This is a genomic window from Polaribacter staleyi (assembly GCF_038024045.1).
Lineage (GTDB): Bacteria > Bacteroidota > Bacteroidia > Flavobacteriales > Flavobacteriaceae > Polaribacter > Polaribacter butkevichii.
In genome coordinates this window covers 807,402-865,072 of record NZ_CP150665.1, presented here as the reverse complement: position 1 = coordinate 865,072, position 57,671 = coordinate 807,402, and the positions used below count along the sequence as shown (strand labels likewise).

The 57,671-nt window shown below is 29.7% G+C and carries 59 protein-coding genes (2 of these 59 cut by a window edge); 26 read left to right on the top strand and 33 right to left on the bottom strand.

The annotated features are described in order from the left end of the window. Window positions 1–670, top strand: the 3' portion of a protein-coding gene (locus WHD07_RS03605; protein ID WP_343330095.1) for an exopolysaccharide biosynthesis polyprenyl glycosylphosphotransferase. It extends 713 nt beyond the left edge of the window; the window shows 670 of its 1,383 coding nt (coding positions 714–1,383); its start codon lies off the left edge, out of view; its stop codon occupies window positions 668–670. Here the strand turns inward: WHD07_RS03605 and WHD07_RS03600 are convergent. The 3 genes from WHD07_RS03600 to WHD07_RS03590 all read right to left on the bottom strand — a co-directional run bounded on the left by WHD07_RS03600 (window position 650) and on the right by WHD07_RS03590 (window position 3,961). Continuing rightward, a complete protein-coding gene (locus WHD07_RS03600) occupies window positions 650–1,831 on the bottom strand; it encodes a DUF4105 domain-containing protein (RefSeq protein ID WP_343330094.1) in 1,182 nt (393 codons plus the stop codon). The two genes, WHD07_RS03605 and WHD07_RS03600, sit on opposite strands and share 21 nt — an antisense overlap. 5 nt (window positions 1,832–1,836) lie before the next feature. Further along, the gene (locus WHD07_RS03595) at window positions 1,837–2,907 is read right to left on the bottom strand and encodes a PorV/PorQ family protein (protein WP_343330093.1); all 1,071 of its coding nucleotides are present in this window, start codon (window positions 2,905–2,907) and stop codon (window positions 1,837–1,839) included. Window positions 2,908–2,977: 70 nt separating this feature from the next. Then, window positions 2,978–3,961 carry a YheT family hydrolase gene (locus WHD07_RS03590; protein ID WP_343330092.1) on the bottom strand — a complete coding sequence of 328 codons (984 nt, stop codon included), beginning with the start codon at window positions 3,959–3,961 and terminating at the stop codon, window positions 2,978–2,980. Between the two features lie 235 nt (window positions 3,962–4,196). Between WHD07_RS03590 and WHD07_RS03585 the strand changes: the two genes are divergently transcribed. Together WHD07_RS03585 and WHD07_RS03580 are read left to right on the top strand one after the other, a co-directional pair. Then, on the top strand, window positions 4,197–4,940 hold the full coding sequence (locus WHD07_RS03585) for a CDP-alcohol phosphatidyltransferase family protein (protein WP_343330091.1): 744 nt from the start codon (window positions 4,197–4,199) through the stop codon (window positions 4,938–4,940). After that, a complete protein-coding gene (locus WHD07_RS03580; protein WP_343330090.1) occupies window positions 4,912–6,141 on the top strand; it encodes a GAF domain-containing sensor histidine kinase in 1,230 nt (409 codons plus the stop codon). Before WHD07_RS03585 ends, WHD07_RS03580 begins: the two co-directional genes overlap by 29 nt. Here the strand turns inward: WHD07_RS03580 and lptB are convergent. The 4 genes from lptB to WHD07_RS03560 all read right to left on the bottom strand — a co-directional run bounded on the left by lptB (window position 6,138) and on the right by WHD07_RS03560 (window position 9,128). Further along, complete coding sequence (gene lptB / locus WHD07_RS03575; protein WP_105048959.1) at window positions 6,138–6,875, bottom strand: LPS export ABC transporter ATP-binding protein; 738 nt, start codon at window positions 6,873–6,875, stop codon at window positions 6,138–6,140. The genes WHD07_RS03580 and lptB overlap by 4 nt on opposite strands. A 138-nt stretch (window positions 6,876–7,013) precedes the next feature. After that, complete coding sequence (locus tag WHD07_RS03570; RefSeq protein WP_105048958.1) at window positions 7,014–7,358, bottom strand: carboxymuconolactone decarboxylase family protein; 345 nt, start codon at window positions 7,356–7,358, stop codon at window positions 7,014–7,016. After that, window positions 7,342–8,160: a twin-arginine translocase subunit TatC gene (tatC, locus tag WHD07_RS03565; RefSeq protein WP_343330089.1), complete on the bottom strand. Its 819-nt coding sequence runs from the start codon at window positions 8,158–8,160 to the stop codon at window positions 7,342–7,344. The genes WHD07_RS03570 and tatC overlap by 17 nt, the downstream gene beginning before the upstream one ends. Next, complete coding sequence (locus WHD07_RS03560) at window positions 8,160–9,128, bottom strand: KpsF/GutQ family sugar-phosphate isomerase (protein ID WP_343330088.1); 969 nt, start codon at window positions 9,126–9,128, stop codon at window positions 8,160–8,162. The genes tatC and WHD07_RS03560 overlap by 1 nt, the downstream gene beginning before the upstream one ends. Window positions 9,129–9,267: 139 nt before the next feature. On the opposite strand from WHD07_RS03560, the gene WHD07_RS03555 reads away from it, so the two are divergent. From WHD07_RS03555 to WHD07_RS03545, 3 genes are all read left to right on the top strand, one after another. After that, complete coding sequence (locus tag WHD07_RS03555; protein WP_343330087.1) at window positions 9,268–11,451, top strand: RecQ family ATP-dependent DNA helicase; 2,184 nt, start codon at window positions 9,268–9,270, stop codon at window positions 11,449–11,451. 123 nt (window positions 11,452–11,574) lie between these two features. Then, window positions 11,575–11,943, top strand: a complete 369-nt coding sequence (locus tag WHD07_RS03550) for a cupin domain-containing protein (RefSeq protein ID WP_343330086.1) — start codon at window positions 11,575–11,577, stop codon at window positions 11,941–11,943. 80 nt (window positions 11,944–12,023) lie between these two features. Next, window positions 12,024–13,037 (top strand): AI-2E family transporter, encoded by a 1,014-nt coding sequence (locus WHD07_RS03545; protein WP_343330085.1) that lies wholly within the window; start codon window positions 12,024–12,026, stop codon window positions 13,035–13,037. 66 nt (window positions 13,038–13,103) lie between these two features. Here the strand turns inward: WHD07_RS03545 and folD are convergent, their stop codons facing one another. From folD to msrB, 8 genes are all read right to left on the bottom strand, one after another. Continuing rightward, window positions 13,104–13,979 carry a bifunctional methylenetetrahydrofolate dehydrogenase/methenyltetrahydrofolate cyclohydrolase FolD gene (folD, locus tag WHD07_RS03540; protein ID WP_343330084.1) on the bottom strand — a complete coding sequence of 292 codons (876 nt, stop codon included), beginning with the start codon at window positions 13,977–13,979 and terminating at the stop codon, window positions 13,104–13,106. 69 nt (window positions 13,980–14,048) lie between these two features. Beyond that, window positions 14,049–15,377 carry a signal recognition particle protein gene (ffh, locus tag WHD07_RS03535; RefSeq protein WP_105048951.1) on the bottom strand — a complete coding sequence of 443 codons (1,329 nt, stop codon included), beginning with the start codon at window positions 15,375–15,377 and terminating at the stop codon, window positions 14,049–14,051. 290 nt (window positions 15,378–15,667) lie between these two features. Beyond that, window positions 15,668–17,968: a hypothetical protein gene (locus WHD07_RS03530; protein ID WP_343330083.1), complete on the bottom strand. Its 2,301-nt coding sequence runs from the start codon at window positions 17,966–17,968 to the stop codon at window positions 15,668–15,670. 216 nt (window positions 17,969–18,184) lie between these two features. Then, window positions 18,185–18,940, bottom strand: a complete 756-nt coding sequence (locus WHD07_RS03525; protein WP_343330082.1) for a hypothetical protein — start codon at window positions 18,938–18,940, stop codon at window positions 18,185–18,187. 122 nt (window positions 18,941–19,062) lie between these two features. Then, on the bottom strand, window positions 19,063–20,211 hold the full coding sequence (locus WHD07_RS03520; protein WP_343330081.1) for a hypothetical protein: 1,149 nt from the start codon (window positions 20,209–20,211) through the stop codon (window positions 19,063–19,065). Between the two features lie 7 nt (window positions 20,212–20,218). After that, on the bottom strand, window positions 20,219–20,836 hold the full coding sequence (locus tag WHD07_RS03515) for a hypothetical protein (RefSeq protein WP_343330080.1): 618 nt from the start codon (window positions 20,834–20,836) through the stop codon (window positions 20,219–20,221). A 66-nt stretch (window positions 20,837–20,902) separates the two neighbouring features. Beyond that, entirely contained in the window at window positions 20,903–21,430 is a 528-nt protein-coding gene (locus tag WHD07_RS03510; protein ID WP_343330079.1) for a T9SS type A sorting domain-containing protein, read from the bottom strand. Window positions 21,431–21,535: 105 nt separating this feature from the next. After that, entirely contained in the window at window positions 21,536–22,015 is a 480-nt protein-coding gene (gene msrB / locus WHD07_RS03505) for a peptide-methionine (R)-S-oxide reductase MsrB (RefSeq protein WP_343330078.1), read from the bottom strand. A 188-nt stretch (window positions 22,016–22,203) separates the two neighbouring features. On the opposite strand from msrB, the gene WHD07_RS03500 reads away from it, so the two are divergent. Beyond that, window positions 22,204–23,016, top strand: coding sequence for a M48 family metallopeptidase (locus WHD07_RS03500; RefSeq protein ID WP_105048943.1), 813 nt, complete (start codon window positions 22,204–22,206; stop codon window positions 23,014–23,016). 89 nt (window positions 23,017–23,105) lie between these two features. Beyond that, window positions 23,106–24,413 (top strand): MFS transporter, encoded by a 1,308-nt coding sequence (locus WHD07_RS03495; RefSeq protein ID WP_343330077.1) that lies wholly within the window; start codon window positions 23,106–23,108, stop codon window positions 24,411–24,413. A gap of 105 nt (window positions 24,414–24,518) precedes the next feature. Here WHD07_RS03495 and WHD07_RS03490 read toward each other — a convergent pair whose 3' ends face one another. From WHD07_RS03490 to WHD07_RS03465, 6 genes are all read right to left on the bottom strand, one after another. After that, a complete protein-coding gene (locus WHD07_RS03490) occupies window positions 24,519–26,801 on the bottom strand; it encodes a TonB-dependent receptor (protein ID WP_343330076.1) in 2,283 nt (760 codons plus the stop codon). A gap of 58 nt (window positions 26,802–26,859) precedes the next feature. After that, window positions 26,860–26,994, bottom strand: coding sequence for a hypothetical protein (locus WHD07_RS03485; RefSeq protein ID WP_343330075.1), 135 nt, complete (start codon window positions 26,992–26,994; stop codon window positions 26,860–26,862). A 185-nt stretch (window positions 26,995–27,179) separates the two neighbouring features. Beyond that, on the bottom strand, window positions 27,180–27,944 hold the full coding sequence (locus WHD07_RS03480) for a TerC family protein (RefSeq protein WP_343330074.1): 765 nt from the start codon (window positions 27,942–27,944) through the stop codon (window positions 27,180–27,182). Window position 27,945: 1 nt separating this feature from the next. Further along, complete coding sequence (locus WHD07_RS03475; RefSeq protein ID WP_343330073.1) at window positions 27,946–28,413, bottom strand: hypothetical protein; 468 nt, start codon at window positions 28,411–28,413, stop codon at window positions 27,946–27,948. 19 nt (window positions 28,414–28,432) lie between these two features. Then, a complete protein-coding gene (gene purB, locus WHD07_RS03470; RefSeq protein ID WP_343330072.1) occupies window positions 28,433–29,776 on the bottom strand; it encodes an adenylosuccinate lyase in 1,344 nt (447 codons plus the stop codon). A 45-nt stretch (window positions 29,777–29,821) separates the two neighbouring features. Beyond that, window positions 29,822–30,373 (bottom strand): adenylosuccinate lyase, encoded by a 552-nt coding sequence (locus WHD07_RS03465; RefSeq protein ID WP_343330071.1) that lies wholly within the window; start codon window positions 30,371–30,373, stop codon window positions 29,822–29,824. Between the two features lie 79 nt (window positions 30,374–30,452). Here WHD07_RS03465 and WHD07_RS03460 point away from each other — a divergent pair, with 79 nt between their 5' ends. From WHD07_RS03460 to WHD07_RS03430, 7 genes are all read left to right on the top strand, one after another. Further along, window positions 30,453–31,166 carry a toxin-antitoxin system YwqK family antitoxin gene (locus WHD07_RS03460; protein WP_343330070.1) on the top strand — a complete coding sequence of 238 codons (714 nt, stop codon included), beginning with the start codon at window positions 30,453–30,455 and terminating at the stop codon, window positions 31,164–31,166. A 333-nt stretch (window positions 31,167–31,499) separates the two neighbouring features. Continuing rightward, window positions 31,500–32,687 (top strand): tRNA 2-thiouridine(34) synthase MnmA, encoded by a 1,188-nt coding sequence (mnmA, locus tag WHD07_RS03455; RefSeq protein ID WP_343330069.1) that lies wholly within the window; start codon window positions 31,500–31,502, stop codon window positions 32,685–32,687. A gap of 39 nt (window positions 32,688–32,726) precedes the next feature. Then, window positions 32,727–34,388 (top strand): S8 family serine peptidase, encoded by a 1,662-nt coding sequence (locus WHD07_RS03450; RefSeq protein ID WP_343330068.1) that lies wholly within the window; start codon window positions 32,727–32,729, stop codon window positions 34,386–34,388. Beyond that, on the top strand, window positions 34,388–35,329 hold the full coding sequence (locus WHD07_RS03445) for an NAD(P)H-dependent flavin oxidoreductase (protein WP_343330067.1): 942 nt from the start codon (window positions 34,388–34,390) through the stop codon (window positions 35,327–35,329). The genes WHD07_RS03450 and WHD07_RS03445 overlap by 1 nt, the downstream gene beginning before the upstream one ends. Before the next feature lie 116 nt (window positions 35,330–35,445). Next, window positions 35,446–35,637, top strand: a complete 192-nt coding sequence (locus WHD07_RS03440; RefSeq protein WP_105049386.1) for a cold-shock protein — start codon at window positions 35,446–35,448, stop codon at window positions 35,635–35,637. Window positions 35,638–35,907: 270 nt separating this feature from the next. Then, complete coding sequence (locus WHD07_RS03435) at window positions 35,908–36,099, top strand: cold-shock protein (protein ID WP_018943662.1); 192 nt, start codon at window positions 35,908–35,910, stop codon at window positions 36,097–36,099. Window positions 36,100–36,186: 87 nt separating this feature from the next. Continuing rightward, the gene (locus tag WHD07_RS03430) at window positions 36,187–36,384 is read left to right on the top strand and encodes a YwbE family protein (RefSeq protein ID WP_105048932.1); all 198 of its coding nucleotides are present in this window, start codon (window positions 36,187–36,189) and stop codon (window positions 36,382–36,384) included. Window positions 36,385–36,392: 8 nt separating this feature from the next. Here the strand turns inward: WHD07_RS03430 and WHD07_RS03425 are convergent, their stop codons facing one another. Genes WHD07_RS03425 through mtaB form a run of 3 tightly spaced genes read right to left on the bottom strand, consistent with a single transcriptional unit; the run spans window position 36,393 to window position 39,363 of the window. Next, window positions 36,393–37,295: a lytic transglycosylase domain-containing protein gene (locus tag WHD07_RS03425; RefSeq protein ID WP_343330066.1), complete on the bottom strand. Its 903-nt coding sequence runs from the start codon at window positions 37,293–37,295 to the stop codon at window positions 36,393–36,395. 45 nt (window positions 37,296–37,340) lie between these two features. Further along, window positions 37,341–38,000 carry an alpha/beta hydrolase gene (locus WHD07_RS03420; RefSeq protein WP_343330065.1) on the bottom strand — a complete coding sequence of 220 codons (660 nt, stop codon included), beginning with the start codon at window positions 37,998–38,000 and terminating at the stop codon, window positions 37,341–37,343. A gap of 28 nt (window positions 38,001–38,028) precedes the next feature. Continuing rightward, window positions 38,029–39,363: a tRNA (N(6)-L-threonylcarbamoyladenosine(37)-C(2))-methylthiotransferase MtaB gene (gene mtaB / locus WHD07_RS03415; RefSeq protein WP_343330064.1), complete on the bottom strand. Its 1,335-nt coding sequence runs from the start codon at window positions 39,361–39,363 to the stop codon at window positions 38,029–38,031. A gap of 39 nt (window positions 39,364–39,402) precedes the next feature. Between mtaB and WHD07_RS03410 the strand changes: the two genes are divergently transcribed. Together WHD07_RS03410 and WHD07_RS03405 are read left to right on the top strand one after the other, a co-directional pair. Further along, window positions 39,403–39,897, top strand: coding sequence for a GNAT family N-acetyltransferase (locus tag WHD07_RS03410; RefSeq protein ID WP_343330063.1), 495 nt, complete (start codon window positions 39,403–39,405; stop codon window positions 39,895–39,897). 53 nt (window positions 39,898–39,950) lie between these two features. After that, window positions 39,951–41,120: an NAD(P)/FAD-dependent oxidoreductase gene (locus WHD07_RS03405; RefSeq protein ID WP_343330062.1), complete on the top strand. Its 1,170-nt coding sequence runs from the start codon at window positions 39,951–39,953 to the stop codon at window positions 41,118–41,120. A 5-nt stretch (window positions 41,121–41,125) separates the two neighbouring features. Here WHD07_RS03405 and WHD07_RS03400 read toward each other — a convergent pair whose 3' ends face one another. The 7 genes from WHD07_RS03400 to WHD07_RS03370 form a co-directional block, all read right to left on the bottom strand. Next, window positions 41,126–42,133 carry an endonuclease/exonuclease/phosphatase family protein gene (locus tag WHD07_RS03400; RefSeq protein ID WP_343330061.1) on the bottom strand — a complete coding sequence of 336 codons (1,008 nt, stop codon included), beginning with the start codon at window positions 42,131–42,133 and terminating at the stop codon, window positions 41,126–41,128. A gap of 1 nt (window position 42,134) precedes the next feature. After that, complete coding sequence (locus WHD07_RS03395; RefSeq protein ID WP_343330060.1) at window positions 42,135–42,989, bottom strand: rhomboid family intramembrane serine protease; 855 nt, start codon at window positions 42,987–42,989, stop codon at window positions 42,135–42,137. Next, entirely contained in the window at window positions 42,989–43,717 is a 729-nt protein-coding gene (locus WHD07_RS03390; protein WP_343330059.1) for a rhomboid family intramembrane serine protease, read from the bottom strand. Before WHD07_RS03390 ends, WHD07_RS03395 begins: the two co-directional genes overlap by 1 nt. A 2-nt stretch (window positions 43,718–43,719) precedes the next feature. Continuing rightward, window positions 43,720–45,537, bottom strand: a complete 1,818-nt coding sequence (mutL, locus tag WHD07_RS03385; protein ID WP_343330058.1) for a DNA mismatch repair endonuclease MutL — start codon at window positions 45,535–45,537, stop codon at window positions 43,720–43,722. Further along, entirely contained in the window at window positions 45,537–45,812 is a 276-nt protein-coding gene (locus tag WHD07_RS03380) for a riboflavin synthase subunit beta (protein WP_105048922.1), read from the bottom strand. The genes mutL and WHD07_RS03380 overlap by 1 nt, the downstream gene beginning before the upstream one ends. Window positions 45,813–46,047: 235 nt before the next feature. Then, entirely contained in the window at window positions 46,048–46,554 is a 507-nt protein-coding gene (gene ribH / locus WHD07_RS03375; RefSeq protein ID WP_343330057.1) for a 6,7-dimethyl-8-ribityllumazine synthase, read from the bottom strand. An 86-nt stretch (window positions 46,555–46,640) separates the two neighbouring features. After that, window positions 46,641–47,432: a tetratricopeptide repeat protein gene (locus WHD07_RS03370; protein WP_343330056.1), complete on the bottom strand. Its 792-nt coding sequence runs from the start codon at window positions 47,430–47,432 to the stop codon at window positions 46,641–46,643. Window positions 47,433–47,520: 88 nt separating this feature from the next. Here WHD07_RS03370 and recF point away from each other — a divergent pair, with 88 nt between their 5' ends. From recF to WHD07_RS03355, 3 genes are read left to right on the top strand one after another with little or no spacing between them, the layout of a single operon-like run. Continuing rightward, on the top strand, window positions 47,521–48,600 hold the full coding sequence (gene recF / locus WHD07_RS03365; protein ID WP_343330055.1) for a DNA replication/repair protein RecF: 1,080 nt from the start codon (window positions 47,521–47,523) through the stop codon (window positions 48,598–48,600). Window positions 48,601–48,659: 59 nt separating this feature from the next. Continuing rightward, window positions 48,660–48,956 carry a DUF721 domain-containing protein gene (locus tag WHD07_RS03360; protein ID WP_105048918.1) on the top strand — a complete coding sequence of 99 codons (297 nt, stop codon included), beginning with the start codon at window positions 48,660–48,662 and terminating at the stop codon, window positions 48,954–48,956. 17 nt (window positions 48,957–48,973) lie between these two features. Beyond that, window positions 48,974–50,092, top strand: coding sequence for a tetratricopeptide repeat protein (locus WHD07_RS03355; RefSeq protein WP_343330054.1), 1,119 nt, complete (start codon window positions 48,974–48,976; stop codon window positions 50,090–50,092). 77 nt (window positions 50,093–50,169) lie between these two features. Here WHD07_RS03355 and WHD07_RS03350 read toward each other — a convergent pair whose 3' ends face one another. Then, window positions 50,170–50,589, bottom strand: a complete 420-nt coding sequence (locus WHD07_RS03350) for a nucleoside-diphosphate kinase (RefSeq protein WP_343330053.1) — start codon at window positions 50,587–50,589, stop codon at window positions 50,170–50,172. Window positions 50,590–51,056: 467 nt separating this feature from the next. Here WHD07_RS03350 and WHD07_RS03345 point away from each other — a divergent pair, with 467 nt between their 5' ends. Genes WHD07_RS03345 through WHD07_RS03325 form a run of 5 tightly spaced genes read left to right on the top strand, consistent with a single transcriptional unit; the run spans window position 51,057 to window position 55,079 of the window. Beyond that, entirely contained in the window at window positions 51,057–52,085 is a 1,029-nt protein-coding gene (locus tag WHD07_RS03345; RefSeq protein WP_105048915.1) for a DHH family phosphoesterase, read from the top strand. Then, the gene (gene gldI, locus WHD07_RS03340) at window positions 52,075–52,611 is read left to right on the top strand and encodes a gliding motility-associated peptidyl-prolyl isomerase GldI (RefSeq protein ID WP_105048914.1); all 537 of its coding nucleotides are present in this window, start codon (window positions 52,075–52,077) and stop codon (window positions 52,609–52,611) included. Before WHD07_RS03345 ends, gldI begins: the two co-directional genes overlap by 11 nt. Window positions 52,612–52,613: 2 nt before the next feature. Next, on the top strand, window positions 52,614–53,339 hold the full coding sequence (locus WHD07_RS03335) for an FKBP-type peptidyl-prolyl cis-trans isomerase (protein WP_343330052.1): 726 nt from the start codon (window positions 52,614–52,616) through the stop codon (window positions 53,337–53,339). Window positions 53,340–53,350: 11 nt separating this feature from the next. Beyond that, window positions 53,351–54,514: a peptidylprolyl isomerase gene (locus WHD07_RS03330; protein ID WP_343330051.1), complete on the top strand. Its 1,164-nt coding sequence runs from the start codon at window positions 53,351–53,353 to the stop codon at window positions 54,512–54,514. Then, on the top strand, window positions 54,504–55,079 hold the full coding sequence (locus tag WHD07_RS03325; RefSeq protein ID WP_343330050.1) for a phosphatase PAP2 family protein: 576 nt from the start codon (window positions 54,504–54,506) through the stop codon (window positions 55,077–55,079). Before WHD07_RS03330 ends, WHD07_RS03325 begins: the two co-directional genes overlap by 11 nt. Window positions 55,080–55,217: 138 nt before the next feature. Here the strand turns inward: WHD07_RS03325 and WHD07_RS03320 are convergent, their stop codons facing one another. Beyond that, window positions 55,218–57,218 (bottom strand): LTA synthase family protein, encoded by a 2,001-nt coding sequence (locus WHD07_RS03320; RefSeq protein ID WP_343330049.1) that lies wholly within the window; start codon window positions 57,216–57,218, stop codon window positions 55,218–55,220. Between the two features lie 130 nt (window positions 57,219–57,348). Here WHD07_RS03320 and pheT point away from each other — a divergent pair, with 130 nt between their 5' ends. Continuing rightward, window positions 57,349–57,671: the 5' end (the start) of a phenylalanine--tRNA ligase subunit beta gene (gene pheT / locus WHD07_RS03315; RefSeq protein ID WP_343330048.1), read on the top strand. It continues 2,104 nt past the right edge of the window; the window shows 323 of its 2,427 coding nt (coding positions 1–323); it begins with the start codon at window positions 57,349–57,351; the stop codon falls past the right edge of the window.

Genomic DNA, 57,671 nt, shown 5'->3' with positions numbered 1-57,671 from the left:
TGAAAGTGTAAACGCTAGAATACCTAGAGAGTATTTAGATTATAATTTTTATAGGTATATTAATTTTAGTAAAAATAATAGCAATAACTTTTATCTATTCGGTTTACGATTAGTGGATATATTAATCTCTTTTGTAGGTATATTTATGTTTTTTGTTTTTGTTCCGATAATTATCATTGGAAATATCTTTGCAAACAGAGGTCCTTTATTTTATACGCAATTAAGAGTAGGTGAGAACGGTAAGCATTTTAAGATTTTTAAGTTGAGGTCTATGATAAAGAATGCAGAGGTAGGTGGTGCAGTTTGGGCTAAGAAAAATGATACAAGAATTACTTCTTTTGGTAAATTTTTAAGACGTACTAGATTAGATGAAATGCCTCAGTTTATTAATATTATAAAAGGAGATATGAGTTTAATTGGACCAAGACCAGAAAGACCAGAATTTGTAAAAGACCTAGAAGATAAAATACCTTTTTATGCAATTAGGCACGTTATTAGACCAGGGTTAACAGGATGGGCTCAAGTAAATTATCCGTATGCAAATACAATAGAAGAACAAGAAACAAAACTACGCTACGATCTTTATTATATAAAAGAAAGAAGTGCTTTTTTAGACTTTAAAATTTTTATAAAAACGTTTACTACAGTTTTATACTTTAAAGGTCAATAATTTTTTTGATAAATAGAAATACCTAACAAATAATAAGATTAATAAGGGTATTATTGTTAATGGAAAAACCTGAACTTTTACGATCCATAGAATAGGAACTATTAATAAAAAGGAGAGTAACATAAATAAATATTTCTGCATCCATTTTTTTTGATCTGATTTTAACAGTAGAAAAGCAACAATTAAATTAGGAGCAAAAGTCCATAATAAATTAAAGTTATTTGGTGCGGTAGAATGTGTTGAGAAAAACCAAAGAAAAACAAGAATACAACCAATTAATCCGGTTACAAAGAATAAAATAAAATCGAATGATTTGGTTCTTTTATCATTTTTAATGTCTTTATAAGTAATATAAATACCTAAAAGAGCCATAAGACTAAATATTAAAAAGGGATTAAAAATAGACGTTTTTGCTTCTTTTTCTTTAAAACTTAAAAGTACAACTTCTTGCTTTACTAATTCTCTAGGTTGATTTTTAATAAAAACGGTTGCATTCTTAAAAGAACTATATACATAATCTGGTAAATACATATATTGTTCAAAAGTTGCTTGTTCATCTAATTTTGTACCTGCAATTAAATTTAAACCAAAAGTACCCCAAGAATTCCAAGGAATTTCATGATTGGTTAATTCTCTAAAGGTTAAACCTTTTTCTATAGTATTTTCATTAAAAAATACTTTATCTCCTAAAACAGTTTTTGTAATATCTCTTAATTTTGTGGCACAATTATCAAAATAGGGGTCGTATCTATAATTGCTGTTTTGTGGTAATGCATTATTTTCTAAAAAAGTAAAATAGGCTTGTTTTTCTTGTTGATTTAAATTTAAAATTTGCTCTTTTAACCAACGGCTATCTCTTCTGTAACTAGCTATAAAGTATTTAAAATCATAACGAGCTAAACTGTAAATCATGTTTCCTTTAGCAAAATTTGTATAAAAATTAGGCTGATTAAAATCAAACATTCCGTAGTTGTAAATTAAATCTAAATTTAAAACAGGGTCTTTAATTCTTATGGCAGAATGTCCAAAAGCTTCGTATAATTCTTCTCCTGGTCCTGCGGTAACAATACTTACGTCTGCAGATTTAGAGAGTTGAATTTGTGCTTTTAAAGGAGAATAAATAGAAAGAATAAAGAATAAAAAAAAGTATTTTTTGTTCATAAAAACTAAGGTCTAAAAAAACTATAATCTATTGTAATTGAAAAAATATTTGAATACAAAGCATTACCAACGCTACCAATATTGGTTAAAGCATAATCTATTTTAATACCGTTATATTTAAAACCAACTCCAAAATTGGGTTGCATAGAAAGAGATTTAGAATTATCGAATTCTGTTATGTATTGAAAATTACCAACTCCGGCTCTTAAATACACCAACTCATCATAATCTAACTGAAACCCCAAAGCAGGGTCTATACTTAACACATCCGAAGAAAAAATATCATTTGTTTTTGCAAATCGCATATTTGCATTTGCCTCTGCTAATAGGTTAAATAAAGTGCCTACTCTCCAGTTTTTTGCAACACCTAATTGTAATTTTGGTTTTGTAATTTCTGTGGTTTCTGGTAAATCTTGATTTTGTCCAGGAATGGCATTTTTAATTTTATCAAATTCATCTTCATTTATTGCCCAACTATTAAAGGTTGTGGTAATATCTCTTGCCATCAATCCAAATTTCCAAGAATTACGTTCAAACTGAATACCCGCATCAAAACCAAATCCCCAAGAAGAAGCAAAATCTCCAATAATTCTTCTTACAATTTTTGCATTTACACCAAATTTAACATCCTTAAATATTAAATTTCTAGCATAGGCAAAGTTAAAAGCATAATCTACAGAAGAAAAAAGTTGAATTCTATTAAAGTCAATATTGCCTTCATTATCAATTAATTCGGTAGTATTTAAAATATCATCTACACCAAAACGAATTACAGAAACACCAACGGCACTTTCTCTGTCTATTGGCATTGCAAAACTTGCATGGTTATAATTGGCTATTCCTGCAAAGTAAGACGCATGCATTAATGATCCTTGATAATCTTCTATACCAACTAATCCTGCAGGATTCCAGTATATAGAATTTACATCATTTGTTGTGGCAACAACACTTTTACTCATTCCTAAACCAGCAGCATCTACACCAATGGTTAGAAACTCATTAGAGTAACTTCTAAATGCTTGTGCAGATAAAAGGAGTGGAGTAAGCAGTATAAAAAATAATATTTTGTGTTTCAAAGGCCTAAAATTATCAGTAACAAATATCTAAAAACATACTAAAATAACAGTAGTTTTTTAAAGATATTGTTTATAAGATGTTAATCTGAATGTTTTCTCTAATAAATCGTTCTATTCTATGCTCTAACCATGTGTTTTCTGAGGGTTTAAAAGATGTCATAAAACCACAATGACCACCGTAATTTGGAGCTTCAAAAAAGAAAAACTCAGAATTATGTGCCTCATCATAAGGATAACATTCTGTAGATAAAAAAGTATCATCTTTAGAATTAATCAATAAAGTAGGCCTTTTAATCTTTAATAAATGTGGTTTTGCACTTGCTTTTGCCCAATAATCTTCTGGACTTTCAAAACCAAAAACAGGTACTGTATATAACTTTTCTAAATGCTTAAATTTAGTAGCTTTAAACAACTTGTCTTTATCTAAATTAAATTCTGGAAATTTATGAGCCTTTTCTAAAATTTTATTTTTCATGGTTTTAAAAAAGATTTCTAAATATAATTTATTTTTTAATCGTTCCATTTCTACTTCTCCAGAAGCAATATCAATTGGTACAGAAACGGCTACGGCACCTTTTATTTTAGAAGATATATTTTCCGATTGTTCTCCAAGATATTTTAAAGTTAAATTCCCTCCAAGGCTAAAGCCGATAATGATGATGTTTTCATAATCATAATTTTTAGAAAGGTGTTTTACTACAAAATCTACATCTTCTGTTTTTCCGCTGTGGTAGGTGCCTAAAAGTAAATTATCATCACCAGAGCAACCTCTTAAATTAAAGCAAACAGTATCTAAACCTTTTTTATTTAGGTGTTTAGAGGTTGATGCGATGTATTTAGAATCCGAGCTACCTTCTAAACCATGAATTAATAAAACAAGTGTTTTAGATCCTATTAAAGAGAAGTCTAAATCTATAAAATCTTGATCCCAGGTGGTAATTCTTTTTCGTAGAAAACTACAAGCATCTTTCATAAAAAGTGGTCTGTACATGGTGTTAAAATGACCATTTTTAAAAGGTAAAGTAGGAGCGAAGTCTGATGTAAATACGGGCATTTATTTGTTTTAAACTATTAAATAAAATGTAAGTTACAAATTCACTTTTATGAATTTTGTTTTGTAACGAGAATACTATAAAAAATAATACGTTTTTTATTCAAAAAATAATTGAATCTGTAATATTATTTCTTGTAATTCTTTAAAAAGACATACAAATATCATAAAAAAATATAGAATAATTAAAACCACCCAAATTTGATTTCTTATTTTAGCTTCTTAATCAAACTAAAAAATGAATTTAAAAAAACACATACCTAATTTAATAACACTTGGTAACCTTTTTTGTGGAACAGTAGCTACTATTTTTGCTGTTGAGGGTGATTATGTTTACGCTGGTTTATTTGTGGTTTTAGGAATCTTATTTGACTTTTTTGATGGCTTTGCAGCACGTTTATTAAAGGTTTCTGGTGAGTTGGGTAAACAGCTAGATTCTTTGGCAGATATGGTTACAAGTGGAGTTGTACCAGGAATTATCGTTTATAAATTATTGATTGAGAATACTGATGAGGTACTCGGTTTTAATGAACCAAACTACTTACCTTTTATAGGGTTATTACTAACTTTAGGAGCTTGTTATAGATTAGCTAAATTTAATATTGATACAAGACAATCAGATTCTTTTATCGGTTTACCAACACCTGCAATGAGTTTGTTTGTTATTTCTTTACCTCTAATTCAAGAATACTCTACAATTGAATTTGCTAAGGAGTTAGTAACAAATAATTATTTTTTAATTGCAATTACTTTAATTTTAACCTATTTAATGAATGCAGAATTACCTTTATTTTCTTTAAAATTTAAAGATTATTCATTTAAAAAGAATATAATTGTGTATTCTTTTCTTTTTGCATCTTTCATTTTAATTTACACTTTACATTTCATTTCTATCCCATTTATTATTATATTGTACATTATAATATCACTTATTAACAAAATAATTGTATTTAATGGAAATAGCCAGAATCCCCCAAAATGAAAAAGAAAGGTTAGATGTTTTAAAAAGTTATAATATTTTAGACTCTTTACCAGAAGAAGAATATGATGCTATTACAAAAATAGCATCTAGTATTTGTAACACTTCAATTGCCCTTGTTTCTATTATTGATAAAGATAGACAGTGGTTTAAATCTACACATGGTATAGAGGTAACAGAAACACCTAGAGAAATTGCTTTTTGTGCACATACTATTTTAGAACCAGACGAACTGTTTATTGTAAATGATACAACAAAGGATAAACGTTTTTTTGATAATCCTTTAACGATAAATGCCCCTAATGTTATTTTTTATGCTGGTGCAGCGTTAAATACTTCAGAAGGATATCCTTTAGGTACTTTGTGTGTTGTTGATAATAAACCAAGAATACTTACCCAAAATCAAAAAGATGCTTTAAAATTATTGTCGAAACAAGTTGTTATTCTTTTGGAGCTTAGAAAAAAAAATAAAGAATTAGCGGCATCTAATAGTAATGTTATAAAGTTAAACGATCAATTAAATAACTTTGCATATCGATTAACTCACGATTTAAAATCGCCAATAAATGGCGTTAGTTTTTTGTTAGATGTTTTAAAAGAAGATCATAGCGCTCTCTTTAAAAACACGGGGGCAGAAGAATACATTGGTTTAATTGGAGATAGAATTGTTTATATAGAAACTCTAATTAATGAAATTTTAAATTACGCTAAAGTAACAAGTGAAAATATTGTTTTTGAACATTTTAATTTAAATGAGTTTTTAGATAGTATTATTGCTAATATCGATTTTGAAAACAAGTTGTTTTTAGAGACTTCTGGTTTAGATCTAGATATTTTTAGTTCTAAAATAGGTCTTTTACAAGTTTTTCAGAATTTGATTTCCAATACAAGGAAGTTTTTAGATGAAGAAAAATCGATAATAACAGTAACGTGTAAAGAAGATAAAGAATATTATTACTTTACTTACGAAGACAATGGGCCTGGGATTGATGAAAAATATTTTACAAAGGTGTTTGAAATGTTTGAAACCTTAGGCAGTACCAACAGTAACAATACAGGTATTGGTTTAGCAACCGTTAAATCTATTGTAAAAAGATTAGGCGGAGAAATAGCCTTAAAGAAAAGAGATAACGGTAAAAAAGGTGTTTGTTTCTATTTTAATATTACTAAAAAAGAAGATAAATTATCAATCTGTAAAGATTAAAAAACTTTCTTCTTTTTTAATTCGAAATCTTTACCTAAATATACTTTACGTACCATTTCATCAGCAGCTAGTTCTTCTGGTGTTCCGCTTTTAAGGATACTTCCTTGGTACATTAAGTAAGTTTTATCTGTAATAGCTAAAGTTGCTTGTACATCATGATCTGTAATTAAAATACCGATGTTTCGGTCTTTTAAATGCGCTACAATACTTTGTATATCTTCTACTGCAATAGGGTCTACACCAGCAAAAGGTTCGTCTAATAAAATAAAATTAGGATCGGAAGCTAAACAACGCGCAATTTCTGTTCTTCGTCTTTCTCCTCCTGATAATAAATCTCCTCTATTTTTACGAACATGACCAATATTAAACTCTTCAATTAAAGACTCTAATTTAATTTTTTGTTCTTTTTTAGATAAATCTGTAAATTGTAATACAGACATAATATTGTCTTCTACAGATAGTTTTCTAAAAACAGAAGCTTCTTGTGCTAAATAGCCAATCCCTTTTTGTGCACGTTTGTACATGGCATCTTCAGTGATTTCTTCATCATTTAAAAAAATTTTACCAGAATTAGGTTTAATCATACCAACAATCATATAGAAAGAAGTTGTTTTTCCTGCTCCGTTAGGTCCTAAAAGCCCGATGATTTCACCTTGCTGAACTTCTAAAGAAATGCCAGTAACTACTTTTCTACTTCCGTAAATTTTTTCTATGTTTTCTGCTCTTAAGATCATATTTTAAAAAATGTGTAATCGTATATTTGTTGAAATGTGTAATTGTAGGTTTGTGTAAAAGTAATAAATTCTGTTTTTTAAAATCTTAATAGATTCATAAGATTCTTTTTATTACTGGCCACTGCAACTGAAAATTAATTACTTATTTTCTAACATTTCCCAATATTCTACAGCTCTTCTTAAATGAGGAATTACAATTGTACCACCAACTAAAGTAGCAATAGACATGGTTTCCATCATTTCTTCTTTGGTAACACCGTTTTTCATTGCTGCTTCTAAATGATATTGTACACAATCATCGCAACGTAAAACAGCAGAAGCTACCAAGCCTAAAAGTTCTTTTGTTTTAACAGGTAAGTGCCCTTCTTTAAAGGTGTTGGTGTCTAAATTATAGATTCTTTTAATTACTTTATTATCTGCCTCTAGAATTTTATCGTTCATTTTCTGACGATAGTCATTAAACTCTTTAACTTTGTCGTGCATCTCTTTGCTGTTTTTTAATTACTACTTTTGAAACTTTAATACTTACTTCATATAAAATAAGAATAGGAATAGCCACAATTACTTGGCTAGCAACATCTGGTGGTGTAATAATAGCTGCTAAAATTAAAACAACTACTAAGGCATGTTTTCTGTATTTCTTTAAAAAATCTGGCGTTACTAACCCTATTTTTGTTAAAAAGTAAATTAAAACAGGTAATTCAAATAATATAGAAACTCCTAGTAGCATGTTGGTTACGAGTCCTATATGTGAATCTAGCGTAAAGTTATTCTGAATTAAATCTGTAATTTGATAATTATATAAAAAATGTATCGAAATAGGTGCAATTACATAAAAACTAAAAGCAATTCCGCAGAAAAATAGAAAAGAAGCTATAAAAATGAATCCTCTAGATTTATTTATTTCATTTTTTGTTAAACCTGGTGCTACAAATCGCCAAATCTCCCATAAAAGATAAGGAAACGATAAAATAATACCCAATATAAATGAAGACCAAATAGAATTCATTAACTGTTGTGTTGGCTTTAAACTAATTAAGTGATCTTTAAAAGCCACATGACAAAACCCACTATCCAAACCAAAATAAGTGAAAAAATCACAAAATAATTGGTAAGTTATAAAGTCTGGTTTTCTATGTGCTAACAAAAAGTTTTCATACACTTCTTTTTGAAACACAAATAATACAAGTGCAATAATAAATATAGCAGCTGCACTTCTAACCAAATGCCATCTTAATTCTTCTAAATGACCTAAAAAGGACATTTCTTTTTGTTTTTCTGCCATTAGAAAATTCCTTCTTTAATTAAATCATGTAAATGTACTACACCTACATAATTATTTTTATTATCTACAACTAACATTTGGGTAATACTATTTTTTTCCATGGTATTTAAAGCATCTATTGCCATAGCATCTTCATGGATTGTTTTAGGATTTTTTCCCATAATATCTTTTGCTGTAAATTGAGATATTTGTGTGGTTTTAGAAAGCATTCTTCTAATATCACCATCGGTAATAATTCCAACTAATTTATCTTTAGTAAGAACCGCTGTAACGCCAAGTCTTTTTTCAGATATTTCTACAATTACTTTTGCAATACTATCGGTATCATTTACTTTAGGTATTTGGTTGTTTTCTACCAAATCAGAAACTCTTAAGTATAAACGTTTTCCTAATGCACCTCCTGGGTGGTATTTTGCAAAATCTTTACTAGTAAAACCTCTTAGCTCTAATAAACAAACAGCCAATGCATCACCTAAAACTAATTGTGCAGTGGTGCTTGTAGTGGGAGCCAAATTATTAGGACATGCTTCTTTTTCTACATAAGCATTTAGTGTAAAATCTGCATGTTCGCCTAAATAAGAGTCTACATTACCAGTAATTGCTACTATTTTATTTCCATAATTTTTAATAAACGGAACTAAAACTTTAATTTCTGGAGTATTACCACTTTTAGAAAGGCAAATTACAACATCGTCTTTTTGTACGTTTCCTAAATCTCCATGAATAGCGTCTGCAGCATGCATAAAAATAGCAGGAGTACCCGTAGAATTAAAGGTTGCAACAATTTTAGTTGCAATATTTGCACTTTTGCCAATTCCGGTAACAATTACTCTACCATTAGAATTTAAAATAAATTTAACGGCTTCTTCAAAGTCAGCATCAATTAATTTTGCTAAATTAGCAATAGCATTACTCTCTGTTAAAATAGTTTCTCTGGCAGTATTTATAATTGTGTTTGTCTTTTTCAAATGTTTGGTATTTTATCAGAATAAAAAAAAGTTATATCTTTAGATTAAGAAACAAGCAAATTTACTATAAATTATAGTTAGAGCAAATATAATAGTATGTTTGTGCGTTGATTTTAAAGTTAAACGAATATTTATATAAATGGATTTATACAGCCCTCTAAAAAAATTCTTTGGATTTAGTAAATTTAAAGGATTACAAGAGCAAGTAATTAAAAGTATTGTAGAGAATAATAATACTTTTGTAATAATGCCAACAGGTGGAGGTAAGTCTCTTTGCTATCAGCTACCAGCATTAATGACAGAGGGAACTGCAATTGTAGTTTCTCCTTTAATTGCTTTGATGAAAAATCAAGTAGATGCAATTAGAGGAATTTCTGAGCATAATGGTGTGGCTCATGTTTTAAATTCGTCTTTAAATAAAACCGAAGTAGCTCAAGTTAAAGAAGATATTACAAACGGTATAACAAAACTTTTGTACGTTGCCCCAGAGTCTTTAATAAAAGAAGAATATGTAGCTTTTTTAAGAACGCAAAAAATTTCTTTTGTGGCTATTGATGAAGCGCATTGTATTTCTGAATGGGGACATGATTTTAGACCTGAGTACAGAAATTTAAAGCATATTATTAAAGCAATAGACAATGTACCTGTTATTTGTTTAACTGCAACAGCAACAGAAAAAGTACAAGAAGATATTTTAAAAACTTTAGGCATACAAGAAGCCAATAGGTTTAAAGCTTCTTTTAATAGACCTAATCTATTTTATGAAGTAAGACCCAAAACTAAAGAAGTAGAGAAAGATATTATTCGCTTTGTGAAACAAAGAATGGGTAAATCTGGAATTATTTACTGTTTAAGTCGTAAAAAAGTAGAAGAAGTAGCACAAGTTTTACAAGTAAACGGAATTAAAGCAGTACCATATCATGCTGGTTTAGACGCAAAAACAAGAGTAAAACATCAAGATATGTTTTTGATGGAAGATTGCGATGTTGTTGTGGCTACCATTGCTTTTGGGATGGGAATTGATAAACCAGATGTGCGTTTTGTAATTCATCATGATATTCCTAAAAGTTTAGAGAGTTACTACCAAGAAACAGGTAGAGCAGGGCGTGATGATGGAGAAGGCTATTGTTTGGCTTTCTATGCCTATAAAGATATAGAAAAGTTAGAGAAGTTTATGGCAAGTAAACCCGTTGCAGAACAAGAAATTGGGCATGCATTATTGCAAGAAGTTGTAGGGTATGCAGAAACTTCTATGAACAGAAGAAAATATTTGTTGCACTATTTTGGAGAAGAGTTTGATGATGTAAATGGAGAAGGAGCAGATATGGATGACAACTCTAGAAATCCTAAGAAAAAACACGAAGCAAAAGAAGACGTTACACTTTTATTAAATGTTGTAAAAAAGACCTTACAAAAGTATAAAGCAAAAGAAATTGTAAATACAATTGTAGGAAAAGAAAATGCGCTTTTAACCTCTCATAAAACACATCTACAACCCTTTTTTGGAAGCGGTAAAGATAAATCATCTTTGTATTGGATGGCATTAATTAGACAGGTTTTGGTGATTAACTTAATAAAGAAAGAGATAGAACAATATGGGGTTATTAAATTAACTAAAAAAGGACAAGAGTTTTTAGATAAACCAACTTCCTTTATGATGACAGAAGATCATTCTTATAATGAAGAGAATGATAATGCAATCATAACAAATGCAAAATCTTCGGGAGGAGTTGCTGATGATAAATTGGTAAAACTTTTAAAAGATTTGCGTAAAAGAGTAGCAACTAAACAAGGGGTGCCACCATTTGCTGTTTTTCAAGATCCGTCTATAGATGATATGGCATTAAAGTACCCAATAACTTTGGCAGAACTTTCTACAGTGCATGGAGTAGGAGAAGGGAAAGCAAAAAAGTTTGGAAAAGAATTTATTAAAGTGATTGCAGATTATGTAGAAGAAAATGATATTTTAAGACCAGACGACTTAATTGTAAAAAGTACGGGTACAAACTCTGGGTTAAAGTTGTTTATTATTCAAAATACGGATAAAAAATTACCTTTGGAAGACATCGCCAAATCTAAAGGCCTTAAAATGGATGAGTTGATAAAAGAGATGGAAATGATTATTTTTTCTGGAACAAAACTAAATATCAATTATTCTTTAGATGATTTATTAGATGAAGATCAGCAAGAAGAAATACACGATTATTTTATGGAGGCAGAAACAGATAATATAAAAGAAGCTTTAGATGAGTTTGATGGCGATTATGATGAAGATGAATTACGTTTAATGCGAATTAAATTTATAAATGAAGTGGCCAATTAAAGTCTATTATATTATAAAAAGATTAATAAAGGTTGAAAATTAGTTTTCAGCCTTTTTTATTGATAAGATATTGAACCAATAATTATAAGGTATAAAGAACTATATAAGCGTAAAAACAATTTTATGAAGAAAAAATTTACAATTCAAAAAACACCCTTTGTGGTACCTACAACAGACGGTAAAGTTATAGAAGAGCATTTTGGTAACGCTACAGACGGTAATGCTCAATTAAGTATTGCACACATGGTTGCGCCTTCTGGTTGGAGTGAGCCTTTTCAAACGCCAGAATTTGAAGAATACACCTATATTATAAAAGGAAAAAAACAATTTATAATTGATGGAGAAACGATTGTTTTATCTGCAGGTGAATCTATTAAAATAGAAAAAAACACCAGAGTTCAATATTCAAACCCTTTTTCAGAACCATGTGAGTATATGGCAATTTGCATGCCTGCTTTTTCTATAGATTTAGTACATAGGGAAGACGAGTAAATTCCGTTTGTGGTAATTTATAAATTGATAGCGATCATTTAAACTCTATAATCTTTTTAAATTGCCACAAAACATTACATATGAAAGATACTATTGCACCAAGATTAATAAGACAAATATTTGTCTTATTACTTATTTTATTTATTTTTATTTTTAGGGAATTAATTCCGTATTTATCTGGTGTTTTAGGGGCTGTAACATTTTTTGTTCTATTAAGAAAAGTCATGATTTTTCTGGTAAAGAAAAAATGGAAACCAAATTTAGCCGCAGCTTTTTTAATCTTAGTTTCTTTTATAGGGATACTTTTGCCAATTTCAGGAATTTTACTAATGTTAGCAAATAAAGTTAGTGATGTAGTAGGAAATTCTGAAGAAGTTGTAACAGAATTTAAAACACAATTGACTTCTTTAGAAAGTAAAGTTGGGTATAGTTTTGCAGAAAGTATAGATGCAGCAAAAGTTTCTAGCTGGATTACAGATAGTTTACAAGGTTTTGTTGGTAGTACCTTTAATATAGTTATATCTGTAGGTTTAATGTATTTTTTGCTTTATTTTATGTTGATTAATGAAAACATAATAAGAAAATCTATATATAAATACGTACCAATAAACGAAGTTAATTTAAAAATTATTGGTTTAGAAGTGCAATCTATGGTGCGTTCTAATACCATAGGAATTCCGTTAGTAGCTGTTGCACAAGGTATAATTGCGTTAATAGGATTTCTAATTTTCGATATCAATAATCCTTTCTTTTGGTTTACCATTGTTACTGTAGGTTCTATGATTCCATTTATAGGAACCTTTGTTGGTATCTTACCTGTTTTTATTTTAACGCTAGCCTCAGGAGATAGTTTTGCCGCTTGGGGAATTTTAATTTACGGGATGGTTGTAGTTGGGTCTACAGATAATATTATAAGGCTATTGGTTTTAAAAAAGTTAGATGATGTTCATCCATTAATTACTTTAATTGGTGTTATTGTTGGTGTGCCTTTATTTGGGTTTATAGGATTGATTTTTGGACCGCTATTAATCAGTTTGTTTTTAGTAATTGTAAAAATTTATAGAAAAGAATTTGTTGAGAATGATATGCAATAAATTGTTTAATCATAAAAAAAGCGATGAATTTAATTCATCGCTTTTTTTTATGATTTATGAAAAAAATTAGCTTTTTCTTTGGCAAGCCAATAATGTGTTTTTTAATAACATTGCAATGGTCATTGGACCTACACCACCAGGAACTGGTGTTATAAAATCAGCTTTTTTAGCAACTTCATCAAAAGCAACATCACCAACTAATCTAAATCCACTTTTTTTGCTAGAATCAGCTAAACGCGTAATACCAACATCTATTACAGTAATATGATCTTTAACCATATCTGCTTTTAAAAACTCAGGAATTCCAATAGCTGCAACAATAATATCTGCTTGTAAAGTAATTTCTTTTAAGTTTTTTGTTCTACTGTGGCACATGGTAACAGTAGCATTACCAACCTTTCTTTTTTGAGATAACAAAATACTCATTGGGCTACCAACAATATGACTTCTACCTAAAACAACAACATGTTTTCCAGAAGTTTCAACATTGTATCTTTCTAATAATTCTAGTATTCCAAAAGGAGTGGCGGAGATAAAAGTAGGTAAATTTAAAGCCATTTTACCAACATTTGTTGGATGAAACCCGTCTACATCTTTATCAGGATTTACAGCCATTAATATTTTTTGCTCGTCAATATGTTTAGGCAGAGGTAGTTGTACAATAAAACCATCAATATCATTGTCGATATTTAAAATTTCAATTTCATTTAATAACTCTTCCTCTGTGGTTTCCTCAGGCAATCTAATTAAGGTAGATTCGAAACCAACACGTTCACAGGCTTTTACTTTTGCATTTACGTAGGTAACACTTGCTCCATCATGGCCAACAATAATTGCAGCTAAGTGAGGTGTTTTTAACCCTTTGTCCTTTAATTCTCTTACATCTAAAGCAATTTCTTCTTTAATGTCTGCAGATGTTTTTTTTCCGTCTAATAGAATCATTTCTTGTTGTTACTTAGTAATTATATTTATAAAAAAAGATAAACCCTCGTTTACCTTTTTTTATACCTTTTATTTCATGCCTTGCATCATTTGCATCATTTTTCGGCCACCACCACCTTGCATCATTTTCATCATTTTACTCATTTGATTAAATTGCTTCATTAGTTGGTTTACCTCGTTAACCGAAGTACCAGAACCTTTTGCAATTCTCTTTTTTCTACTAGCATTTATGGTTGATGGAGTGCTTCTTTCTTCTGGAGTCATAGAGTGTATAATAGCTTCAATTCCTTTAAAAGCATCGTCATCTATATCTACATCTTTCATTGCTTTTCCTGCTCCAGGAATCATACCTACTAAATCTTTCATGCTACCCATCTTTTTAATTTGTTGAATCTGACTTAAAAAGTCATCAAAACCAAATTGATTTTTAGCAATCTTCTTTTGTAATTTTCTAGCTTCTTCTTCGTCGTATTGGTCTTGCGCTCTTTCTACTAAAGAAACAACATCTCCCATCCCCAAAATTCTGTCTGCCATTCTATCTGGATGGAAAACATCAATTGCATCCATTTTTTCTCCAGTACCAATAAATTTAATTGGTTTATCAACCACAGATTTTATAGATAGGGCAGCTCCACCACGGGTATCTCCATCTAACTTTGTAAGAACAACTCCATCAAAATTTAAGATATCATTAAAGGCTTTTGCTGTATTTACTGCATCTTGCCCAGTCATAGAATCTACAACAAATAAGGTTTCTTGTGGGTTTACAGCTTTATGAATGTTAGAAATTTCATTCATCATTTCTGTATCTACAGCTAAACGACCAGCAGTATCAATAATAACTACATTTTTACCGTTTGCTTTTGCATGCTTTATAGCGTTTTGTGAAATTTCAACAGGATTATTGTTACCAACTTCTGCATAAACTTCTACACCAATTTGCTCTCCAACAACTTGTAATTGATTTATAGCGGCAGGTCTGTAAACATCACAACCAACTAATAGTACTTGTTTAGATTTTTTATCTTTAAGAAAGTTTGCTAATTTTCCTGAAAAAGTAGTTTTACCAGAACCTTGTAAACCAGACATTAAAATTACGGTTGGCGAACCACCTAAATTAACACCTACAGTTTCTCCACCCATTAATTCTGTTAGCTCATCTTTAACTAACTTTACCATTAATTGGCCTGGGTTTAACGTAGTTAATACGTCTTGACCTAAAGCTTTGGTTTGTACTCTTTTAGTGAAATCTTTGGCAATTTTAAAGTTAACATCGGCATCTAATAATGCTCTTCTAACTTCTTTTAGCGTTTCTGCTACATTAACCTCTGTAATTTTACCATGACCTTTTAAGGTGTGTAAGGCTTTATCTAATTTATCGCTTAAATTATTAAACATAATTGGTCTTCTTTTTTAGGAAGCACAAATATAAGAATTAGAGACGATTTGTTTACTTAATAGGAATAGTTTTTTACATTGTCTTTTTGTAAGCATCAACTTGTAACAAAATTGATGCGTTTTTTTTATTTTCTGTAGGATTAGCAGTCCATATAATAACTTTATTCTGTTATTTCAACGATTAAAGGATGACGTATAAGTTCGATCAATTATTTGTAAGTAGTACTTCTTTACTAATTGCAACTCTCAGTTAATCTCTACAAATAATTACATTTCCGATTTTTTTAACCTTACCTATATATTATTGCTTGCAAAGCACCTCTTCCAGATTGAGTTGTAGAAAAAGTCCTTGGGGATCCATCGGAATAAAGAATTTCTATACCTATGGTTAATGTTCCGTTAGTAGTAACCGTAAACATTTGGCTTAATGAAGCTGCTGCTACTTCATAAGTATTATCTCCCCCTGCAAGTAATGTTTCTATCATGGTGGGAGAGCCTACTAAACTAGGCGATGTTACATAAAAACGAACAACATCTCCCATATCATAATAAGTACCATCATTAAAATCTTCAGAGATTTGTACTCTAACATCTACAATGTCTCCCGTTTGCACGGCAATAGATGTTGTAGGCAGTACTGTGTTCATTTGAACCCATGATGATGTTGTAGTTGGATTGTAATAAGTGTTTGAGATGGCAGGAGTTGTTGTTACAGAGAATAAAGACTTACCTGAAGAAGAACTGGTATTATTTGATATTTGTTGCCAATTTGTGCCATCACTTTGCAACCATAGAGTAGTTGCACTATTTACTGTTACAATACCTGTAATGCCTTGCTCATTTACATAGCCAGAAATAGAAGTGGCATATGTATTTGGGTTTTTAATTACATAAACTCTACCCGAACATGTAGTTGCTGCTGGAAGCGTAATTGTATGATTACCTCCTAATATAACTGTGTGATGATCTTCCGTAAGTGTTAATGCGGTTGTAGTTGTTGTAATCGATTTTGAAACAGACCCATTTATTTGTAGGGTAGAGTTGGCAATGTTAGATCCTGTTTGAGGATCATCATAATCTAAATCTACAGGAACTTGGGCCGTATTTATATTTATACCAAACCTAGTTTTTGCACTTGCAGAACCATTGCTACCTTGTACTCTAAAAAACTCTTTATGAAACCCGCTATTTCTATAATCATATCTTTTAAAAATAATTGGCTCAGTGCCATCATCTCCGATAATAAATTCTAACCGTCCATCATTGGCAGGACCTGCAGAACCTATTTCAAAAAAATCGCTACCACCAGAACTTCCTTTTAATCTAAAACTACCATTTGTTGTGGTAAAAAACATTGGTTTGTAAAATGAAGCTCCTGCTGCTGCAAATTGAAGTGCAGCTACACTTCCGTTTCCTTTTAAATATACTAAAGGTTGGTTTAGGTCGTTGTAGTCTGTATAAGATTGATGTAATCCTAAAGTTTCTCTTCTCCCAAATTCTAACATGGATAAATTGTTAGAGCGTATTTGCATTTTTACATCATCCGTTGTTCCTAAAAAGTTAGTCGTTGTAGTGCTTGCATTACCAGTAATATTCCAGTTTGTTGCTATCTTTGGTTGCCATTCTGAGGCTGTAGTATTATAAGTTAATACTTGTCCGTCTATTGGTGCCGTAACAGATACCGGTATGTTTTGTATTTTTTCTACTTTGCTTGCGGCTAATGTTCCTGTAACATCGCCAGCTATGTTTAAAGCAGATAAATCTGTTTGTTTTGTTGTTTCTGCATCACTTTCTAAAGATAAATCTAAATTTTTACCATCAGCATTTAAAGCGTACACATCTATTTTTTGGTTGTCTGTATTTATAGAGGGGTTTACCCAATTAGTACCTGTTGCTGTAGAAGATAATATTTGACCATTTGTACCAGAATCTCCACTACTATCTTTGTATGCGCCAACAACACTTAAATTATAGTTAGCGTTTACTTGTTGGTCATCATCTATTCTTAACGCTTCTATACCTGCTGTAGTAAAAGCTAATATATCTGAGTCAGGTGTATACATACCTGTGTTTTTATCATTTGTAAATCTGTAGGAAGGTAGGCCTTCTGTACCATCAGAGTTATTTAAACCACTTGTTCTTGTAGATCCGCCAACGTTTAATTCGTTATTAATATCATTGGTAGCTCTGGGGCCAATAAATAGCCTTGTATTAGTGGCATCCCAAAATAATTGAGAATTATTTTCTGTTGGTTTGCCATCTGTACCTGCAAAGAAAACAGAACCAGGTGTACCTGTATGAGGTTGAGAAATGCTAGATAATGGAACGTCTAAACTTCCTTTAGTATCTGTAATTCTTAAATAATCGATACCAGAAACAGTAACAACACTAAAAGCTGTATTTGTTTCGTTTTCTGGGTCGTAATCTGCATCATTAATTGGTCTCCATACATTATCATCCCAAATTTTAATTTCGATAGGTGTAGCAGCAGTGTCAAACCAAACATCACCTTCTAAAGGTGTTGCAGGGGGAGCTCCGTATGTTACTCTATTGTTAATCGCCGTTTTTACAGTTCCTTTATTGTCTATCACCCTAACTTCTTGCGCATAACTTATGTGTGTAAAAAAAGTACAGAGAATAAAGAGAAAAAAAAGTAAGTGTCTTCTATTAAGCATTAATAATATATCTACTGTTTAATTAAGTGGGGGGATAATTTTTATTTTATTAAAAAGTGTTGGTCCTGTTTGAACCAACACTTTTTATATGTGAAAAAGAAATAATAATAATATTTTAAAATTACTATTTAATTAATATATCCATTGAACCTCAATCATGTCACCAATATAAGTAGACCAATCGTTTGGTGCAGCAGCAGATAGTTCTAAAGTAATAGTATCATCAGCGGTAAGGGAATAGTCTTGACCAGCTCTTAATTTAGCACCATTTCTGTACACTGAGATTTTACTTATTGCTGTTCCATTTGCTAAACCAGTAACAGTGATAGCAGTTTCAGCATTGGCAGTAATTGTGTATTCTACACGTCCAGTTGCAATTAAATCGGTAGCTAATAATTTTTGTGTTTCACCAGTAGCTTCATCTCTAATTAAAACAGTCCACCCAGTACCAGTACCGCCGTGAGATGATTGTGTTGCTGCTGTTGCCGCTGTTGCCGCTGTAGTTGCAGCACCTGCTGTTAAAGTAGGGCTAAGTAGTTTTATTCCATCTAAAGCAAAAGCTTTACCAGTAGCGTCAATATAAGTATTATCAGTTAAAGTACCTCCTAACTGCCATGTAGAAATAATACCTCCATCTGGCGTTGTATCAGTCAGTAAAGTTATACCATTTTTTACTTGTAAGAATTTTTTAGTACCCTTATTGTCTATTACTCTAATAGTTCCATTTAGTACAGAAGATTTACTTAAATCTTCTATTTTACCAATTGCTGTACTTCCATCGATTTGTGTTGCGTCACCTGAAGTTTGTTGTGCATTCATGGCAGTACCTACCATCATCATAAGGCCTAATACGCCTAATTTTAAGTAATTTGTTTTCATTGTTTTCATTGTTTTTAATTTTAAAAGTTATTAGTTGTTTTACTATTTGTTATTCTTAATTTAATTATTAGTCATTCAGTTTTTGTTGGTTTAGCTCATATAATTTATTTAAAGTTTGTTTTTTTTTGTAATTAATATAATTGTACAATTCTTATTTTATCGTCTTGATAGCATTGTGCTTCGGGTTCTAATTTTATAGTGGTATTGTTTACGGCAGTAAAATCGATACGAACTCCATTTCTATATACATCTATTTTATCTACACTAGTTATGGTTAATGGCGTTGTAAATTCTAATTGACCATCTACTGCGTAAACAACTACTTGCTTTTTTTGTGTAAATGAGGAAATAGATTTTTGTTTTAAAACCCCTGTGTTTTTATCTATTACCACTAATTTATCTTTGGTATTTGTACTTTCTTGTAACCCATCTATAGTTAAAGTATTTGTATCACTAGCCGTAATTACTGTTGGTTCTGTTAAAATACCACCTAATTTTATGGTATTTCCATCTGTGTAAAGTCCATTTAATGCATCCGTATTTTTGGAGGAAACCCAATTAGATCCATCAAAAACTTCTATGCAGCCACAAGTTTGATTCCAAACTTGATCACCTATTACTGGGTTTTTAAATTGTGTGTCTCTAATATTATTATTACTTACAACGATAAGCCCAAATTCATTTGTTGGATCAAAATCATCATTCACGGGTACCCAATTTGTACCATCCCATATCATTAAAGAAGGGTTTCCTTTAGTACCGTAATCAGTAAGCCAAATTAATTCTCCTAAGGTATAAGGTTGTGTTAAGCTTCCTAAAGAATTTACTATTTTTATATTTCCTGTACCGTTTCCATTGCCATTTGTTGGTTGAGGTATGTATAATATTTTTTGAGAGTCTAAAAAGATAAAACCTTGGTTGTTGTTAAGAATATTTAATTCTACATTTAAATACTTTAATTTTCCATCCCAATTAATATTACTAAAAGTATAATTAATAGGTGTTCCTTCACCAACAATTACAGAAACCATTCCGTTTTCGTCTGTAGTTATTGTATGTTCTTCTATATACTCTATACCTGCTTCATTTGTTATGGTAAAACGCAAGGTAACATCTTCTAAACCTAAGGGAATATTGTTTTCTGAAACATTAGTTCCTGGAATCTGAATTTCTTCCGTATTTAAAATTAAGGCCTGGTAATTAAAACCAGGTGTTTGACCTAACATTATTGAGCTAGAAGTCAAAAATAAAAAGAGCAGTATGTTATGTAAAAACTTCATTTTCTTTTTAGAATCTTCTTTTATTTAATCTGATAATATTAAAAAGTAACCCTATTGAGTATGCATTGGTATGTAAAGAATACTTTTCTTCAATATTACTGTCTTTATTACTATCTCTAAAACTATCTGCTACATTATAACTAATATATGTAGATATATTATCAGAAATAACGTACTCGGCACTTAAACCTCTATGATATCTAAGTAAAGTTCTATCAAAAGTATTGTCTGTGTATAAGTTTGCAGTATTGTTATTATATCTTCTGGTTCCTGTTGTAAGCAAATCGTAAGAAATATGTGTATGTATCTGTAACTTAAATCTAGATTGGTTTATAAGCGCAAAGTTTACTCCCGTTTTTATTGTAAAATAACTTAAATTATAGGTAGTTGGTACACTAATATTACCTGCATAAAAACCCGTGTTAATTTTATATTTGTTGAAACCAATTCCTAGAGATCCTTTAAATCTATCTTCATATAATTTGAATCTAAAACCAGTTTCTAAAAAAACTTGTTCAGATTTAGAATAATTTAAATCTAAAGTATTTTTGCCTAAATTGTTTTCATAATCTTTAAAATAGGCATTCTCTAAACCAGTCTCAATATAAACTTGTTGTGCACTCAACACATAACTTGATAAAAGAAATGTAAGAAAAAATAAAATATGTAACAAAAAGTTTTTAACCATATATTATTCTGTTTTTAGAATTTTTCGTGTAAACTTGTCTTTACCACTTTGTATACGTATTAAATATGTACCAATAGTATAATATTTCATTGGAATATGTATACTGTCTGTTGGGTTATAATTTTTAGAAAATAAAACTTTACCATTTGTATCATAAATAAATATATGAATGTTATGTTTTGTTTCTCTAGTAAAATTTATTTTTATGTGATCTATAAAAGGATTCGGTGAAATCACTAAATTTAGTGATTCATCAATAATTTCTAAATCAGAGTTATTGATTGTAAATATTTTAACATGATTTAAAAACCCTTGTTGTACAGTTGTTTTTCCTGTAGTTTTTTTACCAATTATACTAGATTGCCCTATACTTTGTTGAATTTCATAATTTTTTTTACTGTTAAAAACAGGATATACAGAAGTACTACCTACAGAAGTTATTGTAGATTTTAAAATAGTTGGGTTTGTTTTTTGAGCATATGTTACTCTCACCAACAAAAAAGATAGTAAAAAAAGTAATTTTTTAATCAAATAAAAATGCTTTTAATCTTAACTATATAGTTTTAATCGTATTAGATTCACTATAAAATGTTAAAATATTTAAAACGAAAGTAAACATTTTTTTTAAAAATACTATTATTTAAAGGTTATAAATTCTAATGCAGCGCCATTAATACAATGACGTTTTCCTGTAGTGTTTTTTGGTCCATCATCAAACGAATGACCTAAATGACCGCCACAAGTATTGCATTTTAATTCTGTTCTTGCATAGCCAATTTTATAGTCAACATCTAGTTCTACATTTTTTTTGATAGCTCTATCAAAAGAAGGCCAACCAGAACCAGAATCATATTTATATTTAGATTTATATAATGGAGTTTTACAAGCAGCACAAACATAAGTACCTTTCATTTTGTTGTTATTAAGAGCGCTAGAAAAAGCTCTTTCTGTACCCGCTTCTCGTAAAACATAATATTGTATCGGAGTTAAAAGTTTTTTCCATTCCACATCTGTTTTTTCAATAGTATATGTTTTTTTTTCTTTGGATGAGGTTTGTGCTTTGCTAGTACAGTTTATCAAAAAAAGAAGCGTTAGTAAAGAGAAAATATTTTTCATAAGTATGTATTGATTTTTATTTTGGACGAATGTTTTATCTAAAAATTACAAATATCACTTTCATAAGAAATTTATTTTTTTGATAAAGATAGAATATGTAGTTTTATAAATTGTAAAAAGAGACGCTGTAGTGACAATTTACAGATATATGTGTCTTATTAATTAGTGATGATAAAAAAATAAAATAGATGAAAAAAATAGTTGTTTTAGTTTTAACCGTTTTTCTTTTTGTAGAATGTAGTACGGTGCCAATTACAGGTAGAAGTCGTGTTAATTTTGTAAGTGATGCACAAGTGTTGCCGTCGAGTTTTGCACAATATAGTAGCTTTTTAAAAGAAAATAAATTATCTACAAATAGAGAGATGTCTAATGAGATTAAAAATGTAGGTAAAAATATTTCTGCAGCTGTAGATCGTTTTATGCGAGCAAATAATATGGTTGCCGAAGCAGATTCTTATAGATGGGAATTTAACTTGGTAGAAGATGAAACCGTAAATGCTTGGTGTATGCCAGGAGGTAAAGTTGTTTTTTATACAGGGATAATGCCTATTTGTGCAAATGAAGATGGAGTTGCAGCGGTTATGGGGCATGAAGTAGCGCATGCTTTTGCTAAACACGGACAAGAAAGAATGTCTCAAGGGCAATTACAACAACTAGGAGGAGTGGCTGTTGCTTTAGGTACTTCAGGAAAAAGTAGTGAATCGCAACAATTATGGAATACTGCCTTTGGTATTGGTTCTGGTTTAGGGATGTTAAAGTTTAGTAGAGTACATGAGCAAGAAGCAGATAGACTAGGTTTGGTTTTTATGATTATGGCTGGTTACGATGGTAGAGAAGCTGCAGAGGTTTGGGTTAGAATGAGCGAGAAATCTGGAGGAAGTTCTCAACCAGAAATGTTAAGTACGCATCCATCTAACGAATCTAGAATTCAAGATTTAAAAAATTATTTACCAACTGCAAAAAAATATGCAGCACAATATAATGCTAAGGTAAAGAATTAAATAAAAAAAATTAGAAAAGGAATAGATTTTCCTATATTGTAACCGTTCAAATATTTATTTGAACGGTTTTTTTATATAAAAAATATGCGATGTTAAAAATTGGAGATAAAAAATTAATTAATGCGTGGGCTTTTTACGATTGGGCAAATTCAGTGTATTCTTTAGTAATTAGTACCGCTGTTTTTCCTATTTATTACGCTGGTTTAACTGCCTCAGAAGGGTTTGCAAATGTTGATGGGAAAATCACTTTTTTGGGTACTTTATGGACGCCAACAACCTTGTATAATTATGCCTTGGCTTTTTCTTTTTTGGTAGTAGCTTGTATTTCGCCAATGCTTTCTGGTATGGCAGATTTTGCAGGGAATAAAAAGAAATTCTTAAAAGGATTTTGCCTTTTAGGTTCGTTATCTGTAATGTGTTTGTTCTTTTTTACAGGTAAAGAAACATTATGGGTTGGTATTGTTTTTACCATTTTAGCAAGTATTGGTTTTTGGGGAAGCATTGTTTTTTACAATGCATTTTTACCAGAAGTAGCGCATCCAGAACAACAAGATAATGTAAGTGCCAAAGGTTTTATGTTAGGCTATTCTGGGTCTATCTTATTACTACTTTTATGTTTGGTTTTAATAGAAACCGAAGTTTTTGGTTATTATGACAAACAATTTGGATCTCAATTATCATTTGTATTAGTAGGTTTGTGGTGGTTAGGTTTTGCACAAATAACGTACGCCAAATTACCTGATTCAGAAAAAACATCATTGCCAAAAGGAAATTATTTTATTAAAGGAATTCAAGAAATAAAGAAAGTTGCAAAAGAATTATTTGCTTATAGAGAGTTGAAATTGTTTTTAATTTCCTTTTTTTTATTAAGTATCGGTGTACAAACTATTATATTAATGGCAGGTATTTTCGGAACAATTTTAGGTTTAGAAACTTTAAATTTAATAGCTACAATTTTGTTAGTACAGTTTGTAGGTATATTTGGAGCATTTTTATTTTCGAGATTATCTAATAAAATAGGGAATATTAAAACCTTAAAAATAGCAATAGCTATTTGGGGATTGGTTTGTTTTATTGGTTTTAACTTAACAAAAGATACGCCAAATATAGAAATGTATTTTTATATTTTGGGTTCTTTAATAGGTTTGGTAATGGGAGCAATTCAGTCTTTAGCAAGATCTACGTACTCTAAATTATTGCCTAAAACAGAAGATCATGCTTCTTATTTTAGCTTTTTTGATGTGACTGAAAAAATAGCTCTCGTTATAGGTATGGTTACTTTTGGCGTATTAAATTCTATGATTTCTATACAAAGTAGTGTGTTGGCATTAGCTATTTTCTTTTTAGCTGCTTTTATTGTTTTAAGTAGTATAAAGAAAACAAAATATGTGCAATAAAAAAGAAGCTGTTTTAAAAATATAAAACTTGTCTTGCTGAACTTAAAATAAATTTAGGTTGACAAAATAATTACTTTTAAAACAGCCTCTATTGGTGCTCTCTTTTTATATTTTAAAATTAATTCCTAAAACAATATTTCTACCTTGATTTAAAATTCCGTCTGCTTTTAATCTAGATAAGTGATCTATATATTTTTTATCTAAAATATTATTAGCAGATAAGTTTGCAGAAAATTTAATATCATTTATAGTAATATCACCACCAAAACCAAAGTTTAATAGATTATAACTAGGGGTTTTTGTTTCAAACTGACTAACATTATTTTGAGAAAATGTACTCTTTAAAGTTAAAGAAGCATACCCTTGTTGTAGCCATTTTTTTACATCGAATTCAGTTCTTAATGTGTTTTTCCAAGAATTAGCAGGAATCAATGGTAAATAATTGCCATTATCTTGTTCTCCTATTACTGTTTCAAATGAACTTTCTAAATGCAACCAATCTAAGGGATGTGGGTGTAAATGAAAACCAAATTCACCACCATATAATTTTGCATCTTCTTGTAAATACTCAAAAACAGGTGCTTCATCTTCAATTTCTCCAGTAGGAGAAATGTAAATATAATCGTTTAATTGATTGTAAAAACCGTTTGCAAACAACTCAATATGTTCTGTTTTATATTCTAAAGAAAGATCGAATTGCGTGTTTTTTTCATTGGTTAAATTATTATTTCCTTTTTCAAATCTACCCGTTCCGTGATGCACTCCGTTAGAAGATAATTCTGCTAAATTAGGAGCTCTAAAACCAGAGGCAACATTAATTCTTGCTGTAAAATTATCTGTTATGGCTGTTTTAAAACCTAAAGAGGTGGTAAAACTGTTGTAAGATTTATCGATAGCTTCAAAAATATGAAGATCTCCTTCATGAGAAATTTCGTGTCTTTCGGTGTCTATATTTCTAGTATCGTAACGAACACCTGCTTGTAAACTATTTTTATTCCAAGAGTAATTTGCTGTTGTAAAAACACCAAAATCGTTTATGGTAGCATTAGGTATTAATAATTCTTCACCAAAATTAGTATTTGTTTGATGTAAGCCTTGTACACCAGAAAGAATTTCTACGTTCCCAATTTTAGGGAAATGATATTTTGCGTTATAGCTAAATGTTTTTAACTTCATTCTTAATGCAGCTTCTTCCCCTTCTTCTTCGTGATCTTCATCATGTTCATCTTCGTCATGGTCTACTTCACCTTCATCATGGTCGTGATGTTCTTCAAATTCTTGACGGTCATTAAAAGTATAACCTAAATCTAAATCTAATTTAGAATCTCCAATAAAAAAATGATTGTGCGAGCTTAATATATGATTGTCGATAACTTGGTAAGGTTCTAAAAGTGATTTACTGGTAGATTGTTCGCCAATTCCTTCTTCTGGTAAACCAAGATTAGATCTGTTAAAATTATAACGAATTTCTGATGTAAAACTGTTTTTAGAATAGGCAACTCCTGTTTTAAAATCTCTCTCATTAAAGCGAGTGTTTGTAACTCTCTCTTCGGTTGGTATTTTATAATCCGAATGATTTACATAAGTTCCTCTTGCTAAAAATTTCCAATTTTCTTTAGATAGTTTTGCTCCAATAGAAGTGTTTGTTCCTAAAGTATTGCCAAAATAACGATGACTAAAATTAATTTCTTGATCATTATCTGATGCAAATTTTTCAGGATTCAAATATAAAACTCCTCCCAATGCATCAGAACCGTAGAGTAGAGATGCAGGGCCTTTAATTACTTCTACACTACTAATACCAGCATCGTTAATACCCAAACCATGTTCGCCTCCAAATTGCTGGTTTTCTAGCCTAATGCCTTGTGTGTAGACTAAAACTCTATTACCGCTTAACCCTCTAATTACAGGTTTACCTATAGATGCACCTGTAGAAATTTGAGAAACTCCAGCAATATTTGTAATTCCTTCGGCAAGTGTTGTGGCTCCTGTTTTTTGAATGGCTTTGGCAGACAACCTTTCTATTTTCATTACATTTTCTGATTGTAATTTATTAAAAGGAGCAGAAATTATTACTTCATCCATTTTAAAAGCAGTTTCTTTTAATTGAATATTTAACACAATGTTTTCTGAGCTAAAATCAATAATTTTTGAAACTGTTCTATATCCTAAATAACTAAAATTAATTTTTATTTTCCTTTTAGGAATGTTTTTAAGGATAAAGGTTCCGTCTTCTTTAGATGTAGTTCCTCTATGTAATTCTGGGGTGTTAATTTGTACGTCTGCTAAAGGATTATTAAGCATGTCTGTAATTTTTCCTGAAACGCTATTTTGAGCATTCACAGAAAATACAGCTACTAAAAGTAGCCATTTTATAAATGTTTTCATGAAGTATTATTTTACTAATTTAAAAATATGTGATGTCATTTAAAATGACAATTCGGCTTTAAACAGTAAAATAGGGTGGTCCTCTAGAAGTTCTTATAGATTGGCAAACCTCTTTAATTCTTTGAGGTTTATCAATAAAAATGGAAGTATAAAAATGAGGTGGAATTACATCTAAATTAGATGCAAAATCCATTGAGAAAATCGTTAAATGTTTGTGGAATTCAGCACAATTTAAATGTTGCTTATGTATGTGATGTTCACTAACAGAAGTACACACAGAGTGTTCATGATTGCCTAAATTATGAATAATTTCTATAGATGTTGGTAACATCAATAGTAAGAGAAAAAAAACGCTAAGTAGTTTTTTGAACAAAAGTTTTATTTTTTTCTAATTTTTAAATTCAGCATTTCTACGCCTAAAGAAAATGCGATCGCAAAGTACAAATATCCTTTAGGAATAGCCCCAACAGTTTTGTTAAAAATTTCTGTATTTGATAAATGAGCACTTTCTGTAATTAACATAAATCCTATCAAAATTAAAAAAGACAATGCTAACATTTGAATAGTTGGGTTATTGTTTACAAAATTACTAATCGGCTTCGAAAAAATCATCATAATTATAATAGAAACTATTACGGCAATAATCATTATAATTAAAGCGCCATCTATTCCGTTAGTCATACCAACTGCTGTTAAAATACTATCAAAAGAAAAAACAATATCAATAAGTATTATTTGAATAATAACATTTGTTAATGATATAACCTTTGGAGATTTTAACACTTCGTTTTCATTAGTATGTTCTACTTTTTCACGGATTTCTTTAGTGCTTTTATAGAGTAAAAAAAGTCCGCCTAAAAATAAAATGATACTTTGGCCTGTTAATCCTGTTTTAAACCAACCGATATTAATTTCTAAAAAAGGTGTTTTAAATGCAATTAAATAAGAAACACTAATTAATAGTACTATTCTAGTAATCATTGCTAAAGCTAATCCTAAGAGAGTACCCTTTCTTACTTGATGTTTTGGGAGTTTATTGGCAGATATTGATATAAATATAATATTGTCTATTCCTAAAATAATTTCTAGAAAAGTAAGGGTAATTAATGCTACCCAAGCGTCTATGTGTAGAAAAATTTCCACTTTATTTTACTTTATATACGGTACCGTCTTGTTTAAATTTGCTAAAACCAATTTTAGCAGTAAAACTATAAGAGGTGTCTGTAACTTTAGTTATTTGCACGTAAATAGGATCTTTGTCTAATTCCTTTTTAGGTGATTTCATTTTTAAGGAATAAAAGAAATTATTTTTCCATTTGATGTAGAGCGTATCAATATGTTTAATTCTTTTTTCACTGGTAGTAGAATCATTAGAAATACTTACAATTTTTTCGTATTCTTCTATTTGTAGGCTATCTTTTCTAATAATGGTTGTTTTACTATAACCTTCTCCTGCAGGAATTTCGAAGACTCCTTTTTTAAAACGATCAGAATTGTCTTTCATTTCTGATTTGCAAGAAGTAAGAAATAATAGTAAAGAGAAAAGCGCAAAGAATATAAGCTTTCCTTTATTTAAATTAAAAACAGAAACTTCTATATTCTTTACGCTCATAATATTACTTCTTAAAAATTTATATTCCTGTATAATTAGCAGGTGTAATAGCCTTTAATTCTTCTTTAATTTCTGATGAAACCTCTAAAGTATCAATAAAATCTGCAATAGATTTTTGGTTGATTTTAGCATTTGTTCTGGTTAATCCTTTTAAGGCTTCATAAGGATTAGGGTAAGCTTCACGTCTTAAAATAGTCTGAATTGCTTCTGCAACAACAGCCCAATTATTTTCTAAATCATCTTCAAACTTTTGTTTGTTTAACAATAATTTATTCAATCCTTTTAAGGTAGATGTAAAAGCAATAATTGTATGTCCAAAAGGTACACCAACATTACGTAAAACAGTACTATCTGTTAAATCGCGCTGTAAACGAGACACAGGTAATTTAGCAGAAAGGTGTTCGAAAATAGCATTTGCCAATCCTAAATTTCCTTCAGAATTTTCAAAATCAATAGGGTTTACTTTATGTGGCATAGCAGAAGAACCAACTTCACCAGCTTTAATTTTTTGTTTAAAGTATTCCATAGAAACGTAGGTCCAGAAATCTCTATCTAAATCTAGTACAATGGTATTAATACGTTTTAAAGTATCAAACAAAGCCGCTAAATGATCGTAATGTTCTATTTGTGTTGTTGGAAAAGAGTGGTATAAACCTAACTTTTCTTTAACAAAAGTACTTCCAAATTCTTTCCAATCAATAGTAGGATAAGCAACTTTATGTGCATTGTAATTACCAGTTGCACCACCAAATTTAGCAGCACTTGGTATATCATTTAATAAATTGAATTGTTCTTTTAAACGAACTACATATACTTCTATTTCTTTCCCTAACCTTGTAGGTGATGCAGGCTGACCATGTGTTCTTGCTAGCATAGAAACATCTTGCCACTCAATAACTAATTCTTGTAACTTTTCTAAAAGTTCAAAATATTGAGGCACATAAACATCATTCATTGCTTCTTTAATAGAAAGCGGTACCGCAGTGTTATTAATGTCTTGAGAAGTCAATCCGAAATGGATAAATTCTTTATGAGCTTGTAAGCCTAACGCATCAAATTTTTCTTTGATAAAGTATTCAACAGCTTTTACATCATGATTTGTAATGCTTTCTATATCTTTAATTTTTTGAGCATCTTCTGCAGTAAAATCGATATAAATTTTACGTAAATCGTCAAATAAATCGTTGTTAAAGTCTGCTAATTGTGGTAAAGGAATTTCACACAAAGCAATAAAATATTCTATTTCTACACGAACTCTGTATTTTATTAAAGCTTCTTCAGAAAAATAGTCTGCTAATTTTGATATTTTACCTCTATAACGTCCATCAATAGGTGAGATGGCATTTAATTTTGTTAAGTTCATCTTTTAGTTATGTTGTTAAATGCAAAAATAGGCAAATAAACAGATTTATAAAGTCGATTTTTGATGTTTTTCTATCATTTCTAAAATGTATTTTCCACGTGCTTTACAACCTTTGCTTTCGTGCATAATTTTAGAGGTTATTAAGTGTTTTAATTCTGGATGAATCCACTCTTTTTCTAATCCAAAGAAATATAAAAAAGTCATTGTATAGGCTCTAACGGCAATTTTTTGAGGCGTAATTAACCAATCGAAACCTGTTTCTACAATCGCATCTATCTGTTGGTTTGTCAGTTTTTTTTTGATGTCATTTTCATCTTTAGCATAATACGCAGTAGCCAAATGTTCAGATATTTTAGCACATGGTCTAATAGCGCTATCAAATTTTACATTTTTAATTTCTGATGTAAATACATCTAAATGAGGTAAAATCCATTCTAAATGATGGTGTGTGCAAATCCACTCTAAAATCCAAGCCGCTTTTATAGAAACTTTATTTTCAACATCAAAAGTAATAACAATCAATTCCTTAAATAATTTCTGATTTTCTAATACAATATTTGCCACTCTTTGTCGGTTTTCCCTTTTAGGGTTTTCCATATTATGGAGTTGTTCTGTAACGAAAAGAAGATTTGTTTTTGGCACTATTAATGTATCTTTGCTTTAAAATTTTATTTAAATGATAAATATAAAAAGACTGTTTTTTATTTTACTGTTTTTTACTTGTTTTTTTACAAGTAAAACTACTTATGCTCAGAAAATTAATCAATTCGATCAGCATAAAAAAAGAACAGGTGTTTGGAAAAAGTATTATTCAAATAAAAGAATTCGTTACACAGGGCAGTTTAAAAACGGAAAAGAAGTAGGTGTTTTTAAGTTTTACGATATTACAAGTTCTAAGCACCCTGTCATTATAAAAACTTTTTATGAGAATTCAGATTCTTTATATGTTCAATTTTTTACGTTAAAAGGTACCATAGAAACAGAAGGTGTTTTAGTAGGAAAAAAACGAGTTGGTAATTGGAAATATTTTTACCCTGATGGCACAATCATGTCAGAAGAAAATTATAAAAATGGCCTCTTGGATGGAGTGTTGGTTAATTATTACCAAGATGGTAGGGTTACAGAATTTTCTACATATAAAAACGGTTTGTTAGATGGAGTTAGTAGTAAATATTCTAGTAAAGGTGTTCTAATAGAAGAAATTACGTACAAAAATGGTGTCTTAAACGGATTGGCAAAATACTTTGAATTGAATGGTCAGTTAAAAGAGACAGGTAATTATAAAGACGGGTTACGCGTGGGGAATTGGGAATATTATATGGATGGAGAAGTAGCTACTGAAAAAGAGTTAAAAGCAAAAAATTATTTTACCCGTAAAAAAGAAGATTGATTTTAAGTGTTAAGGTTCAGGGTTTATAGTTTAAATGTTGATAAATTTTAACGATTGTTAGACAGCGCCTGTAGAAGTCTTTTTATTCTTGCTAACTGCTAACTGCTAACTGCTAACTGCTAACTGCTAACTGCTAACTGCTAACTGCTAACTGCTAACTGCTAACTGCTAACTGCTAACTGCTAACTGCTAACTGCTAACTGCTAACTGCTAACTGCTAACTGCTAACTGCTAACTGCTAACTACAAGATAAATCAAAACAATGATTACATCAATTCTTTCAATCTATAAAACCATTTCTTATTTGTACCTTTGCATCCTTAAAAATTTAAAATGAAACGAGTAGTTGTTGGTCTTTCTGGTGGTGTAGATTCTAGTGTAACCGCACATTTATTAAAAGAACAAGGATACGAAGTTATTGGGCTTTTTATGAAAAATTGGCACGATGACTCTGTAACCATTTCAAACGAATGCCCTTGGTTAGAGGACTCTAATGATGCAATGATTGTTGCAGAAAAGTTAGGAATCCCTTTTCAAGTAGTGGATTTAAGCAATCAATACAAAGAACGTATTGTAGATTATATGTTTGATGAATATAGTAAAGGTAGAACGCCAAACCCAGATGTTCTTTGTAATAGAGAAATAAAGTTTGATGTTTTTATGGACATTGCTTTAAAATTGGGGGCAGATTATGTGGCTACAGGGCATTATTGTAGAAAAGGAGAAGAGATTATAGACGGTAAACCAGTTTATAAATTATTAGCAGGTAAAGATGTTAATAAAGATCAATCTTACTTTTTATGTCAGTTGTCTCAAGAGCAATTAACAAAAGCATTATTTCCAATTGGCGAATTAACAAAGCCTGAAGTTAGAAAAATAGCCAAAGAAGCAGATTTAATTACGGCAGAAAAGAAAGATTCTCAGGGTTTATGTTTTATCGGTAAAGTTCGTTTACCAGAGTTTTTACAACAAAAATTAGAACCCAAAAACGGTGTTATTGTAACAATCCCTTCAGATTTTGAGCAGTATACAAAACAAGCCCCTGTTTTTGAAAATAAAGAAGCAGAACTGGCTTATTACGCAACAAAGTTTTCTTACAACAAAGAAGATGGTAAAGTAGTTGGTAAACATCAGGGCGCACACTATTTTACAAAAGGACAACGTAAAGGTTTAAATGTTGGTGGTACAAAAGAAGCTTTGTATGTGATAGAAACCGATGTGGTAGAAAATGTAATTTATGCTGGTGAAGGAAAAAATCACCCAGGTTTATATAGAAATGTGTTGTTTGTTTCTAATGAAGAAATGCATTGGATTCGTAAAGATTTAACATTAAAATCTGGAGAAACTATGCAAGTAGATGCTAGAATTAGATACAGGCAACCTCTAGAAAATGCTACCTTACATAAAGTAGAAACAGGTTTGTATGTAGAGTTTGAAAACAAGCAATCTGCCATACAAGAAGGTCAGTTTGTGGCTTGGTATATCAAGGAAGAATTATTAGGTTCTGGAGTAATCTCTTAAATAATTTATAAAATCATAAAAAAGTAGTAATTTCGAGAGATGAAGAAATTACTACTTTTTTTATTTTTTACTACTTTCTTTCAGTTAACAGCTCAAGAAGATGTTTGGGTTTTCTTAAAAGACAAACCCAACCAAACTACTTATTTAGAGAATCCTTTAACAATGCTTACACAAAGAGCATTAGACAGAAGAAATCGGTTAAATATTCCTTTAGATGTTAAAGATGTTCCTGTTGATGAAAATTATTATACTCAGCTAAAAAACGATGTAAATATTACTGTTTTAGCTAAATCTAAATGGTTAAATGCAATACATGTTCAAGGAAATGTTGTTGCACTTAATAATTTAATGTCGGCATATAGTTTTATCGATCATTTAGAATTTGCTAATAAATCTTTAAATTTAAATCCTAAATTAAAAGGGAAAGCAATAACACCCAATCATTATAATAAGTTTAATAAGACATTATCAGATGTTGTTTATGGTGCTGCAGATAATCAAATTAAAATGTTGCATGGAGATTTTTTACATGCACAAGGATTAACAGGTGAAGGTCAAATAATAGCAATTATAGATGCAGGTTTTCCTAATGTAAATACTTTAGATGCTTTTAAGAGAATTAGAGATAACAATCAGATTTTAGGAGGCTACGATTTTGTAGAAAGAAGCGAAGAGTTTTACGCTGGAGATAGCCATGGTACTCATGTTTTATCAACAATTGGCGGTTATTTAGAAAATCAGTTTGTAGGTACCGCACCAGATGCTTCTTTTTATTTATTTAGAACAGAAAATGCTCCTATAGAAGTTCCTTTAGAGGAAAGTTTATGGGTAGAAGCTGCAGAAAGAGCTGATAGTTTAGGGGTTGATGTTATTAATACCTCTTTAGGATATACAACTTTTGATAATCCGAATTACAATTATACGTATGCCGATTTAGATGGTAAAACCACCTTTATTTCTAGAGGAGCAGAAATAGGTGCTTCTCGTGGTATGCTTTTGGTAAATGCAGTTGGTAATGAAGGAAATGGATCATGGAAATATATGGGAGCGCCGGCAGACGCAACCTCTGTTATAAGTGTAGGAGCTGTAGATTCCTCAGGAAATATAGCTAGTTTTAGTTCTTTCGGACCAACAGCAGACGGAAGAATTAAACCAGAAATTTTAGCACAAGGTAAAAATCCAGCTATAATTAATTACCTTTCAGGTGAAGTTTCAACATTTTCTAGCGGAACGTCATTTTCTTCTCCAATAATGGCAGGTTTAATTGCATGTTTAAATCAGAATGAAGGTTTTCTTTTAAAAACATCATCAAAAAAAATAACAGATAATTTTAATACGTATTTAAAACAAGCAGTTTATAAATCTGCGGATAAGTTTAATAATCCAACAGATCAATATGGGTATGGAATTCCGAATTTTGAAGTCGCTTTGAATAGTTATATGGCGAGTTTGTCTGTTTTAGAAAATACTGTTATCAATTTAAATGTGTATCCAAACCCCGTAAAAGATCAATTTTTAATTACAACAGATATTACAAGTAATTTTACTATTGAAATATACTCGATTTTAGGAAAAAAAGTATTTGAAAAAGTAGGTTTAAATTCTAAAATTATTGATATCTCTTTTCTAGAAAGTGGTATTTATTTTCTTAAAATAACCAAGGGTAATCAACATAAAAAAATAAAGCTGATCAAAAAATAATGAAAAATAAAATTATAGAACTTTTTAAGATACAATTTCCAATTGTTCAAGGAGGCATGATTTGGGTTTCTGGATGGAAATTAGCCTCTGCCGTTTCTAATGCTGGTGGTTTGGGATTAATTGGTGCTGGCTCTATGTATCCCGATGTGTTACGAGAACATATTCAGAAATGTAAAAAAGCAACAGAGAAACCATTTGGAGTAAATATCCCAATGTTGTATCCTGATATAGAAAAATTAATGGATATTATTATAGAAGAAGGCGTAAAAATTGTTTTTACTTCTGCAGGAAACCCAAAAACCTGGACTTCCTTTTTAAAGGAAAAAGGAATTACGGTGGTACATGTAGTAAGTTCTGTTAAGTTTGCTTTAAAAGCAGAAGCTGCAGGTGTAGATGCTGTTGTTTGTGAAGGTTTTGAAGCAGGCGGACATAATGGAAGGGAAGAAACTACCACGTTTACATTGATACCTATGGTTAAAGAACAAGTTAAAATACCTATAATAGCAGCTGGTGGAATAGGCACGGGGAGAGGAATGTTAGCCGCTATGGTGCTTGGGGCAGATGGCGTACAAATAGGAAGTAGGTTTGCTGCATCAGAAGAATCTTCTGCGCATATTAATTTTAAAAACACCATTATTGATGTTAAAGATGGAGATACACAAGTAACTTTAAAAGAATTAGCACCTGTAAGGTTGGTGAAAAATAAGTTTTATAATGAAGTGCAAGAATTATATAAGCAGCATCCATCAACAGAACAAATAAAAGAGCTACTAGGAAGAGCACGTTCTAAAAAAGGAATGTTTGAAGGAGATTTAGATGAAGGTGAGTTAGAAATAGGACAAATAGCGGGGTTAATTCATGAAATAAAGCCTGTAAAAGACATTTTAAATGAGATTATAGACGAATTTAACGAAGTTAAAAGGTTTATATTGAGTGTTTAATGTATTATTTTTCAACTAAAACACTTATTTTAGTTCTTTTCTAAATTATTGGCATTATCTTTGCGATTCAATAAACGTTGTTAGGAATGAATTTAACAACACAATATTTTTTTATTATGAATAAAGGTACCGTAAAATTTTTCAATGAATCTAAAGGATTTGGATTTATCACTGAAGAAGGAAACAACACAGAACATTTTGTACATGTGTCAGGATTAATCGATGAAATTCGTGAAAACGATGAAGTTGAATTTGACTTACAAGATGGAAGAAAAGGATTAAACGCAGTAAACGTAAGAGTATTATAATATATATTTATTACTAGTTAATTTTTTATCTAAAAGCCTATCAATATTGATAGGCTTTTTTTATTGCTTAATGTTTTTAATTTCAGTGTTTTAGGGTAGGTTGATGTGTGTATTTATAAGAACACTTACTTTTAAGCTGTAAATTATTGTTTATTTTAAAGGATATAGAAAGTAAGACAACATTTAATTTTATTATTCAATTATTGGCATTACATTTGTAATACAATAAATGTTGTTAGTAATTAAATTAGCAACGCAATAATTTTTATAATGAATAAAGGTACCGTAAAATTTTTCAACGAATCTAAAGGATTTGGATTTATCACTGAAGAAGGATCAAACAAAGAACATTTTGTACATGTGTCAGGATTAATCGATGAAATTCGTGAAAACGATGAAGTTGAATTTGACTTACAAGATGGAAAAAAAGGATTAAACGCAGTAAACGTAAGAGTATTATAATATATATTTATTACTAGTTAATTTTTTAACAAAAAGCCTATCATGATTGATAGGCTTTTTTTATTTTAGAATTTTAAAAATGTATTTATGAGTGACGGAAAGCTAAGAAAAAACGTAAAAATAGGTTTAGGTGTAGAAGTAGTTCAAAAACACCATCAAAGAAGTGGCGAATTAACAGAAGGTGTTATAGCAAAAATTCTAACTAAATCTCAAAACCATCCGCATGGAATTAAAGTTCAGTTAGAATCTGGTATTGTAGGTAGGGTTAAAAATATTTTAGCGTAAACATCGTTTTAGTTTACAGGTATCTTAATTTCGTAAACCTTTCTACTCTTATTGTTTAGTTTGTTTTCTCTTAACCAAGGGTTATGAATTTTAAATTCTTTATAATTCATTCCGAATTTTTTAGCAAAATGAGTAATATTAGAAATGGCAGTATCTACTTTAATTGTTCTTGTTTCTGCTAACGTGTATAAGTCTTCATTATCAAACACAAAACCATATTTTTTAGGATTAGAAATTACTTCTTTTAAAGCAATAATTCTAAAAACATATCTCTCTGTTTCATTAGGTAGTTTAGCATCATAATAATTATCTACTTCCTGGGTATCTAACCTTTTACTAACACCGTAGTTACCTGCATTGTAAGAAGCCGCAGCTAAGGTCCAAGAATTAAAACGTTCTTTAGATTTTATTAAATATTCGGCAGCAACTTTTGTAGATTTTTCTATATTATAACGTTCGTCTACATTGCTATTTATTTCTAAACCATACTCTTTTCCTGTAGCTTTCATAAAATGCCACATGCCTGCTGCTCCCGCAGAAGAAGTTTCGTCTATAAAAGCACTTTCTGCCAATGCTAAAAATTTAAAGTCGTCTGGTAAGCCATATTTTTTTAGTAAAGGTTCTAAAATAGGAAAGTACTTATTAGCTCTTTTTATAAGTAATACCCCATTTGATTGCCAATAGGTGTTTACGAGTAATTCTCTTTCCATCCTTTCTCTAACATCAGGTATTTCTAAAGGAACTCTTTCTCCAGCAAGATTTAGGTTGGTTGGCAGTTTTAAGGCTTTTATTTTATATGTTTTAGCCGTACTTGTTTCTGGGTCTGTTTCATTTTTATTGATTGCATTAAAAAATAAAAAAGTAACTATTAAGATGCTTAATAATGAAAGTATACGGAAAGGTTTGTTCATAAGATTGTAATTTTTTGTTTTTAAAAATAAGAAAAGCCAGTGGGGTTAACAAGTTAAAGCTTCGTCAATAATTTTAGATATTTTTTTTGCTTTAGTAATAATCATAACATGGCTACCACCTTCAATTTTTATACAATTGTTAATGTTTTTTATAGGAAACACATGGTCATCGGTTCCATGAATATGAGTAATGTTTGGGTTTTGTTCTGTTTGTTCCCATTTAATAATAGTACCAATAGACCAGTTTAGGTAAAGTTTTGTTCTAACAGAAAGATATTTTTTATAAATATGGGCTCTCTTTTTTAACGATTTTCCTAAAAAATATTGAGCATAATCCTCAAAATTAGAAACAATTTTTGTTGGAAATAATTTGTACGCTTTTGTAAATTTTGCAAATCGAAATCTTTTAGGAAGCTCTTCGTGGTGCTTTACACTAGAAATAATAAAAACCTTTTTAGTGTTTAGATATTTACTCATTTCTTGTACTATAATTCCCCCAAAAGAAACACCTATTAAAACAGGGTTTTCTGTCTTAACTTCTTCGCTCATTCTCATGACGTAATTAGCAATTGTTTCTTCTAGGGCAATTGGTGTTATCCATTCTAAGTAATGTAGTTCGTATTTATCTTTTGGTAATTCTAGGTTTTCAAATATTTCTGGACCAGCTGCTAAACCTGGTACCAAGTATATAGCAATCTTTTTCATGTCTTTTTTTTTTTAGCAATATTATATTTTATGCTGTCACTTTATTTTTTTCAAAATTAAATCTTACCAATCCATCTTCATCAATTTTAGTAAGAGTAATCGTATGTAGCGTATTTACTAATTCCGGATTCCAAGGTGTTTTAACTTTAACGTAGTTTTCTGTAAAACCGTGTATAAAACCTTCTTTATTTTCACTTTCAAATAATGCTGTAAGTGTATTACCTATTTGGCTTTCATAAAAAGAACGTCTTTTCTTTGCAGACAAACCACGTAACATTTTACTTCGTTTTGCACGTACTTTTTTTGGAACAACACCTTCAAAATTAACAGCTTCTGTATTGGGTCTTTCAGAGTAGGTAAAAACATGTAAATACGAAATGTCCATTTCGTTTAAATAATTATAAGTTTCTAAAAATAACTCGTCTGTTTCACCAGGAAAACCAACAATAACATCTACACCAATACAGGCATTAGGCATTACTTCTTTAATTCTAGAAACTCTATTTGTATATGTTTCAGTTAAATACCTGCGCTTCATTTTCTTTAATAATTCATCACTACCAGATTGTAAAGGAATGTGAAAATGCGGAACAAAAGAAGTAGATTTAGATACAAAATCAATTGTTTCATCTTTTAATAAATTAGGTTCTATAGATGAAATTCGCAAACGATGGATGCCATCAACTTTATCTAATTCTTTTACCAGTTCTAAAAAAGTATGTTCGTGTTTTTTATTGCCAAACTCACCTTTACCATAATCACCAATATTAACCCCCGTTAAAACAATCTCTTTAATTCCTTTTGATGAAATTTCTTTGGCATTTTCAATTACATTCTCTAAAGTATCACTTCTAGATATTCCACGTGCTAAAGGTATTGTACAATAAGTACATTTATAATCGCAACCATCTTGTACTTTTAAAAATGCACGAGTTCTATCTCCAATAGAATAAGAACCCACATAAAAATCGGCATCAGAAATTTCGCAAGAGTGCACCTCGCCAACATTATTTTTAGTTAAATCATTTATATAACTTGTAACATTAAATTTTTCTGTGGCTCCTAAAACTAAATCTACACCATCTACAGCGGCTAATTCTTCTGGTTTTAATTGAGCATAACAACCAACGGCAATTAAAAAAGCATCATCATTTTTCTTTAAGGCATTTTTTACAATGCTTTTAAAGCGTTTATCTGCATTATCGGTAACAGAACAAGTGTTTATAACATAAACATCTGCGGCTTCTTCAAAATCCACACGTTCAAACCCTTCGCTTACAAAATTACGAGCAATAGTAGAAGTTTCTGAAAAATTTAACTTGCATCCTAAAGTATAAAAGGCTACTTTTTTTTCTGCATTCATTCTTGTATATTTAAGGACTGCAAATTTACAATATTATTGATGATTTTTAGAACAGAAAGGTTAATTGTTAGAAAGCTATTTTTAAGTGATTTAAAATTGTTTCATAAAATGCAAAGCAACCCTAATGTAATGAAGTTTGCCAAAGGTGATATTAAAACTTTAGAGGAACATTTTAAAGAATTAAAAGAACTAATTTGTAAATATAAACATCCCAATAACGATTTTTGGATTTATGCAATTGAACAAAAAAAAGATCAAAAATTTATAGGAACTGTAGCTTTGGTAAAAGATAACTTAGATGATGAAATTGGTTATCGTTTTTTAGAAAAATATTGGAACTTAGGTTTTGGATCTGAAATTTGTAAAGGTTTAATTTCTTATTTTAAGCATCTAAAAAAGACCGAAATTATAGCTTATGTGGTTGATGAAAATTTAGCATCAGCAAAAATATTAGAAAAAAACAACTTTGTTATTGTTGATAAATTAAAGAATGATAAAAACCAAGCAGAAACAAAATATAGATTAAAATTATAGCCTTTATATATAAAGTTGCCTTAAAATATTTTTTATATTGCTCTTTTGTTGCTATGAATAAAATTGAAAAAACAACTGTTTGTATTATTGGTGCAGGACCTTCTGGTACTGCCACTTCTATACAATTATCTAAGTTGAAAATTCCGCATTATATTATTGATAAATCTACTTTTCCGAGAGATAAAACTTGTGGAGATGGCCTAATTTTATACGCCTACAAGGCGATGAAGATTTTGGGAGACGATTTATTTGCTAGTTTTTTAAAACATCCAAAGTTTATACATAGCAAAAAAATTACGCTGCATTTAAACAATCGCTCTAAAATAGAATTTAAAGAAACGGATGATAGAGATATGATTATTTCGTATGCAAAACGTATCGATTTTGATCAATTTTTGGTAAGTCACTTATCTAAAACCTATGCCAACCAGCATTTTGGAAGCGGAGTTAAAGAAATTAGAGAAGAAGCAGAAGGTGTTTTTATCAAATTAAAAAATGGCAAAGAAATCCTATCAAAATTTGTAGTAGGGGCAGATGGTGCCAAATCTATTGTTGCTAATAAATTAGCGAATAATAAAATAGATAAAAAACATGCGTCAACTTTTGTAAGTGCTTATTTTAAAGATGTAATAGATTTGCCTATAGGTAACGCAGCAGAAGTACGTATGATTTATAAAAATATGCTTTTATTTTTTTATGTTTTTCCTTTATCTGACGGACAAGTAAATATTAGTTTGGGAGGGCGTGCAGATCATATTAAAAAATATGGGGTTAATTTAGTTGATGAAATTCAGAATATTATAAAAAACCACAAAAAGGTAAAAAATAAATTTAAAAACGCTACCAAAATAGGTAATTGGAGAGGATGGTCTATTCCGTTTCATTTTGGAAATCATAAAATAACTGGAGAACGATTTTTATTAGTAGGAGATGCTGCAGGTTTGGCAAATGCTTTTTACAAAGAAGGCATTGGTACTGGTATGATGTCTGGCATAATAGCAGCCAAGAATATAGAAAGATGTTTAAATAAGGATGGTTTTTCTGAAGCTTCATTAAAAAAATACGATGAAGATTTACAAAAAGAGTTTGGTAGACTTTTAAAATTTAGTCATTATGCTTTAAGAGCAGCAAAGTATAAAGGTTTCTTTTTAGCGATGGCTGGTTTGTTAAAGAAAAAGATAGAACAGAAAGCTCATCGAATTATAAAAAAAAGAAGTTACTAATAAACTTACCAATTAATTTTTGCAAGAACAGGAAAGTGGTCTGAGTATTTTTCTGAAAATGTAGAAAATTTATTAATTATAGCATCCTCATCTGTTAAAATAAAGTCTATTCGCATAGGAAACCAGTAGTTAAAAGATTTACCAAAACCTTTACCAGATTCTATAAAAGCATCTTTTTTGTTTTTTGATATTTGATGATACACCCAAGAATAACTGGTGTTATTAAAATCTCCACAAACTATTTTTTTCCCTTTCCATTGCTTTTCATGTGCTAAAAATTGTACAGTTTGTTCTGCCTGAGTTTTAAAAGAACTACTAATTCTCTCTATTAGTTTTTCAGAATTTTCTTGCCCAAAATTTTCTTCACCTGGTTTTATTCTTAAAGATTCTAAGTGAACATTATAAATTCTAATGGTGTCTTTTTCTTTTAAAATATCAGCAAAAATAATATTATTACCTACGCTTTTTAAATCTAAAGAACCAGAGTTTATAATCTTATATTTAGAATAAATAGCCATTCCGTATTTATTGCTTTTAGGTCGATATTTTATAAATTTATGAGGATAATTTAATTTGTTTTTTTTACTGTGATAATATTCTTGTACGGCAAGAACATCAGGGGCTTTAGAAGCTATAAATTTATAACCATCTGGCGTTTTAGATTCTTTCTTTTTGTGAAACAAATCAAAGCTTTTTACATTATAACTCATCACTTTTAAATCGTTATTAAAAGAAGAATTATTACCGTAAATTTTATAAAAAGGAGTTGAAAAGATATAGCCAATTACTAATACAGAAATAGATAAAAGAAATTGTTTTTTTAATTTAATTAACCAATAAACACCAAAAATGAGATTGATAATCATTAAAAAAGGAACAAAAAGACTTAAAACAGCAAAAACGGGAATTGAAGCAGGTGATATTAATTGAAGAATATAAGACAACAATAAAAGCGCTGCTAATATTGAGTTTATGATGTATAACATCTTATCTATGGGGGATAAATTTTTCATGTTATTTTCTTCCTTGTTTAAATAAAAACTCTTTCTCTGCTTTTGTTAATGTATCATACCCAGATTTACTAATTTTATCTAAAATATGGTCTATTTGTTGTTGGTTTAAGGAAGTGTTTTTTACTGAATTAGTTGTTTTTTTAGGTGATTTATATACCGTTTTTAGTGGTTTCTTTTTTACTGAAAAAATAGACGATAATTGATCCCAAAGTTTTATTTCTTTGTTTGCTGCTTTTTTTACATATAAAAAACCGAATAATGCGCCTCCTAAATGTGCAAAATGGCCACCAGCATTTCCGCCAGATAAAGCTAAAATGTCTAAACCAACCCAAATTGCAGCAAAATGCCAAAGCTTTACAAAACCAATAAAGCGAACTTTTAATTGATAGTTAGGTATGTAGGTGGTTATTCCTATAAATATGGCGGAAATACCGGCAGAAGCACCAACTAACATTGATGATTGTCCTTGAAATAAAGGAAAATAATTAAGACTAACCATAAATAAGAGACCTCCAAAAAAGGTACCTAATAAGTAAAAAGTTAATAGTTGTTTTTGAGTAAAGTATTCTATAAACAAATTACCAATAAAATATAAAGTAACAAGGTTTAAAAGAATATGTAAAAAATCTGCATGTAAAAAACCATAAGTAATAAGTGTCCAAGGTTTATACAACAGAGAAGAGAAGTTATCATCTAAAGAAAACCATTCTACAACCCAATTAATTTGTCCTTTATATAAATCTTGAAAAACAGAAATAAGTAACGTAAATATAAACACAGCAATGTTAACGTAGATTAATTTTTCTACGATATTTCCGTTTTTGTAGCGTAATTTTATGTCGTCTATAAAACTCATTAACTAAATTTAAATTGATTTTTTTTCCAATACCAAGCAATGATAAAACCAATTAATGCACCTCCAACATGTGCAAAATGGGCAATGTTTCCAATAGAATATTTGGTCATACCAAAAAACAAATCACCTAAAATCATTACAGGAATAAAATATTTTGCGGCTATTGGTACAGGGAAAAATATCAGCGCTAATTTGGCATCTTTAAAATACATACCAAAAGCAACTAACACACCATAAACTGCACCAGATGCACCTACAGCAGGTGTATGATATAAATTATAGAATTTAATCATTTCTTCATTTGATATAGCAATTCTTGGATCGTTATAACTACCTGCATTTAAAATATTTTGTATGTCGCTAGCCGAAAGACCAAAATTTATCAATTGGTCATAAATACCATTAAATTGATAGTAATTTGCCAAGGTATAGATTAATCCAGCACCTAATCCTGCAGAAAAATAGAAGAATATAAATTTATTTTTTCCCCACATTTGTTCTAAAGGTGTGCCAAAAGCCCATAAACCATACATGTTAAATAAAATATGGCTAAAACTACCATGCATAAACATATGTGTAACGTATTGCCAAATGCCAAAATGTTTGTTTTCTGGAAAATGCAACGCTAAAACATTTGTAAAATCTAACTTTAAAAGTTGTGGCGCAACAAAAATAATAACGTTAATTATAATTAAATGTTTTATAGCACCTGTAATTTTATTATTCATTTTTAACTGTTAAATAGATTGTCTATTTCGTTTAATGTTAGTGTTTTAAAAACGGGTTTTCCAAAAGGAGATACATCGGGTTCTTTGCACGAAAATAAATCATTAACCAAACCTTCTTGTTCTTTTTCAGAAAGTTGTGTGCCTGTTTTTATAGATAATGTTTTAGCAAATGATTTTGCCATTACATCAAAATGACTAAAACTAGCGTCTGGTACTTCTAAATCGATATCATTTAATAATTCTTCTAATATAATCGTTATTTTGCTTTCTGTTACAGAAACGGGTATTCCTTTTATGGTAACGCTATCTTTTGTAAATTCATCAAAAGAAAAACCAGCATTTTCTAATTCGTTTTTAATTGTATAAATCATTTCTATCTCTGCGGATGAGTAAGAAATTTTAACAGGAAACAATAATTGCTGACTGTTAGCTTCTTTTACAGTAATGCTTTCTAAAAACTCTTCGTACAAAATACGCTGATGCGCTAAAGATTGGTTGATTAAAACCACGCCAGATTTTATTGAACTTAGTAAATATTTACGCTGAATTTGAAATGTTTTTTGCGTTTTTATTTCTTGCTGATTGTCAAATAATTCCGATTGCTTTTCCTCATCTGTAATTTCTATAGAAGAAGTGTATAGGGATTCCCAACTTTCTGTTTGAGGTTCTTTTTTAAACGGTGTATGAACCTGTTTTATAGCTTCTTCTTTAAACGGATTAAAATCTGGATCAACAGAAATTCTAGGCGTTTTTGCTGATGTAGTTTTTGTGTTTAAATGATAAGGCGTATCTAAGTTAGCATCTCTATTAAAATCTAAAAGAGGCGCTACATTATACTGGCCTAAACTGTGTTTTACAGTGGCTCTTAACATGGCATACAACGCTTTTTCATTATCAAACTTTATCTCTGTTTTTGTAGGATGAATGTTAATGTCTATGGTATTTGCAGGTACTGTTAAGTATAAAAAATAGGAGGGATGCGAACCCTGTTCTAGTAAGCCATCAAAGGCATTTACTACAGCATGATTTAAGTACGAACTTTTTATAAAACGATCATTCACAAAAAAGAATTGTTCTCCTCTTTTTCTTTTAGAGAATTCTGGTTTTGCAACAAAACCTTCTATACCAACAATGTCTGTTTGTTCATTTATGGGAACTAATTTTTCATTCATTTTAGTTCCGAAAACACTTACAATACGTTTTCTTAAATTACTGCCTTTTAAATGGTATACCTCATTGTTATTATGATGCATTAAAAAAGCTATGTTTGGGTGTGCCAAGGCAACTCTTTGAAATTCATCTACAATATGACGGGTTTCTACAGTATCAGATTTTAAAAAGTTTCTTCTAGCAGGAATGTTGTAAAATAAGTTTTTTACAGCAATACTTGTTCCTTTGCTTGTAGAAACAAAATCTTGAGACACAATTTTACTGCCTTCAATTTTTATAGACGTACCAAGCTCTTCGTTGTCTTGTTTTGTTTTTAACTCTACATGTGCAATGGCAGCAATAGACGCTAATGCTTCTCCTCTAAAACCTTTGGTGCAAAGATTAAATAAATCTTCTGCTTTTTGTATTTTAGAAGTTGCATGACGCTCAAAACACAATCTTGCATCTGTAGCGCTCATTCCTTTACCGTCATCAATTACTTGAATTAACGTTTTACCGGCGTCTTTTAATAAAAGTTTTATGTTGGTTGCACCAGCATCAATTGCGTTTTCTAATAACTCTTTTACTACAGAAGCAGGTCGTTGAACGACTTCTCCTGCAGCAATTTGGTTAGCAACATGATCTGGTAATAGTTGAATAATATCAGACATTAATTTCTCTTGAAAATAGATAAATCGAAATCTATGATGTATAAAAAGATAAGTACTAAAATTGCAATGATGATAAAAAGTGTTCTATTTACCCCTTTATCTGAGTTTTTTAAATCTTCAATTGCATCACCAAATTTAGCTTTAATTCCTTTGTTTTTACCCGCAGTTTTTCTAAATTGATCTAATTTATGTTCAATTTTATAAGGACTTCCTTCTCCTTTATAATAACGGGGTTGGTAATCGAATTTGTTATGTGTACGTTTTAAGAATCCCATAGTATTAGAGTTATTGGTTTATAATGATTTAGAAAAAAATCAACAATTGTACCAAAGGTATAAGCAAATCAAATTTACAGAATTATACTTAATCCCTCAAATAAACCTGTTAAAAGTATTCTTAAAATCTACTATTGTATTTTTTAAAATAGTATTGGTATAAAAATTACAGTGAATTTTAAAATACCAATATCTCTATAAAATTTAAAAAAAAATTGAAGCAAAGTAGCTTCAATTAATAGCCTATACTTTCTGTATTGGTATCAATATTTTTAAGAGCAGCCATTTTTATGGCAGCCACAGCACATTCTGTACCTTTGTTACCTAATTTACCTCCAGATCTGTCTAAAGATTGTTGTTTTGTGTTGTCTGTTAACACACAAAATATTACAGGTACATCGTATTTTACATTTAAATCTACTATACCTTGGGTAACACCTTCGCAAACAAAATCGAAATGTTTTGTTTCTCCTTGTATTACATTTCCAATAGCTATAATAGCATCAACTTGTTGCGATGCAATCATTTTTTTACAACCATAAACCAATTCAAAACTTCCTGGAACATTCCAAGAAATAATGTTTTCTTTAGTTGCACCGCAATCTAATAAAGTTTCAATTGCACCTTTTTGTAAATTCTCTGTAATCTCTGAATTCCATTCAGAAACAACAATCCCAAATCGAAAAGATTTCGCATTTGGGATTGTTGCTTTATCGTAAACTGATAAATTAGTTGTAGCCATGTTTTTTGTATTCAGTCTGTAGTATTCAGTTTGCAGTCAGTAATTGTAATTTACTGCCAACCGCTACTGTTTTACTGCAAGCTATTTTAGTTAGCGTATTTAGCTGCTGCTATATATTTTTCTATATCTCTACCTTGATCAGAGTTAGAGTAGTTTTCTTTAATTTTTGTGAATAATGTTTCTGCTTTACCAAAATTCTTTAATTCCATAGCAGTTTGTCCTGCTTTAAATAAATATAAAGGTGATGTAAAATCATTATCTTTTTTATTAGCGGCTTTTTCATAATAGTCTAAAGCATCGTCTAATTGATTGATGTCTGCAAAAGCATCTCCAATTGCACCTATAGAAACAGGGCCCAACATTTCATCGTCAGAATTAAATTTACTTAAAAATTCAATTGCTTTGTCATATTTTTTCATTTGTAAGTAAGAAACACCAGCGTAATAGTTAGCTAAATTACCAGCATCTGTACCACTAAATGAATCTGCGATGTCTAAGAAACCGTATTTTCCATCTGCACCTTCTAAACCTAAAGTTAATAAAGAGTCTATTCCAGAACCAGCTGTTGCTGCTTCATCAAAATATTTTCTAGGAAAAGCTAACTCGTTAGAAGCTTCTAATTCATTTGGTTGTACTACATATTTATGATATCCTAAGTATCCTAAAAATATTACAACAACTGCTATTAATGCAAAAAACAAAGGTTTGTTATTTTTTTCAATCCATTGTTCTGATTTAGAAGCTGTTTCGTCTAATGTATTTAAGACTCCTGCTGTTTCAAATTCAGATTCATCAACTTGATTTTCTTCTTTTTTACCTTCTGCTTTATATTTCTTCTTGTATGTAGCCATGTTTTCCTTAAAAATTAGTGGCGACAAAAATAGTTTTTTTAATTGGATTTTAAAAGCGGATAATTCCCTAAATTTTCAATAATTTGCAAAACGTTTTCAATATCAAATTCTATTCATGTATTTACAGAAAATTTCTTTGCTTAATTTTAAAAATATAGAGTCGCAATCTTTTGATTTTCAGAAGAAAATAAATTGTTTTGTGGGTAATAATGGTATTGGAAAAACCAATGTGTTAGATGCTATTTATTACTTATCTTTTACAAAAAGTTACTTTAATGCTGTCGCTGTTCAGAATATTAGGCACGGAGAAGGGTTTTTTATGATAGAAGGAGATTACCTTTTAAATGATAGAAACGAAAAAATAGTATGCAGTCTTAAAAAAGGTCAAAAGAAGGTTTTAAAAAGAAATGGAAAAAGCTACGAGAAGTTTTCTGAACACATCGGTCAGTTACCTTTGGTTATTATTTCGCCTGCGGATAGAGATTTGGTTACCGAAGGAAGTGATACGAGAAGAAAATTTATAGATGGTGTTATTTCTCAACAAAACAAAACCTATTTAAAAGATTTATTGTCTTATAATAAGGTGCTTTCTCAAAGAAATGCATTGTTAAAATATTTTGCAGCTAATAGAACTTTTGATGCTTTAAATTTAAGTGTTTATGATGAGCAACTTTCTGAATTTGGTACTCGAATTTATGAGGTTAGAAAACAGTTTTTAGAAGAATTTATACCTATATTTAATGAAAAATATCAAATAATTTCTGGGGATAAAGAACTTGTTAATTTAGCTTATAAAAGTCAGTTGCATGATTTTGAAATGAAAGACTTATTGCAAAAATATTTGGTAAAAGATAAGATTATACAGTATACAACATCGGGAATACATAAAGATGACTTGAGTTTTGATATTGGAGAATACCCGATTAAAAAATTTGGGTCTCAAGGACAGCAAAAATCGTATTTAATTGCATTAAAATTGGCGCAGTTTGAGTTTATCAAACAACAATCTAAAGTGATTCCTATCTTATTATTAGATGATATTTTTGATAAATTAGATGAAAATAGGGTATCTCAAATTATAGATTTGGTAAATAATGATGAATTTGGACAAATATTTATAACAGACACTCATTTTGAAAGAACAGAAAATATATTAAAACAAGGAAGTAAAGAATATCAGATTTTTAAGTTATAATGTCATTACGAGTAAAAGTGACGAAGTAATCTGTTAATAAATATCCAATATCCATAATAATGGCAAAAAGAGAAAACGATTCATTTTCAGTAAAAGATTTAATGCAATTTTTTATCAAGGAAAACAACTTGAGTAAGGGAATGCAAAAAATAAAGATAGAAGAAACTTGGAATAAAATGATGGGACCCGGAGTTGCTACTCATACAACTTCTGTGAAATTGCAAAATAAAACTTTGGTAGTTAACTTAAATTCTTCTGTTTTAAGAGAAGAGTTAAGTTATGGTAAAGATAAAATTGTAAAAATGATGAATGAAGAAATAGGTGATGATCTGATTTCTAAAGTGGTGTTGATGTAATTAAAATAAATAAGAATGTGAATAAATTTATAGTTAGTCTTTTTATATTATTATCCCCTTTATTTGGTTTTTCTCAAAGAGCTAAACTTTATAAAGATTTACCAGCTAAATCTTATTATGAAAATGGTAATTTAAGAGTTACAAGAAGTTTTAAGTCTGGAAAACTTTTAGGGTATAAAACTTTTTATAAAAGTGGTGCTTTAAGGTCTAACTATGTATTTAACGCTAAAGGGTATCATGATAGTATTGCTAATTTTTATTTTCCTAACGGTCAGGTTAAAACGGTTTGGAAGTATAAAAATGATAAAGTAAAAAAACGTGTTGATTATACTTTAGAAGGAGAAGTTGTTAAAGGTAAAAAAGCATATAAAAAAATAGGAATATGTAATGCTATTTTACCTTATGGAAAGGATAACTTAACATGGACCTTTAGAAGAGGTAAATTAAACTCTGGACTTGGTTTCTATGATGAATCTTTAGAGGATTTTAATTTTATTCTTTCTAAATTAAGTCCAAATAAAATAAGGTTTTCTGCAGAAAGAAGTATATACCATAGTTTAGCCATAGCTTATACCGCTATTGAAGATTATGAAAAAGCATTAATGTATAATTATAAAGCTTTAGCTATAGATGGAAATAATCAGGCTGTTTTAAATAACTTAGGTTGGTTATTATTAAGGATTAAAGAGTATGATTTAGCTTTAGAGTATTTAAATAAATGTCATGAAATTAACCCAAATAATTATTATGCCTTTTTTAATAAAGCGAAGCTTTACTTAGAAACAGGAGATTATGCGAAGGCTTTATATTTTATTGAAAAAACGATAGCAGATAAAAGAAGTCATAAGTTATTAGAAAAAGACATTTCGGTAGAAAAAACTATTTGGGCAACAAGAGGTGAAATATATCATAAATTAGGAAGAGCAGAAGAAGCTATTAAAGATTTACAAAAAGCATTGGAAGAAAATGAGGTTAATTCGTACGCTTATAGATGTTTATCTTTAGTTTACATAGGGGGTAATCAATTGAATAAAGCTTGTAGTGCCTTGTCTAAAGCCAAAGAACATAAGTACGATAAAACTTATAATACAAATGAAGTAGAAGATTTGCGAAAGGAATATTGTTTATCAGAATAGTACAAGAACAAAAAAAACTCACAACGAAAGTTGTGAGTTTTTTAAAATATAATTTTTCTAAGATTTTTGATAAACCCTTAAAATTGCTCTCTTCCAGAAAAGTGAAAGTTTCCTTCGATTTCTGCATTTTCATCAGAATCAGAACCATGTACAGCATTTTCTCCCATAGAAGTAGCATACATTTTTCTAATAGTTCCTTCAGCAGCATCCGCAGGATTTGTAGCACCAATTAAAGTTCTAAAATCTTCTACAGCATTTTCTTTTTCTAAGATTGCAGCTACAATTGGTCCACGTGTCATAAACTCAACTAGTTCTCCAAAAAACTGACGCTCATTATGCACTGCATAAAAAGTCTCAGCATCAGCTTTTGTCATTTGAGTTTTTTTAAGAGCTACGATTCTAAATCCTGCAGCATTAATTTTTTCTAATATAGCGCCAGAATGTCCGTTTTCTACAGCATCTGGTTTAAGCATTGTAAATGTTCTGTTTGTTGCCATTTTATTTTTTAAAATTTTGGCAAAAGTACATTTTTTAATGTAAACTACAAGTTATGCTTAAATTAGTAACATTTCTTGTTCTTAATTTAGTACTTCTATGATTTCATAACCCTTTTTTAATTTATCTATTATTTTAGAAATAAATATACCTGTTGTGCATTTAGACCTTTTAAACTCTAAAATGTCTGTTCGAGTGATTTTTAGGTATTAAAAATTGTATCGAGAACAATTAAATAACTTAAAACATGTATTCTGATAAAAATATTAAAAAGAACACTTTATTTTTAATATTTTATCAGAAACTATTTTCTTTATTTTTTGTTTTATGATAAAAAAAAAGTACTTAATAATTGGTGTAAAAAAGCTTGATTTTATAGCCGTATTTAAAGCTTAAATGTTTAAGTTTAACAGAAATGTAAGACAAAATTTATTTTGAACAATGTTATTAAATTGTATATTCGCCACTTATGATTTTAAAAGGATTTGAAGACTTAAAAAGTTTTCTTGATCAATCAAGAAATATTGTAATTGTTGGGCATAGAAACCCAGATGGAGATGCTATGGGGAGTACCTTGGCATTAAAACATTATTTAGATAAAAAAGGACATCAAGCAACGGTTGTGGTACCTAATGAGTATCCAGAGTTTTTACATTGGTTACCAGGTTCAGAAACAACATATCGTTTCGATTGGCAAAATAGTCAGTCTCAAAAAGCAATAAATGCTTCAGACATTATTTTTTTATTAGACTTTAATGCTTTGCATAGAGTAGGTTCTGATATGCAGAAAACGTTAGAAAAATACCCAAACGATTTTGCAATGATAGACCATCATCAACAACCAGATGATGTAAAATACATGTATTCTGATGTGACTATTTGTTCTACATGCCAAATGGTGTATCAATTTATAGAATTAAATAACGATTTAGATTTAATTGATGCAGATATTGCTACTTGTTTGTATACAGGTATAATGACAGATACAGGCTCTTTTCGTTTTAGATCTACCACAAGCACAACCCATAGAATTATAGCTTCTTTAATTGATAAAGGTGCCCAAAATGATAAAATACACAATAATGTGTATGATGCGAATTCTTATAATAGATTATTGCTATTAGGACAAGCGTTAAGTAATTTACAAATTTTACCAACTTACAAAACAGCATATATTACATTAACGTCAGAAGAAAAAAAGCGTTTCGATTTTCAAAAAGGAGATACCGAAGGTGTTGTAAACTATGCACTTTCTTTAAAAGGAATTATTTTTGCCGCAATTTTTATTGAAGATACAGAACAAGGAATTATAAAAATTTCTTTTAGATCTAAAGGTAACTTTTCTGTAAATCAATTTTCTAGAAATCATTTTTCTGGAGGAGGACATGATAATGCTGCCGGAGGAAGGTCTGACGTTTCATTAGAAGAAACAGTAACAAAATTTGTTACTTTATTACCACAATATCAAAAAGAATTAGAAGTTTCATATGAAAATTAAAATTTTAATTTTTACAAGTCTTTTGTGTTTAGCTTGTTCTAAAAAAGCAGAACCAAGAAGACCTATTATGGTAAAACCTTCTACGACTGTTTTAAAGGAAACCATTAATCAGTCTATTAGGTTAAATAAAATCGAGGAAGAAAAAATTTTATCGGTAATTAGAAAAGATTCTACAAACACGTATAAAGTTTCTCCCAATGGTTTTTGGTATACCTATATCAATAAAATAGAAGAAAATCTTCCAACTCCTAAAGCAGGAAACACTGTAACTTTATCATATAATATAACAGACTTACAGGATACTGTAATTTACAGTAAAAAAGAATTGGGTTTAAAACAGTACAAAGTAGATAAAGAAGATTTTATTTCTGCACTTCAAACAGGAATAAAGTTGATGAAAATAGGAGAAACCATTACATTTGTCATTCCGTCATACAATGCTTTTGGGCTTTCTGGCGATGGTAATAAAATAGGAATTAATCAATCAATAAAAAGTACAGTAACATTAATCAATATAAATAATTAAAAATGAAAGTAATAAAAAGTGTTTTAGCAATTGCAGTTGTAGCATCTATGGTTTCTTGTGGTAACCAAGTAAAAGAAGTAAAATCGTTAGAAACAGAAATAGATTCTGTTAGTTATGCTATTGGTTTAACAATGTCTAGTCAATTAAAACAAGGTTTTAAAGAAGTTAATGAAGATGTTTTAACACAAGCTATTAGAAACGGATTAGATTCAACTAACTTATTAATTGATATTAAAGATATTCAGAAAGTAATAAGCCCATATTTTCAAAAGAAACAAGCTGAACAAATGAAAGAGCAGCAAGAAAAAATGGCTAAAGAAGCAGAGGCTAAGTTTGGAGAAAACAAAAAAGCAGGAATAGCTTTTTTAGAAGAAAACAAAACTAAAGAAGGTGTTGTTACTACAGATAGTGGTTTACAATATATTATCTTAAAAGAAGGTAAAGGAGATAAACCAGCAGGACCAACTGCTAAAGTTAAAGTTCATTACCATGGTACTACTATAGATGGTAAAGTTTTTGATAGCTCTGTTGATAGAGGAACTCCAGCTGAATTTGGTTTAAATCAAGTAATTAAAGGTTGGACAGAAGGTGTACAATTAATGAATGTAGGTTCTAAATACAAATTCTTTATTCCTCAAGAATTAGCTTATGGAGCACAAGAAAAAGGAGCTGATATTAAGCCCTTTTCTACATTAATTTTTGAAGTAGAATTATTAGAAATTAAATAAGAATACCATTGATGAAGAATTTAAAATACTTAATTGCATTTGTTGTTTTATTAACAGCATGTAAAACTACACCAGAAAAGTACAAAGAACTTAAAGATGGTGTTTATGCTGAAATTTTAACCAATAAAGGAGAAGTTTTAGTAGAATTATATGCAGAAAACGTACCAATGACAGTTGCAAATTTTGTTTCTCTTGTAGAAGGAACAAATAGTAAGTTGGTAGATTCTTTAAAAGGGAAAGACTTTTATGAAGGTGTTATCTTTCATAGAGTTGTAGATAATTTTGTAATTCAAGGTGGTGGCTTTACGGCAAATGGTAGAAAAGATGCAGGTTATGTTTTTGGTGATGAATTTCCAAAGAGTGAAGATGGAAATTTAATGTATAGACATAATGATAAAGGTATTCTTTCTATGGCAAATGCGGGACCAACCACTAATAACACTCAGTTTTTTATAACACACAAAGCAATACCTCATTTAGATGGTAAACATACCGTATTTGGTAAAACTGTTATAAATTCTGTTCAGTTAAAAGAATTAAAAAGTAAAATTAAAGATTCTTTACAGTTAAAAAAAGCAATAGACTCTACAAGAATGGCTGTTGTAAATAGTATTGTACAAAAAGATACTATTTTAACTGTAAAGATTATTAAACTAGGAGCTAAAGCCAATAACTTTAACGCTGCAAATGTTTTTGATACTGAATTGGTAAAATTTGAAAATTCAGAAAAAGATCATAAAAAAGCAGAAGAGGAAGTTGAAAAAGCTAGATATGCGAATTATTTGGTTGAAAAAGCTGCCTTTTTAGCTAAAATGGATGAGGCCAAAGCTGTAAAAACATCTTCTGGACTTCGAATATTAAAGTTAAAGAAAACTTCTGGTAAAAAAATAGTTGATAATAAACCATTGTCTATTCATTACACGTTGTATACGGCAGACGGTAAAAAAATTCAATCTACTTCAGATACTAATGCAGCTCCTTTTGTGTGTCAGTTAGATGATGCTCAAAGACCTATGATTGCTGGTTTTAAAGAAGGTGTTTTAACCATGAATGAAGGAGAAAAGGTACGTTTATTTATTCCATACTATTTAGGGTATGGAGAAGAAAAATACGGTCCTTTTCCTGCAAAATCAGATTTAGTTTTTGAAATTGAAGTATTAAAAATTGGAAAATAATTTGTTAGAAAGCATTATACATTTTGATAAGAATTTATTAGTTTTTCTAAACAATTTAGGAAGTGAACAATGGGACCCATTTTGGTTGGTAATTACCAATCAACTTTATTGGAGCCCATTGTTCCTTTTTATTTTTTATTTAACAATTAAAGCTTTTGGTTGGAAACGTGGTGGTGTTATGATACTTGCCATGATTTTATTGGTGGCATTTTCAGATCAATTTACAAACCTTATAAAAAATTCGGTACAACGTTTACGTCCGAATAACGATCCAGAAATAAAACACTTATTAAGAACGCTCATTAACCCTCAGAGTTATAGTTTTATGTCTGGTCATGCAACTACATCTACATTTTTCTCTGTTTTTGTAGTCTTACTTTTAAAAGATAAATACAAATACATTTATTTTGTTTTATTTTGGCCCTTAATTTTTGCTTATAGTAGATTGTATTTAGGCGTACATTTTCCTATTGATATTTCTGTAGGAATTATTGTAGGTGTTACTTTTGCAAATATCTATTACTTCTTTTTTAAGAAGGTAGACAAGAAACTATTTATCCAGTAGATTAAAAAGTTAACTTTCTTAAATTAAAATTAAGGTTTGTTCTTAATTCTCAAACTATTTTAAATAAAGCCAAATTACCTTTAGTATTAATAATTCAGCTTTATTTAAAGTTGGTTTTTTAATCAACAGAAAACAATATTATTGTTTCTTCTTTTTATTATTTAAGTATAAATATTTTGTAGAGTGATAATAGGCAGATAATAAACTATCCATTTTCTTTGAAATTAATGGATATTCATTCTGAATATCTTTTACCTCTTTAGTATTTAAATTATACAAACCAGTTGTTTTACTAATATTGGTTTTAGAGTAATATAAGCTATCTTGAATTAAACCAACAGTAGGTTCTCCTTTACTTTTAAGATAAACAAAAGAAGCCGTATTTTTAGGAAGAGAATCTAGTAAATTATTACCAAGTGTATAATTTGTATGATTTACTTTAGCCAAACTAGCAATGGTTGGAAACAAATCTATTAATTTTCCATTCTTAGTCATTGTACCTGTTTTAACAAAGTTAGGTGCATTTATAAAGAAAGGTACATGTTGTAATTGGATATTTAAATCATATTCTTTGGTAAAATTTTCGGTTCGTTTCATAGCCGTGTTATGATCGCCAAAAAAAGCAAAAATAGTATTATCATAATAGCCAGATTTTTTAGCTCTTTCTAAAAATTTACCAATATTAAAATCTAAATATCTTAATGCATTTAACTGTGCTACAGATTTAAAACCAGACTTTTCTAACAAAGCATCGCTAACCTCATTTTCATTTAAAGGCTTATAGCTTTCTTGTTCATCTGGTACCGTAAAAGGCATGTGGTTAGAGGCCGTTTGTATATATGCTATAAAAGGTTTGTTTTCTTTAGATAATTTTTCTAATTCTTTATTAGATTCTTTAAATAATTCATAATCATCTATTCCCCAAACATCAGCTCTTTTTTCTGTTTTGTAGCTGCCTTCTTCAAATATTTTTAAGCCTTTTATATTCGATTGAAAAACACTTCTAATATTTGCCCAATTGGCACTTCCGCCTAAAAAATATAATTTTTCATAACCTTTAAATTGATCAAAAATTATACGCTGATCCTGAATTAATGGGTTTCTAGAAGCGGTTCTAACACCATTTATATCTGGCAAGCCAGTAACACTTGCAAAAACACTAGGTGCTGTTCCTGATTTATGAACATAGAAGTTAGAAAAAACCAAACTTTTTTTAATAATAGAATCCATTTTTGGAGTACTATGAATTGGGTTTCCAAAATAACTCATTGGTTTAACGCCAACAGATTCCATCATTACAATAACTACATTTGGTTTTTTAGTATAAGTAGAATCAAAAACAACCTTTCTTTCAAAAGAAACTTTATCTTTAGGTAGGTTTAAATAATTAGCCATTACAGGATAATAATCTTTAAAACTTTTTAGATCTATTCCTTCATTACGATAAGCAAAACTATCAAAAAAGTATAAAACAGGATTTAGAGCAAATTGATTTACCTCGTTCTTTTTAGAAAAAAATGCCTGACTCCATCGTAAAGGGTAGTGAGTTAAGCTGTTGTAGATTCCGTAAGATAAAAGTAAAACAGTACCAATAAAATAGAATGTTTTAATTTTTTTAGAAATTTTGTTTGTTTGATTTGTATAAGCGTTATAAATAAATTTAGATAATTTATAAATAATAAAACAAAGCAATAACAATCCTAGAAAGCCTTTATAAATAGGGTAACTCTCAACTAAAACCTGGCTAGATATTTTTAAATTACTAAGAAAACGTAAAGAAGAAGCATCTAAACGGATGCTTAAATAATCATAATAGCCAAAATCAAAAAGGAAAAATAGTGTTAATATTAAATAACATAAAATTAAATATAGGTTGGCAATTTTTTTATAAATTTTCTTTTTAAAAAATTGATAATTAACAATTAGAATTAAACCCGCTAAAGGAAAAAAAGTAATTACAGCCAACTTTAAATCGAAACGAATACCAAGCCAAAAAGCTTTTTGAATTTCAGAAGAAGAGACTTCTTCTAATTGAGCGAAAAACTGATAAAAAAGGATTCTAAAAATAAGGATATATAGAAATAAAAATAAAACATTTGTAAAAATGTATTTGATATAATTAGGTATTTTCTGTAGCATTATTAATGATTAAGACTACAAAGGTATTTATTTTAAAATTGTTAAAAATATTTTTTCGTTTTTAAAATGAAAAAGGATAATAAAAACTAGATTTTAAGTAAATTTGCAGCTAACAAACCTAGAGAAGAACATGAAAATATCATACAATTGGTTGCAACAATTTTTACAGGTAGATTGGGAACCTATTAAAACAGGAGAATTGTTAACCGATTTAGGATTAGAGGTGGAAGGAATTGAAACCAAAGAATCGATTAAAGGAAGTTTAAAAGGAATTGTTGTAGGTAAAGTATTAACTTGTATACAACACCCCAATGCAGATAGACTAAAAGTAACTACAGTAGATTTAGGATCTGGAGAGCCAGTACAAATTGTTTGTGGTGCCCCAAATGTAGCAGTAGGACAAAAAGTACCTGTAGCCACAATTGGAACTACTTTATATGACGATAAAGGTGA

Excerpts from the sequence above, each read along its gene's own strand:
- WHD07_RS03590 (WP_343330092.1), bottom strand. The coding sequence starts at position 3,961 with ATGCCCGTATTTACATCAGACTTCGCTCCTACTTTACCTTTTAAAAAT.
- mtaB (WP_343330064.1), bottom strand. The coding sequence starts at position 39,363 with ATGAATGCAGAAAAAAAAGTAGCCTTTTATACTTTAGGATGCAAGTTA.
- WHD07_RS03420 (WP_343330065.1), bottom strand. The coding sequence starts at position 38,000 with ATGAAAAAGATTGCTATATACTTGGTACCAGGTTTAGCAGCTGGTCCA.
- WHD07_RS03345 (WP_105048915.1), top strand. The coding sequence starts at position 51,057 with ATGATTTTAAAAGGATTTGAAGACTTAAAAAGTTTTCTTGATCAATCA.
- lptB (WP_105048959.1), bottom strand. The coding sequence starts at position 6,875 with ATGATCTTAAGAGCAGAAAACATAGAAAAAATTTACGGAAGTAGAAAA.
- mnmA (WP_343330069.1), top strand. The coding sequence starts at position 31,500 with ATGAAACGAGTAGTTGTTGGTCTTTCTGGTGGTGTAGATTCTAGTGTA.
- WHD07_RS03410 (WP_343330063.1), top strand. The coding sequence starts at position 39,403 with ATGATTTTTAGAACAGAAAGGTTAATTGTTAGAAAGCTATTTTTAAGT.
- WHD07_RS03425 (WP_343330066.1), bottom strand. The coding sequence starts at position 37,295 with ATGAACAAACCTTTCCGTATACTTTCATTATTAAGCATCTTAATAGTT.
- WHD07_RS03380 (WP_105048922.1), bottom strand. The coding sequence starts at position 45,812 with ATGGGATTCTTAAAACGTACACATAACAAATTCGATTACCAACCCCGT.
- WHD07_RS03405 (WP_343330062.1), top strand. The coding sequence starts at position 39,951 with ATGAATAAAATTGAAAAAACAACTGTTTGTATTATTGGTGCAGGACCT.
- purB (WP_343330072.1), bottom strand. The coding sequence starts at position 29,776 with ATGAACTTAACAAAATTAAATGCCATCTCACCTATTGATGGACGTTAT.
- WHD07_RS03500 (WP_105048943.1), top strand. The coding sequence starts at position 22,204 with ATGAAAAAAATAGTTGTTTTAGTTTTAACCGTTTTTCTTTTTGTAGAA.
- WHD07_RS03485 (WP_343330075.1), bottom strand. The coding sequence starts at position 26,994 with ATGGATTTTGCATCTAATTTAGATGTAATTCCACCTCATTTTTATACT.
- WHD07_RS03335 (WP_343330052.1), top strand. The coding sequence starts at position 52,614 with ATGAAAGTAATAAAAAGTGTTTTAGCAATTGCAGTTGTAGCATCTATG.
- WHD07_RS03495 (WP_343330077.1), top strand. The coding sequence starts at position 23,106 with ATGTTAAAAATTGGAGATAAAAAATTAATTAATGCGTGGGCTTTTTAC.
- WHD07_RS03520 (WP_343330081.1), bottom strand. The coding sequence starts at position 20,211 with ATGAAGTTTTTACATAACATACTGCTCTTTTTATTTTTGACTTCTAGC.
- WHD07_RS03390 (WP_343330059.1), bottom strand. The coding sequence starts at position 43,717 with ATGAATAATAAAATTACAGGTGCTATAAAACATTTAATTATAATTAAC.
- ribH (WP_343330057.1), bottom strand. The coding sequence starts at position 46,554 with ATGGCTACAACTAATTTATCAGTTTACGATAAAGCAACAATCCCAAAT.
- folD (WP_343330084.1), bottom strand. The coding sequence starts at position 13,979 with ATGATTCTATTAGACGGAAAAAAAACATCTGCAGACATTAAAGAAGAA.
- WHD07_RS03460 (WP_343330070.1), top strand. The coding sequence starts at position 30,453 with ATGATAAATATAAAAAGACTGTTTTTTATTTTACTGTTTTTTACTTGT.
- recF (WP_343330055.1), top strand. The coding sequence starts at position 47,521 with ATGTATTTACAGAAAATTTCTTTGCTTAATTTTAAAAATATAGAGTCG.
- msrB (WP_343330078.1), bottom strand. The coding sequence starts at position 22,015 with ATGAAAAATATTTTCTCTTTACTAACGCTTCTTTTTTTGATAAACTGT.
- WHD07_RS03465 (WP_343330071.1), bottom strand. The coding sequence starts at position 30,373 with ATGGAAAACCCTAAAAGGGAAAACCGACAAAGAGTGGCAAATATTGTA.
- WHD07_RS03450 (WP_343330068.1), top strand. The coding sequence starts at position 32,727 with ATGAAGAAATTACTACTTTTTTTATTTTTTACTACTTTCTTTCAGTTA.
- WHD07_RS03555 (WP_343330087.1), top strand. The coding sequence starts at position 9,268 with ATGGATTTATACAGCCCTCTAAAAAAATTCTTTGGATTTAGTAAATTT.
- WHD07_RS03570 (WP_105048958.1), bottom strand. The coding sequence starts at position 7,358 with ATGCACGACAAAGTTAAAGAGTTTAATGACTATCGTCAGAAAATGAAC.
- WHD07_RS03440 (WP_105049386.1), top strand. The coding sequence starts at position 35,446 with ATGAATAAAGGTACCGTAAAATTTTTCAATGAATCTAAAGGATTTGGA.
- ffh (WP_105048951.1), bottom strand. The coding sequence starts at position 15,377 with ATGTTTAATAATTTAAGCGATAAATTAGATAAAGCCTTACACACCTTA.
- gldI (WP_105048914.1), top strand. The coding sequence starts at position 52,075 with ATGAAAATTAAAATTTTAATTTTTACAAGTCTTTTGTGTTTAGCTTGT.
- WHD07_RS03545 (WP_343330085.1), top strand. The coding sequence starts at position 12,024 with ATGAAAGATACTATTGCACCAAGATTAATAAGACAAATATTTGTCTTA.
- WHD07_RS03395 (WP_343330060.1), bottom strand. The coding sequence starts at position 42,989 with ATGAGTTTTATAGACGACATAAAATTACGCTACAAAAACGGAAATATC.
- WHD07_RS03350 (WP_343330053.1), bottom strand. The coding sequence starts at position 50,589 with ATGGCAACAAACAGAACATTTACAATGCTTAAACCAGATGCTGTAGAA.
- WHD07_RS03600 (WP_343330094.1), bottom strand. The coding sequence starts at position 1,831 with ATGAACAAAAAATACTTTTTTTTATTCTTTATTCTTTCTATTTATTCT.
- WHD07_RS03435 (WP_018943662.1), top strand. The coding sequence starts at position 35,908 with ATGAATAAAGGTACCGTAAAATTTTTCAACGAATCTAAAGGATTTGGA.
- mutL (WP_343330058.1), bottom strand. The coding sequence starts at position 45,537 with ATGTCTGATATTATTCAACTATTACCAGATCATGTTGCTAACCAAATT.
- WHD07_RS03445 (WP_343330067.1), top strand. The coding sequence starts at position 34,388 with ATGAAAAATAAAATTATAGAACTTTTTAAGATACAATTTCCAATTGTT.
- tatC (WP_343330089.1), bottom strand. The coding sequence starts at position 8,160 with ATGGCAGAAAAACAAAAAGAAATGTCCTTTTTAGGTCATTTAGAAGAA.
- WHD07_RS03360 (WP_105048918.1), top strand. The coding sequence starts at position 48,660 with ATGGCAAAAAGAGAAAACGATTCATTTTCAGTAAAAGATTTAATGCAA.
- WHD07_RS03330 (WP_343330051.1), top strand. The coding sequence starts at position 53,351 with ATGAAGAATTTAAAATACTTAATTGCATTTGTTGTTTTATTAACAGCA.
- WHD07_RS03430 (WP_105048932.1), top strand. The coding sequence starts at position 36,187 with ATGAGTGACGGAAAGCTAAGAAAAAACGTAAAAATAGGTTTAGGTGTA.
- WHD07_RS03550 (WP_343330086.1), top strand. The coding sequence starts at position 11,575 with ATGAAGAAAAAATTTACAATTCAAAAAACACCCTTTGTGGTACCTACA.
- WHD07_RS03320 (WP_343330049.1), bottom strand. The coding sequence starts at position 57,218 with ATGCTACAGAAAATACCTAATTATATCAAATACATTTTTACAAATGTT.
- WHD07_RS03525 (WP_343330082.1), bottom strand. The coding sequence starts at position 18,940 with ATGAAAACAATGAAAACAAATTACTTAAAATTAGGCGTATTAGGCCTT.
- WHD07_RS03490 (WP_343330076.1), bottom strand. The coding sequence starts at position 26,801 with ATGAAAACATTTATAAAATGGCTACTTTTAGTAGCTGTATTTTCTGTG.
- WHD07_RS03585 (WP_343330091.1), top strand. The coding sequence starts at position 4,197 with ATGAATTTAAAAAAACACATACCTAATTTAATAACACTTGGTAACCTT.
- WHD07_RS03400 (WP_343330061.1), bottom strand. The coding sequence starts at position 42,133 with ATGAAAAATTTATCCCCCATAGATAAGATGTTATACATCATAAACTCA.
- WHD07_RS03580 (WP_343330090.1), top strand. The coding sequence starts at position 4,912 with ATGGAAATAGCCAGAATCCCCCAAAATGAAAAAGAAAGGTTAGATGTT.
- WHD07_RS03475 (WP_343330073.1), bottom strand. The coding sequence starts at position 28,413 with ATGAGCGTAAAGAATATAGAAGTTTCTGTTTTTAATTTAAATAAAGGA.